This window comes from Spirosoma knui (genome assembly GCF_054780635.1).
In genome coordinates this window covers 633,319-690,989 of the sequence record NZ_BAAGVY010000002.1, presented here as the reverse complement: position 1 = coordinate 690,989, position 57,671 = coordinate 633,319, and the positions used below count along the sequence as shown (strand labels likewise).

The window sequence follows — 57,671 nt, the reverse complement described above, 5'->3', positions numbered from 1 at the left end:
GTTTTCGCCCGGAGCGGTGGTTAACATTACGCAGGGTGGCAACTCTAACCGGGCGGAAGCGTATCAAAGCGGTCCGGCAAGTGGCAGTCGGACCTCTATCACCCAGAACGGGAACAAGGGGCTGGTTGAGACTCGTCAGTTAGGTATGAATAACGTAATTACGGTGATGCAGGAATCAGGCTTTACCAACATCGCCAATGTGTTGCAAACGGGCATTGACAACCGGGCGACGATCACCCAGGCAGGAGACGGGAACCTAGTGAAGGTGGAGCAGTTGGGCAACGGCAATCAATTAACCATTAGCCAAAATCACCCTTAAAGTTCTGGATCATTAGGAGCCTTTTAGGTATACGACAACGTAAAGCAGGTAATCTACCTAAAAGGCCCTACCTATCCCACCCAGTTTTATCTGCTTTATTGCCCCACTCTGACGCTTCACCTACTTTTTTTGTTGGCTTCCATAAGGTCAGGCTAAGTTTGCCCTTGTCAAATGCTAAACTAACTCGAAATCGTCGGGACAGCCTTTCGATTTATGCTCACCCAGGTGGTCGTCAACATGCAGAGACGATTAGCGTTTGTCCGACCAGCCGACAACGCTGATTGAAACCAAACCCAAATACAAGAACCAACTACATCCATGCTTACTCTACACACCAACCGTTTACGTCTGATTCCCCTGAATGCAACGGAGTTGAAGGCACTGGCCGAGAGTCGCTCCGAACTGGAAGCTCGCCTGGGCTTAATCCCTTCCAACCTCACTCTGAACCCGGCCTATGACTTTATGGCTGAATTTACGGAGGCTATACAAGAGCACGTACTGCCCCAGGTCATGGCTCATCCCGATCAGTGGCTATGGTATACACACTGGCTACTGGTAGATAGTATGCTCAACCGGACCGTGGGCGGCATTGGCGCATCGGGGCCACCCGACCAGCAGGGTCAGACGATGATCGGCTACTTCACGGATCAGGCATTTGAAGGGCAGGGCTACATGAGTGAAGCCGTAGGGCGGTTTGTGGCGTGGTTGTCCGAGGAGCCAACGCTACGGGCTGTCATCGCCGATGTCCCCGTTGAGCACCGGGGTACCCAACGCGTGTTGGAGAAAAACGGTTTCGTCCGTACGAGTGAAGCCCAGGGCGAATACCGCTACTGCCGCGCCACCGACCATCCGTCATCAAATACATAGGCTTCCTGATACCCAATCAGCCTGTTGAAACCAGTAGTTGCTTGCTTACTCCCTCATTGGTAAGCTTGGCCACTTTTGCTCAGGCCCTATAACATTTCGCTTTACAAGGCGTGGCTCGTAACGGCTCCAGCCAGCCCATTGCCCAGCCCAGCGCGAGTGTTCGGCCCGCTATCCATCAAGGTTCTGTCTGTCAACGACGCTACCGTCTATGGTTGGCGGGACATTACGTATCTATGCCTGTTTATCCTGTTATTATCCAGCCATATAGTCCAGAATGGCCCAAATGGGCATACGAGAAGGCCCAACAACTTAAGGAAGGGCTAAACTCAAATCTGGCGGCCGTGGAACATGTTGGCTCAACAGCCATACCTGGCTTAGCCGCTAAGCCAATCATCGATTTGATGCCGGTTGTTTATCAGTTAGACACACTGGACCAACAGCGGCCTATCCTTGAGTCATTTGGGTATGAATGGTATGGAGAATATAGAATTGCCCAACGGCGATTTTGTGTCTTACCGGGGCCTACCGGAGATCCAGTCGTTCATCTTCACTTCTTTCCGCTTACGTCTGCCGATATAGATCGACACGTAGCGTTTCGTGATTATTTAAGGGCTCATCCAAACCTGGCACAGGCCTACCAGTCTGAGAAACTTCGGGCAGCTCGACTGCGTCCTTTCGATGCGCAGGCTTACCATTCAGAGAAAGCAGGCTGGATACAACAACATGAAATTCAGGAGCTTGACTGGTACACTAGAAATCATTATCACTAAAAGACAGACAGCTAAGGGCTTGCTCACTTCAGGATATCGTAGGCGGCCAACCACCAAACCACAAGGGTTGACGCGTGATCAGTCCTAATCAATTCTCAATAAAAGACCATTCACTATTATGAAATCATTCCTTCTTTTTCTCTGGCTGGGTCTGTTGTCCCTGTACGCTGGAGCCCAATCTCTGTCACCCGCTGGAAACGGCTCCGCAGGCAGAGGTTCACTCGGTTGGCTTGTGGGTAAGCTGGCGGTTATTCATTCGCTTAAGGCTACGACCAGTCCACCTACTCCAACGCTAAGCTTCAGCGTATCTTCGGTGGTGGGTTTGACTACCCTGAAGGGGTCACCATCAGAGGCCGTCATGTATGTGGTTAGTGGGCAGCACTTCAGTCAGCCATCCACGATTTTGCAGGTAACCGCACCTGCGGGTCTTGAAGTAAGCACTCAGGAGTCAGGTCCCTTTTCTGCTCAACTGAATGTCAATGTAGCCGTTAATCCTGACGGTACGCTTCAGCAATCACTCTATATTCGCCTGGCCGCGTCTCAACAACTTGGGGGAGTGTCTAAGGACATACAGCATTCGTTCAATCAGGGAACTACGTCAGCTAAGTTACACGTAATTGGCATCGTGAATCCAATCCCGGGGCCCTACACAGCTAAGCTGACCCCAAAGCCCCTCGCTCCGTTTTCGACCGTGTTGGGAACGCCCTCTGGCGTTCAATCCTACACATTTACCGGCGAGAACTTTGATTTAAGTACCGCGGGAGTTCACGTAAAGCCACCAGCAGGTTATGAAGTGAGCCAGCAGAGCGGAGGGCCGTTTACCAGCACCTTGAACGTATATACGAAGGTGGTTAATGGAAAATTCAGGTTTACGGCCTATGTTCGCTTAACCGGTGGGGCAACCGGGCCCTTTACCGGCTTTGTGGATAATATCCTATTGGATAAGTTCGGCAGCGCTACCCAACCCGTCGCAGGGGTGGTCCTGCCCCCAACGCACACGCTCACGGCGAATCCATCCAGCTTCATCAGTATGAGCGCTACAGTCGGGGCATCGCTGCCTGGTACGCCCTTCACCCTGTCGGGCACAGGCTTCAGTTCAATCCTTACCTACTCGGCCTCGGTAAAAGCCCCGTCGGGCTATGAGCTTAGCCAACACAGTAATGGTCCGTTTAGCCCGACGATGAATTTTTTCATGAAAGGTAATAACGCAGGTCAGGTTAACAAAACGCTCTACGTTCGACTCAAGACAACCTCGTTTGGCACCTACAGCGGCAACGTCATCGTGGAGCTTACGGCACTCAAACTGGCGGCTGTCCTACCCGTCAGTGGGCAGGTGTATCACCCAGGGCCGACGCCGACTGTTAACCAGACGAGCCCTCCGCCCGTCGAAACCTCTCAGGTCGGTTCTACATCCGTCCCGGCAGAGGCTGAGCTGTTTGCCGGGCTTCATGCGGGCGTGTACCCTAACCCAATTAACGACACGTTTATACTGAGCCTCGACGGAGTGGCCAACCAGTCCGTGCAACTGCTGCTGACCGACTTTAGGCGTCAGCCCATCCTGAACCGGATCGAACCAGTGCCCACGAACCACCATGAACTGCAACTGCGGCTCGGCGACCGTCCACCCGGTATATATATCCTGACGATTAGTACTCCTCAGCAGATGCAGAGTCTACGCCTGTTAAAACGCTAAATTCATGGCCTAGTCCAGCAAACTAACCGACTCACTCGGCGCCCCATCCTCTCGATTACCGTTCCAACGAACTGTGCCATCTTAGCACGAGCCGAATAGGGTCCAAATCACAATCCGCTAGCATAGACCCGCAATTAAAGATGCAGCGCTAAACCGTAGTGGAGTCGATCGAATGGTGATCGACTCCATTACGGTTTAGCGCTGCTAACCCAAACTGTTGCTGCTCAACGCACCTGCTTTCCTGTTTGTTCATTCTCATTGATGGAAATCCCACCAACCTGTTCATCCGACCCATTAACGGCCACACGATGGCTAATCTTTCGTAACTCAATCTGTTTGCACCGGATTGATGTAAACGATATTATGTACTGCGAGTCAAACAATCACGCCATTCACATCTATTGCTCGCAGCAGGACCACCTGCATGTACCAGGTGTCACCTTAGATGGCCTGTCAAAGCTGTTGCCGGTCGCTCAGTTCGTACGTATCGGCAAAAGCCATATTATCAATCGAGAGATCATTAGTTACCTCACCAGAACCCCCACGCCCCTATGCCGTCTGGTCCTAGGCGGGCGGCAGATCGACCTGCCCTTATACGCCAGTAACGTAGAGCGGTTAGAAAAAGCCCTTTAAGAAGTGTTACGTTGGTTGGGTTAAGGCAGTTAAATTAAAGACGCTCAGTTGTACGACTATAAAGACCCAATCAATCTAAAATTCCTACTGACTGATAGTTATATCTGAATTGAACACGCGAAAGCTTTATTCAGACATGTAACCTGCCTTCATCCGGCAACGTCTTAGCCATCGGACGTACCCATCAGGCCTACAGAGAACTGCTTGTCTTTTCCTTCCCGATTTCGCTCACTTTATTGGCTCAGCCTGACGTTTCACCTGCTTTTTTTCGTCGGCCCGGCTAGGTTGACGCTACGTTTGCCTTCGTAAATCAATCACTTCCTGCTGCGGATCACCCCATCTGCTTTGAGTAAACCTCCTCTGACTGGTGGAGCCGTGTTAACCAATTAAACCAATGAACAAAAGGAGTATTCGCGTAGTTGCCTGGGGCCTGCTCGCCCTGTCGTTGACCAATTGCCACCCCGACCCTGTTGATCCGGAAACCTGCGAAGCGGATGCGGCAGCCTTTTATATGCCCGCCGAGTTTGAACCGCTGGCTTCCATCTGGCTATCAGCGCCTACGGTTCGTTACAAACACGATCTATCCATGTGGGCAGTGCAGGCCACCATGTTGAAAGAGATTCTACCAACAACGACGAAAGTTGATTACGCCATCAACACGCAGGCCGACGTGGATTCACTGAAAACCGCTTTATCGAGTTTGGGGGTTTCTGCTGCCTCTATCGACGCAGCGATTCGATTCCACCCCGTTTCCCACGGCGATTTGTGGATTCGCGACACGGGCGGTACGTTCATGAAAAGCAAAAAAGGTGGCTATCAGGTGGTGGACTTCGACTTCGACGCTTACCGGATGAAGGACTACGTAACGGATGAAAGCTACGCCATTTACCAGCTCGACAACAACGTTTCCTATGGAACGGCGGCTGCCAAGGGTGCCAGTGTACGCAGTTCATCCCTGATAACAGAAGGGGGTAACCTGCACTTTAACGGTAAAGGAACCCTCATCACCATCAAGAAATCGCTGATGGCCAGCAATCCTACCATGAGCCTGCCTCAAATTGAAGCGGAACTCAAACGGGTCTTCAATCTCAAAAAGGTCATTTTCCTGAACGAAACCACCGGAACCGATGGGCACCCGGTACTGGAATCGCCCCGGTTGGTGAAGGGCCAGTATCAGTTCAACCTGGGCGTATGGCACGCCGATGAGATGGTATCCTGGGTCAATGCCAACACCGTGTTGCTGCCACAAATACCAGCCGCCGAACTAAGTGAGGGCAATCCGTTCACCCAGAAGAGCTATCAGGCGCTCGAAGATGCCTACGAGGTTCTGTCAAAGGCTACCGATCAGGACGGCAAGCCACTCACCGTGATTCGGGTACCTGAACCCAGCCCGATTGTAGTCGAACTGACGCCAAACGATGTAATGTATACTTTTCTGAAAAGCCTGAAGGGTATTCAGCACTTCTCGACCGATGGTGGCCCTATTCAATATGTGATGGCAGCCAGCTACATGAATTATGTGGTAACCAACGATGTGGTACTGATTCCTAAGTTTTACAAACCAGGCCGGGAATCGAGTTTGCAGCAGAAAGACGAAGCCTTTCGCCAGGTCATTATGAGCGTTTACCCGAACCGGCAGATCAAACAGATTTACGTAGACGCCCTAACGGTTAGTGGGGGTGGTATGCACTGCATCACCCAGCAGGTACCCGCCCCGGAGAAGAACTGAGTACAAAATGGATTAGATAAACATGCAAAAGGGACGCCACATTGAGCGTCCTTTTTTGCTTGTTCATCCTGGACAAAAGTCAAATACGTTTAACAACGGACAAACTGGTGCGCCTATCATCGTACGATCTAAAAGACCGGTTTGACGAGGTGACACGCCTATTTGTGCAGCTGGCTTTTTTTAGATGGTAATGCGTTTATTATTTAGTTCGTAGTTCCTGTATCAAATCCAACTTCACCCTATGAATTATTCCCAAGTAAGCCTGCTGCTGCTCGCTGGTGCTGCTTTTTGTTGCCAGACCGAGCCTTCTCAACCACCACATCCTGCCGGGGCTTCCCGCACGGCGGCCCCCTGCTCAGTCACCTTGGCGGATGTAGAACGAACACCTATTTTTCCGGTCAATAATCCCTGGAATACGGCCGTCAATACGGCTCCAGTCGACAGCCGCTCAAGCGCGATTATCAACCTGCTGGCGCAGAACAATCCGCGTTTGCTGGCAAACTTTGGCAGTGGCCTGTACGAAGGAGTACCGATTGGTATCCCTTACGTTCCCGTATGTGCAAGCCAGCCTAAAGTGCCGATAACGTTTCGCGCTGACGACTACGATGGCAACTATGGGTCGGAAAGTGACCCTGGCCCCTACCCCATTCCGCTGAATGCCCCCATTGAGAACAATGGAGAAGACGATAGCCACGTAATCGCCGTGGATGTAGACAATCGGAAAGTGTATGAGCTCTACAATGCCAGCCGGACGGCTAACGGGTGGGCCGCTTCCTCAGGGGCTATCTTCGACCTAGCAAGCAACGCCAGCCGCCCAGAAGGGTGGACCTCCGCCGATGCTTCGGGGTTGAGCATTTTGGCAGGGCTGGTCCGCTACGAAGAAGTAAAAACGGGCGTCATTGATCATGCGATTCGATTTACCCTGCGCCGGTCGAAGGTGAGCAACAACTATGTCTTTCCGGCTAGCCACAAGGTAAACGGCACTAACCGGAACACCAGTGCCCCTACCCCAATGGGCATGCGGCTCCGGCTCAAAGCCAATTTTGACGTAACGCCGTATTCAGCAACCAACCGCGTAATTTTAACCGCTATGAAGAAGTACGGTATTATCCTGACCGACATCGGTTCTGATTTTTTTATTAGCGGTGCTCCCGATGAGCGCTGGAATAATGACGACCTTAATAAACTACGTAACCTTAGGGCCACGAATTTCGAGGTGATTCAACTGGGGACTATTAAGTAAGCGGATTATATGAGCTATGGCCAAGTTTGACCGTAAGGTTGAACTTGGCCATAGTCTTTTCAGGTGGGTTGGTTTGCTCAGTAAGGCACTCGTATTCAGTCTGTAGCGCAGCGGTTAGCAGTTGGTACGCGCCTGCATAATTTCTATTTATAGTTTAACGTACACAAACGGGTTTAATCGAGCTATCCGTTACGTATGAACACAGGTAATCCCTGATGTAAAGTGACCGAGACTATTTCAGGTCTTTCAATTATTCCATGACCTGAATGAGCCATTGTCCGAGAAAGTTCCAGTATAAATTAGCGGCTGGCTATTACTCCAATTAGACAGTCATATCCTGCGTTACGGCGGGTATTATCAGGCTAGGCATTACGCAAAAATGATACCCGCGCCATTCACAGGTCTGATCATTGCTCCCTCGTTTTGCTTGCTTCAATTGCCCCGACTGACGCTTCGCCCGTTTTTATTCGTCATGCCCTGCCGACACGGGCTACGTTTGCCTCATCCATTCCGGATTCTCCTGTAAACCCTTGATTGTGTTACGTCTGTAAACAGCACTGCTTTTCCCGAGTGCTGCTTGTATCCTGCTCAAGCAGGCAGGTACGAGTTGAATCCGGTGCAACTCCGGAGCAGGACTGTTTAGCCATTAGTCAACTTAATATTCACTCCTCTTCATATCTCTTTCTAAATCAGACAATATGCTACATAATTATCTCAGTACTCGACTTCTCGTTTCGACCAGCTGTTGGTCTCGTTGGCTGGCTTTGAGCCTAATGCTCTTATTGTCAGCTCCTCTACTGGCTCAGACCTGGACGGGTGCCACAAACACCGACTGGTCTAATCCCAATAACTGGATTCCAAGCAACGTACCCACCGCTGACAGTGATGTTATCATTCCGGAAGTAGCCAATAGCCCCGTTATTGGATGGAACACGGCAGCCCTCGCCAACTCAGTACATATCGAATTTAAAGGAGCGCTGACAATCAGTAGCTCAGCTACGTTAACCATCAATGGGTCAATGCAGCTAGTCAATGGGTCAAAGGTTGCTTTCTACAGCAGGGGCACCGTGGTTAACAATGGCTTGTTGAGCATTGGCGCTACCACTTCCTCGGCAGATATTGGCCTTTATAACCGAGCCCTCTTCACGAATGGTTTAGGTAGTCAGCTCCAGATTAACGGGTTCAACTCAATGGGGTTGCTTAACGGCGAGGGCACCTTTACTAATGCAGCCCAAATTGTGATTGGGGATAAGGGTTCTATAGGAGATGTCGGTATTCAGAACATGGCCACGTTCAACACGACTCCAGATAGCCAGATCAGCCTGAATAATTGCTCCTCTGCCGGACTATTGAACCATATTGGTAGCTTTACCAATTCAGGTAGAATTACGATTGGCGCAATAGGATCTGTGAGCGTGGATGGCCTCTACAATAGTGGTTCCTTCAGCAACCTCACAGGCGGCTATATCCAGATTGATCGTTCCTCCTACATTGGGTTATGGAACACTGGCAACACTTTTATTAACTCAGGTAATATCATTATTGGTGCTAATGCTCCCGTGGGTGAGCACGGTCTTGTTAACGGATCGGTATTTTATAACATGCCAGGGGGACAGCTTCACATTGATAACGCTACCAAATACGGACTAGCCAATGGAGGTAAATTCAATAACTCGGATCGTGTTATCATTGGCGCTAAAGCGGCTGTTGGTCAGAATGCCCTTTTCAACTCAAATGTCTTCACCAATGTCACAAGCTGTGCTAGCCTGACGATGCATGCTAGTCTCAACAACTCGGGTACGTTGACTAATCAGGGATTAATGACTGTAAAGACGACTCAAGAGCACACCAACTCGTACCTGACTAACAACGGCACACTGGTTTACCCACAGGGTAACCCCATCCCTAATGTAAGTAATAACAAGCTCATAGCCCTTCCCCTTTCTACCGACTGTGGGCTTCTCACGGCTAGCCCAGCCTTGCAGATTGGAATCAATAATAATCTCCTTGTCGGCTCTAGCTGGTATAAAGATGCGGGCTTAACTACGGTGGCGGGCACTTATACGGCCAATACGTTTACAGCTACCAATCCCGTCTCGGCGGACGTATTCCCGGTCTATTTTACGGTCACCGATCCGGTTAATTACTGTCCGCAAACGGTATCCGTGCCTGTAACGGTCAACGTCTCTCCCCAAGCGGCATTAACCAACTCCGGTCCCCTATCCTTTACCAACACTCCTGTTACGCTGAGTACTCCGTCTAGTCCAGCCTACAGCTACAGCTTTAGTTTAGGGGCTACCCAGCAGGGAACCCCAAACACGGCTACCGTAACCACGCCTGGAGTGTATTCGGTGACGGTAACCAACGCAAATGGCTGCACGGCCATCGCTTCGACCACGGTGCTGGGCGGCAACAGCCCTACCGTATGCCGGGGTGGTACAGCGGTGATTAACGTCGTAGTGGCTGGCAGCCCCGTCAAGTATGAGTGGTACAAGAACAGTCTAACCACACCCAAGATCATGGAGTCGCCCCAGTTGTTCCGAGGTACGGCTACCTCAAGCTTAACGCTGATCAACGCCCAGAGCAACACTCAGGGTAACTTTTATCTTAAAGCAACGGATCAGTCAGGCACTGTAAGCATCTACGGCCCCTATCGCTTAACGGTCGATGGCAGCTGCCGAGCCCGAGAAGTGGCCCAACCGGAAACACCTTGGCAGGTGGAGCTAGCGCCTAACCCTATCCAGCAGGACCGACTGCGGGCAGTGGTACGTGGTGCTGAGGGACGTTCCTTGCAGGTCGAACTGATTGATTTAAGCGGTAAGCCCATCCGGCAGCAGCGTTGGCAGCAGGCAGAATCTCAACAGGTGATTGATTGGGATTTGCAAGCCCAAAGTTCGGGTCTATACTTGTTACAGGTGATCAGTGAAGCTGGCGCAAGTGTACCTGCTCAACGCCAGAGCCTGAAAGTGATAAAGCTCTGATGGATTCATGTATGTTTCCATACATATTATAGTGTATCAAGCCCGGTTAATCATGGCCGGGCTTTTTGTGCCCTTTACCTTCCGTCTAGTAACTATACATGGCTATTTAGGACGCGATTTATAACTAGCGCATATACCTTGTGTATCTTTACTGAGAATATGATTCTTTATTACTTAGTAGATCGATCGCTTATGAAGCACCTGTTTACTTTTCTGCTGGTATTTATGAGCTGGCCGAGTATCTCATTGGTTCAGGCACAACACAATTTTTCAGATAACAGTCGTCGGAATGTTCTCCGCACCAGATCAGTTACGATCACGAGCCAGCTTGGAACATCTACTTTACCAGCTAGAGCAACCATCACGCGCCCAGCCCCAAGTGGTCGACTGGCGGCTATCACAACGGCAACCTTTTCCTATACCGGTTCCATTGTAACCTGGATCGTGCCGACAGGCGTCACCTCATTGACTATAGAAGCCAGAGGAGCGGAAGGAGGTAATAACCCTAGTTCAGCGTTTCGGCCTGGTAAGGGAGCCATCATCACGGCTACGGTGCCTGTTACTCCTGGTCAATCGCTAAGTATTCTAGTGGGAGGGCGTCCTACATCAAACCTAAGCAGTGGCGGGGGCGGTACGTTTGTTGTCACTACAAATAATCAACCGCTAGTCATCGCCGGAGGGGGCGGTGGGAGTGGTTCTGTCAATGATTCGCAGCAAAAGCAGGGACAGGCAGGGCGGAATGGTGGAGCGGGTGCTGACGCTGACGGCAGTGGTGGTACAGGGGGAAATGGAGGAAGAACTCCCAGTATTTATGGAGCTGGTGGAGGTTTACTAACAGATGGCGAGGGTCTTAGCAACAGGGGCGGCAGAGCGTTTATCAACGGAGGCATCGGTGGTTACCAGGGCGGTGGTTTTGGTGGGGGCGGCACAGGCAGTGGCACTACTGTAGGAGGAGGGGGCGGTGGTTACTCGGGCGGTGGTGGCGCAGGGTTTAGCAGTGGCGTAGGTGGTGGTGGCGGCTCTTATTTCGAAGACCCGGCGGGCACCACCCGAACTGGACCCGATGATGGTAACTCGGGCAATGGCCAGGTCATCATTTCTTATGCCCCCCCCTGCTCAGCCTTCACAGCACAACTCAACAGCAGCGGGCCGTTGACCTGTGCCACTACCTCGGTTCAACTTTCGGCTACAAGTGGTCTGGAAGGGGCTAGCTACAAATTTATTGGGCAGGGCCTGTCGGGGGAACCAACCTCTTCATCGGCGATTTCAGTGACCGCATCGGGTAGTTATTCGGTGACAGTGACCAATCCCGGCGGCTGCTCAGCAACGGCAACCACAGCGGTACTTAGTAATCTGGCGACTCCTCAGAACGTAACTTTGAGTAGTAGTGGTACCCTCACCTGCGCTCAGACTAGTGTCAGTCTAACGGCGGGCAGCACTACGCAAGGGGTGGCATATAATGTTGTCGGCCCTGAAGGCTTTAGCGCCAGCGGACCAACAATTAGCGTGAACCGACCGGGAACTTACACCCTCACGGTAACAGGCGCTAACGGATGTACGGCCATCCAGACCACCACTGTGGAAAGCAATACGCTTGCTCCTACGATAAGCGACTTGAGTAACCAAGGGCCTCTGACCTGTCTCAACACCGACGCAACCGTTTCTGCCATAGGTACCGGCTTCGACTCATTTTCGGTAAGTGGACCGTCGGGGACTCGTGACTTTGTACAAACGGCTACTGGCTTAACCTTCAAAGCTACTCAATCCGGAGTCTACAGCGTTACCCTGACCAACACGGCCAACGGTTGTGCAGCCGTGGCCTCCACAACCGTTGGTAACAACACAACTCCTCCTCAGAATCTAACTCTAGTCCAGGATGGATCGATCACCTGCATTAAGACAACTGTGCTACTCACCGCGACTAGCAGTACTACGGGCTTGCTGAGTTACAACTTTGAGGGTCCTTATGCCATCACGCAAACCGGTACTGCTAGTGCTACGGTTAGCGGCCCCGGCACCTACACCGTAACCGTAACGGGGCCTAACGGTTGTACAGCTTCGGCCACGACTACCGTCGTGAGTAACACATTAGCCCCTGATGCTGAGTTAGTAAGTCCGGGTACGGTTACCTGCGCCAACCCCGTAGTGACGCTATTGGCTACGCCTGCCAACCAGAGCAGTTACGTCTTCTCCGGTCCTGGACTAGATCAGAATGGTACCAGTGCAACAGCCTCTGTAACAGCTGGCGGTCTCTACTCAGTTACCGTTACGGGTGCCAACGGCTGTTCAGCTGTAGCCACCACTACTGTAGAAAGTAACACCTCTGCCCCTGAGAACGTAAGCTTAACCAACAATGGTCCGCTAACCTGTGCACAAACCAGCGTTACCCTCAGTGCTACCAGTAGCTCAAGCGGTCTGCTCAGCTACACCTTTGCCGGACCGGGTCTAATCAGCCAGGACGGAGGTTCCATGGCTATGGCTACTGAAGACGGCCTCTATTCCGTCATCATTACAGGGGCTAATGGTTGTACGGCTTCAGCTACCACTACTGTGGAAAGTAATACGCTTTCCCCCCAGGCCACCTTGATCAACTCGGGCACGTTGACCTGTGCTAATCCCACAGTGACGTTAACCGCAACGCCTTCTGGTCAAAGCAATTACGTTTTTACAGGCCCGGGTTTCTCTCAGAGCGATACCAATCCGATGGTTATGGTCTCCGAAGGGGGCACCTATTCAGTGATAGTCACCGGGTCCAATGGCTGCACGGCTACAGCAACGACCACGGTCAGCAGCAACACGGCAGCTCCCGCTAACCTGAGTCTGATGGCTAGTAATACTCTCAGTTGCAGCCAGCCTACGGCTACCCTGACAGCTTCCGCTACGACCGACACCCCTCCCCTAACCTACCGATTCGCGGGACCTAGCGGCCCCCTTTCGGCCACGGCCAACTTAACGACGGTCAGCAGCGAAGGAACTTACTCAGTGACAGCGACAGCCGCCAACGGTTGTTCAGCAAGTGCTACGACCAATGTCAGCGGTAACAACGTAGCGCCCGGTGTCAACCTGAGCAACTCAGGTCCCTTGTCCTTTACCAACACCAACGTAACGCTAACGGCCACAACCAATCCAGGCGGTCTTTATAATTATAGCTTTAGTCAGGGTGCTACCCAGCAAGGCAGTAGTAATACGGCTACGGTCACCACAGCGGGTGTTTACTCGGTGACCGTTACCCGACAAGACAACGGCTGTTCATCAACCGCTTCTACCACCGTACTGGGAGGTAACAACCCAACGGTGTGTAGAGGAGGAACAGCCGTGATCAGTGTAGCGGTAGAAGGTGATCCGGTCAAATATGAGTGGTACAAGAACAGCCTGACTACCCCCAAGATCATGGAAACGCCCCAGCTCTTCCGCGGTACAGCAACCAGCAGCTTGACACTGATCAACGCCCAGACTAACACCCAGGGCAACTTCTTTTTGAAAGTCACAGACCGATCAGGTACGGTCAGGGTTTATGGACCGTATCGTTTGACAGTGGACGCCAGTTGCCGGGCTAGAGAAGTGGCTCAACTGGAAACACCTCTGCAAGTGGAACTAGCACCTAACCCCATCCAGCGGGATCGATTGCGGGCAGTGGTACGGGGTGCAGAGGGACGTTCGTTACAGGTCGAACTGATTGATTTAAGCGGGAAGCCCATCCGGCAGCAGCGTTGGCAGCAGGCAGAATCTCAACAGGTGATTGATTGGGATTTGCAAGCCCAAAGTTCGGGTCTATACTTGTTACAGGTGATCAGTGAAGCTGGCGCAAGTGTACCTGCTCAACGCCAGAGCCTGAAGGTGGTCAAGCCGTAAACCTTTAATATTTCAATAAAAAAGGTCCAGCGATTAATCGCCGGACCTTTTTTATTGCCTTCTGGTATGCCCATGAGGTTTCGAAGAACGATCTGGAGAGTGAATCCGCAGAATCTACATAATTTACCAGTAGTGTACAATTTACCTTTACCTTAAGGATTCATAAGGTCGAGCTTGGCGAAAAAATCGTCGAACATCAAATGGATATCCAGTTGAGTATAAACCCGAATGGGCCGACCCTTGTGGTTGGTGGTATATACTCCACTCGAATTAATGCGTGGTGCCTGCCGAATAACGTATTGGCTCGATGATGGGTCCGGCTCAAAAAACGATTGCAAGGCGGTAAGCAACACCAGCGGACTGTCACCCAGGATGTACGTTTCGCCGATGTTGATGAACCGCTGGATGCGCGCCATCAGGGTTTCGAGCGCCCCGCTTAGGTACGCTCCGGTTTTCCCCCTGGGCTTCACCTTTGTGAGCAATTGCGCGTACGATAACAGACACTGCCGGTACACGTTGCGGGGCACTTGCCAAAGCGGTAACGCTGACCTATTGAAGACGGCACGGGCAGCTGCCTGGTCAATGTTGAGGTTATATTCCACTTCCGAATAGCCCGGTGGCGGGGTGGCCAGCTCAGCGTATTCAGGACCACCAATCCAGATCAAAGTGAGTTTGTCAGCAATTTGCGGATTGGTCAGCACGGCCGACGCTATTTCAGTTAAGCCAGCCCCACACACTACGTACAGGGGCAATTTGGTGTCGGTACGCAGGGCTTCGCGAATGATGAAATTGACAGCCTCATTTCTGACGGGTGTGCTATCGTTGACCATTGCCGTATTTGACCCCGCCAGAACGGGAATGGTACTGCCCACGTTCATAACCTGCATTAACTCCCGTGCTTTTTTGGCGGCATTATCAGCCTGTGTTTTCGAATTATCAAATCCATCACTGGCGTTCAGGTGCGACCCAATTATGGCCCGTACTTCGACCGAAGGCGACAACAGCAGGTGAGCCAACTGAAACAGCCCGTCGGGATCACCACTGAAATCGTTATCGACGATAACGCGCATTCGGGGCGCTACCGTGGCCAGCCCCTTAGGCTGACCAAAGAGGTGAAGCGGGATAAACAGGCAGAGTACAAAGGCCAGCCCGTAGTACCGGTGCTGGTGTCTGATTTGTCGGAGCATTAGATAAGCACGTTTTGAATTGAGGTGTAAACTACGAGGAATGCCCCGATTTTTGTTCGTGATCGAATGGGCTCGTGGGCAAACGAAATATACTCCAGCATCTTGAACAGGTCGCCATTTTCGGCCAGAACCAGTCGCTGTAACGTAATGAGTTTGCCTTTGGCAAACGCTTCGGCCAGTTTTCCAGTAGCGTATTGTGAGTCATGGGGCCCTCAGCACTATTCTGTCCACGGTTATCGTAAACCCCTGCCCGATCAGGTCTTCGGTTACGCGGTTCCAGCGCTCAAACCCGCTTCCGTCTTTCGACAGATCCAAACACAGTTCGATCCGGCGATCTCGGACCGGAGCCAATTGTTCTGCATTGAGGTGAGACAGGAACCCCAACCGCCAGCCAGCCAAAACCAGAAAAATAAAGCGTGCGGATAACCGCCGTTTTCGGCGCTTCAACGATAGCCACTTTAACCCTATGGAGCGTATTGTCTAACGGCATGATCTGCAACTCGTCGATATACCAGAAGGCACAGGCTCCCGGCCATCAACTCGACGTACCGATGTTGAACTAGTTCAGCAGCAACAGGTATACCGACATGCCGACGTAACAAACGGGCGAACGGGTTACGTTCGTACTGACGTAACGGCTGCTCAATCACCTCCTGAGGTATGGTACAGATTGAAACCAGATTGGGTTTGAGTGGAGTTACGGCCGATCCTGTGGCCGGACTTTCGAACAGAAAATCGGCTACGCATTCCGCCTGCTCAAGGATAGCGCCTTCTTCCTGGATTAATCACGTAATGACGCGTTGTTTTGATTCGCCTTTATATGTCTACTTACGGCTGACTTAAACCAGATTTTTGGAATAGAGTCCAGACGGGCGATGGCTTTATTTTTTAGCACGATGTCTAGTAAAATTAGAATATATTTCAGCTTAAGTCTCCTTTTATTCTATATTTGTTTAGCCTTTAATAACTAATTCAGCTATAAAAGTTAAACAAAGAGATGGATTATGGACGGCCTTGCATCTTTTAACCAACCAGACGATCATCCGTTTCTTATCTTTGAAGAAGCGTTGGCAAACTGGGTAGACGCTGTTCGTGTGTTAACCCAGACCTATAACAACTTAACCCGGTATATCAACGACGTTGAGCAGTACCATTTCAATCAGCATAAAGCTTACCTGGGTCAGTGCCCCCTTGCTGAGCTCATACAACTGGCCCTGACCATACAAGCAGAACTCGAAAAATTAGTGGAGGATATAGACCTGTTACCCACGCCTAACTCTCGGAGCGGGTTAGCGTTAGGCAAAAAGCTTTGTGAACATACCCGGCATTTACATCGCTTAGCTCATAAAGCCCAGCTGCGTCTTGATTTAGTATCCTCTTCCGGCTGCTGATTACTCACGTACATGACAAACCTAAACCAGCCTTTTAACGACTTGTTGGAGGCTTATCTACTTAAAGTTGCGGATCAGGTCATCGAGCTAGCTTCTGAGCCGATGCAGGCGAAGCTGATTCAGCAGATTCTTCATGTTAATACCAGTTCAGCAGCAGTTAATCAGCTGCTGCCACAACCCATCAAAGAGTTGGCCAGCGAATGGCAGCAGCTACTGAGTGAACCGGTGGAATCAAGCTTAACTGACCAGCAACGATTAAAACGGGTTCTTATTCAACGCCTGCAATGGTATGATGAGTACCTGGCCGATCTGCTTAGCTCTTAGAATTTGTCCAGACCAGCAGCAAAGGCCTAACGGTACATCTGTCAGCAAGTCATCGAGACAAGCACTGCTGGAGTGAATCAAGCCTACGTTGATTGCACTCCAGCAGTGCTTGCCAACCAGTTTTGGTACAGGACAAGGCAGTTGACCAGCCAACTGACATAGCTAACCCGCGGGAGGCTCGACCAGTGGGCAATACAATACTTTTTAGTTTGGATATGGTCCCACCTCCAGCCCCTTTACAAAGCGGATTGTGACTGCGCTGGCGGACCAAAGTCTTCGGAGTCAGGCTCGCTGTTTTAACGCAGTTGAAGACGAAGCCGATTGAATAACAGAACTAATATAACTTGATTGCATAGACATTCAGGCTTGTAGGAACAGTTCGCCGTAGCGGTTGCCTTCACCAAGTTTATAGCAAAAAGCCCGACCCCAGACTTTCCAGACTGGTCGGGCTTTTTTCATGGATCACGAATCGAAATTTTGATTGAATATGCCGTCCAATTCAAAGGTAGCAAAACACATTAAGTAAAGTAAAACTTTAAGTCAGATAAGCCGTCAACTTGCCCTAAAATCCCCAGTCCCAGTGCAAAATGGAACATGTGTGCTAAAATTGGAACATGTGTGATAGACTTTGAGCTATCGGCCTGCCTAGATTTGCCCCATGACTTTTACCCATATAATGTCCATGAAACCAACTCTACTATCCAAGGCACGAAGGTGGCAAATTAGGCTGATAGCCCTGCTGTTTATGCCCCTGCTGTCTTCAATAGCCAGCGCCCAGTGTACTGATGTTACGTTAACCACCCAGGCGCAGGTTGATGCCTTTGCCCAATCCGGGTGTACAACCATCACCGGTGACTTAGTCATATCTGGCTCCAACATCACTAACCTGGACGGCTTGAGCAGTCTGACCCGTGTGACCGGTAACCTATACATTGAAGATAATCCCAACCTGACCAGCCTCGCGGGCTTACGTAAGCTCAAAGAAACGGGAAGCAGTATAAATATTTACCGCAATGAGGCACTGACTAGTCTGGACGGTTTGAGCGGACTAAGTAGCGTGGGTTATGAAGTATCAATCAGTTCAAATCCCGCCCTAACCAGTCTGACAGCCCTGAGCAGGCTCATCGAAATATCATTCAATTTAAACATCCGAAATAATGCCTCACTCACCAGTCTGGACGGCTTAGGTAAGGTTAATTCATTGCGGGGTAGCCTAAACATCAGCAGCAATGGGGCACTGACTAGTCTAGACGGCTTGAGCGGTCTGAGAACTGTGGGCACCGCTGTATCCATTCAAGACAACGCTGAACTCACTAACCTGGACGGCCTGAGCAATCTAGGTAGAGTGGACCGGGCTCTATCCATTGCCGACAATAACAAGCTTACCAGCATCGCTGGCTTAAGTGGGATTACTGGGGTTGACCGGGTCCTGGAAATCACCAACAATCCGGCTTTAAGTGTCTGTGCTATTACTTCTATCTGTAAGTTACTGACTAACCCACCAGAAGATATTACCATCTCCGGTAATGCATCTGGATGCAATTCCGTCTCAGAGATTCAAGCCAATTGCATAACCATTATTCAGCCACCGGCCAGTGCCTCGACGGTCTGCCAGGGCAGTTCAGTCACCACCTTTGTGGAGGCATCAGATAATGCACGCACCTACCAGTGGTATAAGGATAACGCCTTGCTGACCGCTCAGACCTCGGCTACCCTTACCCTGCCCAGCGCCCAGACCGCCGATGCAGGCACTTACTGGGTAGTCGTCAGCAACTTGACCACCAGTACCACCTCCCCTGTTTTCAACCTGAGCGTAAACCGCATCCCTCTCCTCAGCCTGAGTGCCAGTGGAACGCTGACCTGCGCCCAAACCAACGTAGAGCTTATCGCTTCGGGCGGGGACCAGGGAGCTAGCTACCGCTTTATTGGGCCGAACTTATCCGGTGAACCAACCTCCTCATCGGCCGTTTCTGTGTCCGCAACAGGTACCTACTCAGTCACGGTAACTAACCCAAGCGGATGCTCATCCATAGCAACGACTGAGGTTACTGACAACCTCGAAGCCGTAACGCTGTCCGTGGAACTGGGCAGTAGCTATCTGACCTGTAGCCAGCCCACGCTGCCCATCTCCTTTAGCTCAACGGGTACAATTACTATTGACGTACCACCCGGGGCTCCTAAAGTGATCTCAGGCAATCAGCTCATCGTCAGTGAGTCCGGCCTCTACAGCTTTACGGCTACCAACCCAGTTACGGGCTGCTACCAAAGTACGGGTGTGGAGATTCTTGCTGACAAAACGGCTCCCCAGAACCTGAGCCTGAGTGCCAGTGGTACGCTCACCTGCGCTGAACCCAACGTAACGCTGACGGCCACCGGCAATTCTACAGGTACACTTAGTTACAGTTTTGCGGGGCCAAGTTCATCGACCATTACCCAGCGTGGTAGTGCTTTGGCTAACGTCAACGGCCCTGGTACGTATACGGTGACGGTGAGTGGCACTAACGGTTGTTCAGCCACGGCCACAACCGAAGTGATAGGCAACACTGTACCACCCAGCGTCACACTGATCAACTCAGGTCCTTTGTCGTTCACCAACGCTAGTGTGACGCTCACGGCTACAGAAGGATCGGGTTACAGCTATACCTTTAGTCCAAACGCGGCTCAACAAGGCAGTAGCAATAGGGCTACGGTAAACACGGCGGGCGTCTACTCGGTGACGGTAACCCGGCAAGACAACGGATGTACGGTTATAGCGTCTACAACGGTAACAGGCGGCAACAACCCAACGGTGTGTAGAGGAGGTACAGCCGTGATCAACGTAGCGGTCGAAGGCGATCCGGTCAAGTATGAGTGGTACAAGAACAGTCTGACCAGCCCTAAGCTTATGGAGACGCCCCAACTCTTCCGGGGTACGGCTACCGCCAGCCTAACCTTGATCAACGCCCAGACCAACACGCAAGGCAACTTCTACCTGAAAGTCACCGACCGCTCAGGTACTGTCAGAATATACGGCCCGTATCGGTTAACCGTGGATGCTAACTGCCGGGCCAGAGAGATAGCACAGTTAGAAGTACCCTTGCAGGTGAAGTTAGCGCCCAATCCCATTCAGCAAGAGCGGCTGCGGGCGATTGTGCGGGGTGCTGAGGGACGTTCCTTGCAGGTCGAGTTAGTTGATTTAAGTGGTAAGCCGATACGTCAGCAGCGTTGGCAGCAGGCAGCTACTCAGCAGGTAATTGACTGGGATATGCAGAGCCAGAGTTCAGGTATGTATCTCTTACAGGTCGTGAGTGAAGGTAGCGCAGGTCTGCCCGCTCAGCGGCAGAGCCTGAAATTCGTGAAGCCGTAAATAAACTAGTTAGGCATATATACTAAAAGAGCCCGGACTTAACTGTTCGGGCTTTCTTTTTCAACTAGATCACAGAGTAGACCCGTTCACCTATTAATTGAAAAAATTCATCTTGTTAGTTGTGAAGCGCAGCCCAAAGACAGTGTAAATGACAAGGGCTAAGGTTTCATAAACCGCTTCAAAACGCTCCTGATGGTATACGCCTGTTCTATAGTCATGTATCCAGTCAGTAAGCGCATAACAATAACCGACAAAGCAGATAAAAGCCATTAGCCCTAAAAGAAATAGTAGTACTGGAGATTTCATGATTCTATTCTTCAACTGCTTAGACTACCAATACTCCAATCAAGCCGGAAAGGTTTATAAGTAGCTAGTTTCAGAGGAAAGTTGACTTTGATCTACGACGGGGATTTCCAATTTCTGTCCACACTATACGGAGCTATATCCAATAATGCAGTTAAGTCAGGATCGCTTCGAGCGGTTGTGTGCATTGGGGTTCCTTAAGAAACCCAGTCTGATCACTTTATTTTTTGAAGCGGGTCGCATTGACATTCGCGACGGGCCGACGTTTATCTCCCAATATACTAGCAACTGGACAGCTAAGCTAGCCAGCTTCTCAAACGTTGGGATAGTCCTTAACAGCCCATCGCTAACCATTACGACAGACCGACACTGGTGCTACTTGATAACAAGCGTACATGGTTGAATACGGCATTGTCGATATTCCGATGCGAATGCTCAAAGTGAAAGAACTCAAGCTAATTCAGGGCTTCCCGGCCAACTACGCGCTGTCAGGCACCCAGACGCACCAAAGGAAGTTTATCGGCAACTCAGTGGCGCCTGCTTACCCGAAAGCATGGATGCAGGCCATTGGCATGGCATTAACGAATTTATCTAATCCAGTACCTGTAGGATTCATCACTACCAACCACACGCCCCCTACTCGTATTTATAGCCGGTCTGAATTGCCTGCTAATTATTCAATTCATCCGTGGCCCGGTTACGTATCGACGAGCGGGGCCGGTGGCTGTCGCTGGCTCCTGTATCGGACTGCTGCTGATCATTAGTTTGCTAGTACGTAAATTACTCAGACAAGTATAAATTGACCCTTCGTAGCCCGACTCCTAGACCAGTCGGGCTTTTTCATGCCCTTACCCTCCGCTTAGTAACTATAAAAAGCTAATCATATTATATAACGTTAACCAATCTGATCTTTTAGTACATTTACATATTATATTATTTTCTGATTTTCAAATAACTGCGTTTCATGAAGCACCTGTTTACTCTTATCGTTTTGCTTACTGGCTTCTTGAGCGAATCAGTTCAGGCCCAGCGCTACACCCTGACGAATCAGGGAAACGGCAAACCGCCAATCATAACCACCGAAAATATCGATTCACCTTCCAGGTCAGGTGCCAGAGCGTTAGCCGATGAACAGTGCCTAACCATTACCTATAGTTTGCCGAGTCAAACTGTTTGTTCAGGATCTGGGCCCATTTTTAATAATATCATAGATTGGAGTAAAATCGGTGCATATTATGGCAGCGATCTCATAACGTTGGAACTCTCGGACGGGTCAGGGAATTTCAATAACGCCACACAGTTAGTAACGCCTGTATTAGATTTCATTTACCTATTGGAATACACAAATCTACCGGCTAATCTGCCTTATGGAACTAACTATAAATTTCGCCTTCGGGTCACTAACCGGTCCTGTGTGTCTAATGAAGTAGGGCCAATCACGATTGTCCCTGGAGTTTCGCAGGTTACATTGGCCAGCAGCGGCCCCTTAACCTGCGCCACTACCTCCGTTCAACTCCAGGCCAGAGGGGGGGTGGAAGGAGCCAGCTACCGGTTCACCGGACCGGGCTTATCAGGTCAACCTAGTTCTACGTCGGCGGTTTCGGTGACGGCATCAGGTGTCTATTCGGTGACCGTTACCAATTTGGGTGTCTGTTCATCCATAGCTACCACGGAGGTGAAAAGCCAAACTGCAGCCCCGCAGAACATAATACCTAACAGCAATAGCCCCCTGACCTGTAAGCAGACCAGCGTTCGGCTGACTGTACCTTCGGCGGGTAACAACGCCACCTATGCCTTCAGTGGTCCCTTCCCTGTCAGCCAGCCCACCGGTACCAGTAGCCACACGGCCACCGTCAGCAATCCCGGTGAGTATACCGTTCTAGTGACCAACGCTCAAGGCTGCACCGCCACAGCTACCACCTTGGTGGAGGTCAATACCGACCCACCACGCAACTTGAGCCTGAGTATGAGTAACGTACTCACCTGCGCTCAACCAACAGCGGTGCTGAATGCTTCTGCTAACGGCAGTCCCGAGTTTATCATCACCGGACCGAGTGGACAGAGCTATTCGGCTAATACGGCCACCATTAGTCAGCCCGGTGAGTACACCCTGACGGCTACCGGAGCCAATGGCTGTACAGCGGTCCAAACTACCACCGTGGAGAGCAACACAACCCCTCCTCAGAACGTGAGCTTAACCAACAATGGCCCCTTGACCTGCGCGCAGACCTCTGTTCAGCTGAGCGCATTCAGCAGCACCACTGGGGTTAGTTATGGCCTAGCCGGTCCAGAGGGCTATAGCGCCAGTGGACCAACGGTGAGTGCCAACCGTCCCGGTACCTACACCCTGACCGCAACTGGAGCCAATGGCTGCTCAGCGGTCCAAACTACCACTGTGGAGAGCAACACCTTAGCCCCTGCCGCTACGTTGAGCGTTTCGGGCACACTGACCTGCGCCAATCAGACGGTTCGCTTAAACTACACCTTCGGACCAGGTACGTTCGAGGTTCGCCGAGGTGACTTGCTACTGACTTCAGGTAGTGCAGCGACACCGGGTGGTGACAGTGAAGATATTTTTATTGGCGACCGAACGGGGGGGCAGATCATACTCACGGCTATTAACCCCATAAACGGCTGCTCAGCTACAGCTACCAGCACCATAGAGAGCAACACAACAGCCCCCCAAAATATCACTTTAACCAACAGCGGGCCTTTGTCCTTTACTAACGCCAGCGTTACCTTGACAGCAACGCCAGGAGCCAGTTACAGTTATAGCTTCAGTACTGGTGTTATCCAGCAGGGCAGTGGTAACACGGCTACCATAAACACGACGGGCGTTTACTCTGTGACTGTTACCCGACAAGACAACGGCTGTTCATCAATCGCTTCTACTACCGTATTCGGAGGTAACAACCCCACCGTGTGTAGAGGAGGAACAGCCGTGATCAGCGTTGCAGTGAGTGGCGCTCCGGTCAAATATGAGTGGTATAAGAACAGCCTGACCAGCCCCAAGCTCATGGAAACTCCGCAACTCTTTAGAGGCACGGCCACATCGAGCTTAGCTCTGATCAACACACAATCCAATACCCAGGGCAACTTCTATCTAAAAACGACCGATCAGGCGGGTGCTGTGACCATTTACGGCCCTTTCCGCTTGACAGTAGACGCGGGTTGCCGGGCCAGAGAGGTGGCTCAGCTGGAAACACCTTTGCAGGTTCAGCTAGCCCCAAACCCGATTCAGCAGGATCGACTACGGGCAGTGGTAAGTGGTGCTGAGGGACGTTCCTTGCAGGTAGAGCTGGTTGATCCAGGCGGAAAGCCAATACGTCAACAGCGTTGGCAGCAGGCAAATACTCAACAGGTAATTGACTGGGATTTGCAGTCGCAAAGCTCAGGTCTGTATCTCCTGCAGGTCGTCAGTGAAGCCGGTAACGGAGTACCTGCTCAGCGGCAGAGCGTTAAAGTTATCAAGCCGTAAAGAGTTAGTTTTTCGAGTAAAAAGCCCGGCTACAGACGTCGGGCTTTTTTGATATATTTAAGGTAAACAAGCAACGCGTTAAACATGGACAAGAAGCCCTACGTAGTATTAATGGGAGAAACAATTGGTGAAATTGAAGAGAAGGTGGCCCATGCACTCGACAACGGCTATATTCTGGCAGGTGGAATCGGCTTTAATCCGCATGAGATGGTATACATCCAGGCGGTTCATTTTATCAAGATCAAACAGGAAGAGGTAGCTGAGAGCGAATCGGTTGCTTACATCAAAGGAGATATGTTCGCCTAGCCGCAGGCGTTGAAAGCACTAAGAGCCCGGTTATAACCGGGCTCTTAGTGCTTTCAACGTGTATGAATACAGACGACTCAACGTATCAACCCCACCGGCTTCATCCCACCCGCGACCGGTACGAGCGGTTGCGTAAACTTGGCTTCGTGGAAGAACCTAGTTTGACCGACCTGTTTTTTTGGGGCTGGCCAGATCAGCTCGTTCGACCGGCCGACCCTTATAGCCGAATACAATGACAACTGGACAGCTTGGCTGGCCACCTCCCAGCCTGCCCTTCACGATGACCCATTTACCACGCAGGCGAATACGGCCCACAACGCGATGGCGGATCTCTTAATTCATCTACTGGAAGCGGCTCAGCAGCCAAGAGCGGTGCTGCCAAGCACCTAAATTCGTGGCCCTACTTTTTGAAAAGGGACGCCTGAATGACTCGTTTTAATTGGATGCTGACTAGGGGCAAACGATTGAGCAACCATTAAAAAAACCGCACCTGTCTATTCCGGAGTAAGTCGGGTATACTCTGCCCAGGTTAGACCTTAACAAACTTTAACAGCCTCCTCCCACCCGGTACGGGCTTTATTTTGCTAAATTTGGGCAGTGTTTACACAAAAAGTAGCTTTCGTTTAACTGTTTTATCTGTATGCAATCATTCCGACGCCTGAACACCATCACAGGCTGGGTTACGTTTGTCGTCGCGCTGTTCACCTACGCGATGACCGTTGAACGTACGGCCAGTTTCTGGGATTGTGGCGAGTTCATTGCGTGTTCGTTTAAACTTCAGGTGCCCCACCCACCCGGTGCGCCGTTCTTTCTGTTGCTGGGTCGGCTCTTTTCGATGCTGTCGTTTGGCGATCTGACCAGCGTAGCGTATTGGGTAAACATGGCCTCGGTGTTAGCCAGCGCCTTCACGATCCTGTTCCTGTTCTGGACCATCACCATGCTGGCGCAGAAGCTGCTGAACAAAGCCGAGCAGGATTATTCCACCGCCGATACGTTGCTCGTGATCGGTACCGGGCTGCTTGGAGCGCTCGCCTATACCTTTTCCGATACGTTCTGGTTTTCGGCCGTCGAAGCCGAAGTATACGGCATGTCGTCGTTCTTCACGGCGATCGTCGTGTGGGCCGCTTTCCGCTGGGAACGTATCAACGACGAAGCAGCCGCCAATCGCTGGCTGATCTTCATCGCTTACCTGACGGGGCTATCGATCGGTGTTCACTTGCTGAACCTGGTTACGCTGCCTGCTTTGGCCCTGATTTATTACTTCAAGAAAACAGCGAAACCGACCTTCTGGGGCGGTGCTGCGGCCTTTGGAGTTGGTCTGGTCATCCTCGGCATCATCAACTCGGGTATTATTCCGGGTCTGCCGGGTATGGCTTTCGTGGTAGAGCGGTTCTTCGTGAATACGCTTGGGCTACCTTTCAACTCGGGCATGATTTTCTTCGTGGTCGTGTTCCTGGGCTCTATTGTCTATGGTATTATCTGGTCGGTTCGCAAGCAGCGGGCTGTTCTGAACACCTCCCTGCTCGCGCTGGCGTTCGTTTTGATTGGCTACGCGTCGTATATGCAGGTGCTGGTACGGGCCGATTTCAATCCGCCGATTAATGAAAACGATCCCAGTGATGCGCTGAACTTCCTGTCGTACCTGCGTCGGGAGCAGTACGGTAGCCGCTCGCTGCTCTATGGTCCCGTCTTTACGTCCCGGCCAGTCGACCAGAAGCGTGGGGCCCCCATGTGGAAAAAAGAAGGCAACAAATACGTTATTTTCGATTACCAGCCCGAATACGTCTATTCACCGGGCGACGAGATGCTCTTTCCGCGCGTCTACAGCAGCCAGCAAAATCACCCGCAGTTATACCGCCAGATGCTGGGTCTTGCTGAAGGGCAGAAACCCACGATGGGCGACAACCTGAAGTTCCTGTTCAGCTACCAGCTGGGTCACATGTGGTGGCGCTATTTTATGTGGAATTTTGCGGGTCGGGAGAGCGACGAAGAAGGAGCTGGTTATCTGCTGCCCTGGTCGTCGGATCAAAACGTACCAGACCTGCTGAAGACCAACAAAGCCCGCGACAACTTTTACATGCTGCCGTTTATTCTGGGCTTGTTCGGCATCGTCTTCCAGTATTACCGGGGCCGTCGCGATTTCCTAATTGTTGGCCTGCTGTTCCTGTTCACGGGTATTGCCCTGCAGGTGTTCCTGAACTCCCCTCCTTCGGAGCCGCGCGAACGGGATTATATCTACGTCGGCTCGTTCTATTTCTTCGCGATCTGGCTGGGGCTGGGCGCAATGGCAATCGCCGAAGGATTACGGAATACGCTCAAATCCGATACGACCCGTAACGGCCTGGTCGTCGGCCTATCGTTGCTGGTACCGGTTATGATGGGAGCCAAAAGCTGGGACAATCACAACCGGGACAACCGCTACCAATCCGTCGACTTTGCCAAGAACTTATTGAATTCCTGCGCGCCGAACGCGGTTCTGTTTACGGGTGGTGATAACGATACGTTCCCACTCTGGTACGTCCAGGAGGTCGAAGGATTCCGGCGCGATGTGCGGGTGTGTAACCTCAGTTTGCTGGGTACCGAATGGTATATTCAGCAAATGAAACGCAAGACGTACGAATCCGACGCGCTGCCGATCTCGCTGGAGATGGAAAACTTCAACAAGGGCAAGAACGACATTGTGCCTTTCTACGAAGTGCCGGGCGTAAAAGATGGTATCGATCTGAAACAGTACATCAGCCTGATCAAGTCCAGCAGCCCCGCCGTTCAGGTACCGCTCACCAACGGTGACATGACGAGTGTGCTTCCGTCGTCGGTGCTGTTCCTGCCCATCGACAAGGGTGCCATCGATAAGGCGAAGTTTGTACCGGCCATGCTACGTCCGCTGATGAAGGATACGCTACAGTGGACGATCGGCAAGAAAGACCTGTACAAGCCTGACCTGATCATGCTCGACATCATCGCGACCAACAACTGGCAGCGTCCGATCTATTTCTCGAGCACCCTGGCCAGCGACAATTACCTGAATCTGAAAAACTACATGCAGCTGGAAGGCTACGCGTATCGGCTGATGCCGGTAGCGGTGCCAGGTGCCACCGACGGGTACGTCAATTCGGATATCATGTACACGAACATGACCAAGAAAACCTTCTGGCGTCAGTTTGACAACCCGGATGTGTATTACGACGAAACCTACAAAGGACCGCCGGTCATCTCAGCCCGCATTGCCTTCTTCCGGCTGGCCGATCAGTTCATCCGCGAAGGCAACATGGCTAAAGCCCGCGACGTACTGAACTACTCGCTGAAGGTGATCCCGGACAAGAGCATTCCGTTCGACCAGATTTCGTCGAACTACGTACGCTTCCTGTTCGAAGTTGGCGATGCCAAGAAAGCCCTCGAAATTGCGGATACCATGGCCGGGCGGGCCGACCAGAACCTGAGCTACGCGAAGAGTGGTCAGGGACGTTTTGGTAACCCCGATGCGGACCTGTACATCCTGCAAACCATCGTGGAAGCTTGTAAGGAAGCCAAGCAAACGGCAGCCGCCAATAAGTACGAGGCTATCTTCCAGAAGCACATCAACGCGTTCAGCTAGTGCTTTCTGACATAAGCAGCAACACAAAAGCCCGGCGAAACCGGGCTTTTGTGTTGCTGCTCAATTACCGGGAATCCCGAGTTTGTACCCTTTTGAGGTAGATGCTGTGTACTTCCTAGGCTTCCTTCCCCAAACGCTTAATTATCTACCCCTCCCAACCTCCCCTACAAGGGGAGGAGCAGAACTTGCCGGTTAAAACTCCTCTCCTTGTAGGGGAGGCTGGGAGGGGTACAACAGCGGCTTGCTGGGGTCGCCAGCTTTTATCCATAATTGACGTTATCTACGCTTCGCGCATGCCTAACTTTGTTAATAGCTGTGATGCGTCGCTCCAGGCTACTTCATGTGGGGGCTTATTGGTCTTAGCGGCAATCGACGCTACGGCTCCGGCGGCTTCGCCCATCGCTACAGCATTGCCGGTGACCCGGTAGCTCGCGTGCGCCACAAAATCACCGCTGATGCACCGCCCCGCCATCATCAGCCCATCGACGTCTTTGGCGATCAGGGCACGTAGCGGAATATCGTAAGGAATCATTTTGATGCCACCCCGGCTAATGGTTTCGACCTCATTACTTTTTCGGTCGGCGGCATGGATGTCAACACCAAATGTCGGACGAACCACTGCATCGTCGTGACGAATACCAACGACCAGATCTTCTTTTTTAACCGTGTACCGCCCCGCTATCCGACGGCCATCGCGAATACCAATCTGTTCGGGTGTAGCCACGATCTGCATGCCTTCCCAGGGGCCGCCTAACTTGTTCAGACCACGCACAATGTTGTAGACCTCGGCCCGCGCCCGAACGGTGGCTTCAGTCAACTCGTCGGCGTCGAAGGCTTTGATGTTGTATTCGTGGTTGACCATAATCATGACCAGATTATCCCGAATCAGGAACAGCGTGGGCATGCCGTACGAAGGCGTAATACCCGCCCTGGCAATCTCTTTCTTGAAGGCTTCGACCGCCGGAACGTGCCAGTTTTTCTTATCGCCGTCGTTGGTATAGAACGAGATGAACTGCTTCAGGGCCGCCGGGTCTTTCACGACCGCCAACGTATTGAGTGTCAGCGGCTGACAGGGACACGTATCCCCTCCCCTTCCAATTTCCCACGCGTTTCCTGCCTGTGCGCCCAGATCACCGTCGCCCGTCGCGTCGATAAACACTTTGGCTTTCCAGGCTTCGCGGCCCGACTTGGAATCGGTAACAACGGTAGTGAGTTGTTTTTTGTCTTTATAAGCGGCTGATACGCGCGTGTGGAGCCGGAATTTTACGCCTGCTTCGGCGCACATTTCCTCCAGCAGCAGCTTCATTTCGTCGGGGTGGTAGACAAACTGGTCGGCGATTTTGTTACGTCGGGCGTCGCGTTCGTCCAGCTTTGCTTTAATTTCCCGAGTCAGGCCGGGTTTGTTGAAGTCGAAAATATAGGTCAGTAATCCAGCCGTCCAGACGCCCCCCAGACAGCCGTGGATTTCAAGCAGCTGCGTTTTTGCCCCGGCACGAGCGGCCGTGATAGCCGCCGATACGCCCGCCGGACCCGCTCCGCACACCACGACGTCGAATTCGCCTTTTATGGGCACGTTACGGGCCGGTTCTTTAAACTCATCAGCCGCCCTCGTTGCCGCTTCGGCATCCGACGACAGGGGAGGTAACGTAGCGGCACCAGCTCCCGCCAGGGCCGAGTGAAGGAATTTCCGGCGGTTCAGGCTGAACATGGCCGATAGCTTATCTTGATTCTCAGATGACTCCATGGTCAAAATGGGTTGATACGTTATAAAAGATTAATAGCCGGGGTTTTGGTCTTTCACGGCGTCGATCGCGGTGTTGTAGCCTAATTCCGAAACCGGAAGCGGCCAGAGGAAGGCTTTATCGGCAATCGTAACATTTTTTACAGCCTTGATAATCTCTTTGGCTTTGCCCGTACGTTTCAGTTCTAGCCAGCGTTTGCCTTCGTACTGAAACTCGTAGCCGCGCTCTTTAATGACCAGATCCACGAACGTAGTGGCGTTGTAATCGGCCAGTTTAACATCGATATCGGAGGGAGCGACCGGGTTTTTGCCGTACGCCCGGCGACGCACCTGATTCAGGGCTTCAACTGCTTCGGCCGTGGGGCCATTGGCCGCCCGGCTGGCCGCTTCGGCGTATAGCAACAAGACATCGGAGTAACGGTACCAGGGGGCGTCGTTGGCTGATCCGGAGCCAATGGCTTCAGGGTCGATAAACTTCTTGCTCAGCAACGATGTACTGCCAATACCGATATTCCAGATGTACCAGAGTCCTTTCCGAAGGTCTTTATCGTCCCAGCTTTTATACACGGGATTATTCGTATCGCTATGGTGCCCGTAAACGCCCCCGCCCCCGTGCAGTTTCGTACCGGGGTGGTTGGTTAGCCAGGGCCACAGATTCCCCTGATTCGCCTGCCGTGAAAACTTCAGGTAGAAAACCTCTTCGGGCGTGGTGATAACGGCTGGCCCAAAAATCTTCTGAAAATCATCCGTAGTAGCGACGGGCACCAGCGAATACTTTTTCGATTTGATCACCTCGTCCGACTTATCCCGCGTTTCGGCGAACTGGCCCAATTGCAGATACACATCGGCCAGCATCGTTTTGGCCGCCCATTTGGTGGGGTGACCCGACTGGGCGACCTGGTCGGGGAGATTCACTTCGGCGTCTTTCAGGTCAGCCAGAATCAGCGCATACACCTCATCGACAGAACTTCGCTTGGCACCAATCTCCGTCATGTTAGCTTCGGTACGCAGCGGCACCGCACCCCAGTTCCGAACCAGGTGGAAATAACTGAACGCCCGCAGAAACTTCGCTTCCGCTACGTATTTCTTTAGGTCGGCCTGACTGACGGATTTGCCATTGGGTGCGTTTTTTATCACCAGATTCGCGTTCCGGATGCTTAGGTAAAAAGCCTCCCACGTACCTGACGTACGGCTAATGTTGACGTTGTCCAGCCCGGCAAAATTATTCAACACGCCATAACTGCCCCGGCCATAGGCATAGTCGATATGAGCTTCCATCACGGCAACGTAAACACCCATGCCGCTGGTATTGCTGCTACGTAAGGGCATATAAATCGCGTTCACGGCCGATTCAACCTCCGCCGACGTATTGTAAAACGTTTCGACAGCCAGGGATTTGGTTTCTTCTTCCAGCACATCCTCACAGGATGTCAACGCCAGAACTGAGAGTAGGAATAGTATCTTTTTCATGTTTCTAAAGAGTGAGAGAGTAAAAGAATGTTTGTGGAGATGAGCGGGGATGCCCCGAAAGGTATTCGCTCATTCACCGCCACGGTGGACCGTTCTTTCACTCATTAAAACCCCGCCCGGATGCCGAACGTAATGGCTTTAGAGGTTGGATAACTGAACTGATCGAAACCTTGTGAGGTGGAGTTTGCCCCGCCGTTTGAGTTTACTTCGGGGTCCCACCAGGAGTATTTGGTTAGTGTCAGCAGGTTTTGCCCACTGGCATATAGCTGTACCGTCCTCGCCCACGTAACGCCCCATTGCTGAAGCGGCAGATTGTACGCTAACTGAATGTTTTTCAGGCGCATGAACGAGCCGTCTTCCACAAATCGATCCGATACGTTGATGCGGTTTTTGTTGCTGATCAGCGGGTACTTCGCCGTTTTGTTGGTTGGCGTCCAGTGATCCAGGAATACCTCGCGAGGCATGTTCAGGCCGTTGTTGTAATCGACCGTATTGTTGATCGAGCTGGTGTTCAGGATGTCGTTGCCCTGGCTCCCCTGCAGGAAAATTGTCAGGCTCAGGCCTTTGTACGACACCGTCGAGTTAAAGCCGTAAATGAAGTTCGGGTTCGGGTCACCGATGTAGGTTTTGTCCAGGGTGTTCACGGCCCCATCGCCGTTAATGTCTTTGTATTTCACCAGCCCCTGCTCAGTATACCCATCCTCGATATACCCCCAGAAGCGGCCAATCGGCTGGCCTTCGCGCAGAATATTCCGGTAATCGGTAATGGTATTAATGTCGATGTACCCGCCCAGGATGTCCTGTCCGCCATATAGTTTCATTACTTTGTTGCGGTTGAAGGCAATGTTGGCGTTAATATCCCATTTCACCGCCCCTGTCGTTAGGTTCGAATTGACCCCAAACTCAAACCCTTTGTTCTGCACCTCGCCCACGTTCTGAATGGTATTCACGAACCCCAGCGATGAAGGCAGCGACACGGTATTCAGCAGATCGCGGGTGTTTTTGATGTAATAATCAGCCGTAATGAACAGGCGGTTCTGCAAAATGGCCAGGTCAACGCCAATGTCGGTTTGTTCGGTCGTTTCCCATTTCAGATTGCCGGGCAGCACGGTTCCGGGAGCGTAGGTCGTGTACAAGGCATCGTCGAAGATGGTTTTGCCCGAAAAAAGCTGGTTCAACGTAGCGTAGGCACCAATGGCCTGACTGCCCGTTTGCCCCCAGCTCGCCCGAAGTTTCAGGTCCGAAATAAAGGTGTTGTCTTTCAGAAAATCTTCGTTCGAAATCCGCCAGGCCAGAGCCGCCGACGGGAAATAGCCCCATTTGTTGCCCTTACTGTATTTCGACGAACCATCGACCCGGAAGCTGGCCGTGGCCAGGTATTTACTGGCGTAGGAATAATTCACCCGGCCCAGGTACGACAACAAGGTCGACTTGGAAAAGCCCGACGTGGGAATGCCGGGCGTAGCAGCGGCCGACAAATCAAAGGTTTCGCTGGTGTTGCTCAGATAGCCGACCCCACTGCCGTCCAGCGACGTCGTAACGAAGTCCTGATACGTGAATCCGGCAACGGCCGCAATCGAGTGTTTCTGGCGAAGGGTTTTGTTATAACTGACCGTATTCTCGCTCAACAAGCTTGTAAACTGCGACGTACTGACGCTGGCGCTACCCTGATTGTTGACGAACTGATTGGTGGTATAGGAATCGCTTCGGTCGTCCGAATTCTCCACACCCCCCGAAAATTTAAAGGTTAACTCAGGAGTCGGATTATACGAAACAGCCGCGTTGGTCAGTACCCGATTGGAGTTGGACAACGCCTGCTGTTCATTCAGAAAATTGATGGGATTGATAAGTTGGGCGTTGATAAACGCATAGGCCGTTCCGAAAACCCGGTATGTACCGTCGTCGTTATAGGGTGTCAGAATGGGCGGAGCCGAAATAGCCCCGGCAATGAGCGATCCGCCCCGGTTGCCGCCCTGACTATTGCGTGCGTTGCTTTTAATTTTAGACAACGTATTGTTCAGGCTGACGCTCAGCTTACGGCTAATGGCGTGGTTGATGTTGGTCCGCAATGAATAGCGGTTGTAATCGCTGCCGCGAATGATGCCATCCTGATTGAACGTACTGCCCGATACTGAAAACTGGGTTTTGTCGTTACCACCGCTTACGTTCAGCGACAGCGTTTTCATAGGCGCTTTCTGAAACACAAAATTCTGCCAGTCTAAACCCGCCCCAAACGCATTGACCTGATCCTGGGTAAAATAGGGTTTCAAACCATCGTTGGCAGCCTGCTCGTTGTAGAATTGGGCGTACTCGGTGGCGTTCATCAGATCGAGTCGTCTACGGAGCGACTGGGTGCTGTAGCTGGTTTCAAGATCGACATTGGTCCGGCCCGATTTGCCCCGTTTGGTCGTAATAAGAACGACCCCATTGGCACCACGCGACCCATAAATGGCCGTCGCCGACGCATCTTTCAGAATCTCGATGTTTTCAATGTCGGCGTTGTTGAGGACGTTCGGATTACTGCCCGACAGCGGAAACCCATCCACTACGTAAAGCGGCTCGTTGCTTCCCTGGATGGAGTTCGTGCCCCGAATCCGGACGCTGACCGGCGCACCGGGTGCGCCGGTATTCTGCAGCACCTGCACGCCAGCCGCCCGACCCGACAGCGCCTGCAAAACGTTGGTAGCCGGGTAGGCATTCAAATCTTTGGACTTCACCTGCGCCAGCGAACCAGTCAGATCACTTTTCTTCACCGTTCCATACCCAACCACGACAACCTCATCCAGCGATTTGTCATCAGGAGCCAACTGAACATCAACGGATGATCGGTTTCCAACAGCCACTTCCTGATTGACGTAGCCCACAAAGGAAAACACCAGCGTAGTCGCCGAACCATTGTCGTCGGGGATGCTCAACCGGTATTTCCCATCGGCATCGGTCGAGGTGCCGCGCGTGGTATTTTTAACCACGACGCTCACACCGGGCAGGCCTTCGCCAGTTTCACTTTTTACCGTACCCGTAATCAGCCGATCGACCTGAATGGGGGTTACCCGGTGGGCATCTTCGAGCTTTTCGGATTGCTCGACACGTAACGTCTCGGGACTCAACACGATCTGCCGCCCTACCACCTCATACTGTAAACGTAGTGGCCTGAGCGCTTTGTCGAGGACATCCCGCAGGGATTCGTTCGTGACAACAACGGTAATTTTCAGGTCGACAGGAATTTCCCGAGGACGAAACGCAAAGCGAATATTGGTCTGTGTTTCAATCTCTTTCAGGACTTTCCGCAAGCCCTGATTTTCGAGCCGGATGCTTACCCGCTTGTCCAGTAATTCCTGGGCACCGGCATCGTGGGCCAGCGTTACACCCGTGAAAATCACCGCCAGAAATACCTGAAACAACGTAAGTTTCATGAGGTAAAGGAGGGTTTGGTAGGGTAATGGGTTTTTCATTACTTTGATCAGTTTTTGTTTATGAAAGGACAAAAACCCCCTGTGCATCCGAAAAATCGAATGCCTGCGGACTAACCAACGTAAAAAGGGGAGTGTGACATCCATAGTGTTGCGAGCACTATGGATGTTTTTTTGTGGGGAATCTTACGGGTTTCTCATAGAGTAGGTCAGGTTATAGAGACGGTTTTTTTGAGGGTTTAGAATAAGCATTATTTAGGACAGCTTTTGCTTAGGACAGCCTCTGCTGTAGATAACAATCTGAGCATTGATGACCTTATACGTAGCGTCCAGCACTTTGCAGATGACATCCAGCTTCTGAAAAAGATCTTCCTGATCGAGGCTCAGCGTCAGCGTACAGTACTGCATCACTTCTTCGTCGTAGATCACATCGACTCCATACGCCTTTTCAATCGCATCGAAGACGCTCGACACGGACGCATCGTCGAACTCAAACGACTGCACTTCTTTGGGTGGAAGTACCAGCCGGGGACTTTCGACCAAGGTTTTGTTCAGTGTAGCCATCTCGCGCTGAAAAACCGCTTCCTGATTGGGGACCAGCACCATTCCTTTCGATTCGGGGTCATGGCCCCGGCCCGACCCATTCGGATACACCGAAACGCGGCCGGTACGTACGGTTACGGTAACCGTTGGCGAATCCGTCAGCGCCCTGACCCGAAAGCTGGTGCCCAGCACTTTGGTTATCAGTCCGTTGGCGTAAACAATAAACGGCTTTTGCGGATTTTTTTTGACCGTAAAAAACGCATCCCCCGTCAACGTCACCTCGCGCAGTGGTCCGTTCATTTCTTTCCGGTAGCGCAACCGGCTGCCCCGCTGTAAGTCGACCCGGCTTCCATCGGGTAGCTGTACCTGCATGACTTCACTGGCTTCATTGAGCGTTTCGACCCAGCCGTTACGGGACTGATTTGGCGTTAATACGCTAGAAAAAGGCGTCTCTAACCGGTTATATCCCAGCCAGCCAGCGCCGAAAACCAGCAGGAACATGGCGGCAATGGCCCAGACCTGCCGCCAGTGTATTTGTCGGACCAGCGAAACGGGACGGGTCTGTTCGAGAGTATTCTGTATTCGATCCCAGATGACATCGACTGCATCTGTGGAAACCGGTTGCTGAATCATGTGTAAACCCACGACCAGCCGACGGGCTTCTTTGACCTGATAGTATCGTTCGGGGTAATCGGTTAAAAAGTCGCGCCAGAAGGTTTCCGTTTCCGGCGATGGCGCACAGACCCACTCTTTAAAGTAGTCGTCGGCGGCTAGGTCTTCAGCACTAAATTGATAATAATTCATGGTTGTATCCGTCTAAAGAATTTCGGCTAATCCGATCCACACCAGTGACACGGAAAAAATCCGAACGACCTCACGAAGCGTTTTCAGGGCTGAGTAAATAAACCGGCAGGCTGATTGGTAGTTGATGCCCATAATCTGGGCAATTTCTTCGTTGCTGAAATGCTGGTAGAACCGCAGGTTCAGCGCTTCCTGCTGACGCGGGGTAAGCAGCGCGTAACTTTTATGAAGCTGTTGATAGACCTGCTCAAGTTCTTCGCGTTCAATCAGATTCCGTTCGATGACAAAATCGTCGGAAGGCGTCGGCACCGAATCGATGGTGGAGGACTGAAAGAACGGGTCGCGGCTACGAGCTCGGCTAATCTTATTCCGCAACGAGCGGAACAGGTAAAATTTAATGGAATCGGTATCGCTCAGATTGGCGCGGCTCTGCCATAACTCAATAAACAGGTCGTGAATACTGTCTTCGATGAGCAGCCTATCGGTGGTAACCTTGTACCCGTAGTGTAGCAGATCGTGGGTGTACAGCCGGTAAATCTGCTGAAAAGCCGCTTGGTCACCCTGACGAAAGGCGTGCCATAATTCATTAGGAGGCAGATTTGGCAGCACGGCGAACGAGTTTAGTACGGTAAAGATCCTGTCGTTTGAGAGGAGCATTTATGTACTAATGCCGGACTTATTAGATTTTAATCCTATTTTTTAAAAAAATATTTTTACTACGTCGAAAAACTGGTTTTCTTAATTACAACGTATCGCTATCATCTTTGTCACCCCCGACATCAACCTACCAGAACAGTGTGTAACTCAGACGGGCGAAAAACGGGGTTCCGGGGGTAAAATGAATTTCTTCTACTGGGCTTGTTTCGTTCTGCAAACGGCTTTCTGTAGCAAACTGGGTTTCTTTCCAGCGGGTGTTCAGCAGATTCTGGACCGATACCCCAAAGGCGTGGCTACGACGAGCGTAGTTGAGTTGTAGGTCCGTCACGAAATACCCCTGGGCCACGATTGAATTATCTTCGTTGGCGGGTCGATTGGCCATGTACCGATACCGTAATGAGCCATTGAAACCAGAGTGCGTTTGCAGCGACAGCCCGCCCGTCGATGTAAAGACCGGCGCCAGCGGCAGGTAGTTTTGTCCGGCTTCCACGCCCAAAGCCCGTGGGCGAGCGGTGTTCAGGTCGAGGTCGGCGTAGAGGTGCCGGGTGAGTTGATACCGCGCCGATACGTCAATGCCCATTCGGCGCGACCGGCCGCTGGGTTCCACAATTCCTTCATCGCCCACGTAGACAAACTCCTGCTCCAGCCATAAGTACCAGGCAGCCGCATTGATCAACAGCTTAGGAACCGGCTTAACAATAATGCCCAGGTCAGAGCCATATGCACCCGGTAGAATCTCTCGACCATTCTGCGGCACCACAACCCGCGTATCGTTCGAGTGAAAGCCGCGCCCCGTGTTCAGATACAGTTGGAGCCTGGAGTTTGCGGTATAATAGAGGTTCAGTTTAGGCGAAAGAATGCCTTGCGTGGCCGAGCGGGTGGTGACCGGAGTCTGGAGTAGATCTTCGTACTGACTGCGGAAGAAGTCGTAGCGCAATCCGGCGTTGACCGTAAACCGGTCCGAGAGCTGGGCCACTTCATCGACGTACAGAGCCGCGTTCAGTTCGTTGATGTTACCGTACTGCACCCGGCTCAGCGTTTCAACCCGGTTTCTGGTGTATGACAATTCCGATGGTACGTCGCCACGCCCACCGGTGAGGTCTTGCCGGTACTGAGCGCCGATTGTAGTGGTCCATTGGCTGCGACCGATCTGCGACTGCATAGCGTAGCTGCCATTGTACCCAAACAGATTACGTCGTTCGCGCTGCCGGATCTGGTCACCGCTTACCGAGTCGCGCAGGAAAAACGTGAAGTTCGAATAGAGTTCAAAGTTGTAGTTGCTGTAAAACAACTGATTTTTCAGCGTGTGATTACGCGATGTAATCGTCACCAGCTGGGCGTTAAGGTTGGTCCGGCCCGTTTCACCGCCTTCGGTCGGGTCGATAGCCCCAAAGAAGCCAATCAACCCCTGGGCTATCGCCCGATCGGGAATCTGACCCGAGTGATTCCATTTGCTCCAGAAGGTTGACGCGGTCAGCGTTACGTTCGTATTGGGCGAAAGGTGACTGTGGTATTTGCCCTGTACGTTGAACCGCTTGAAGTGCTGCGGATTATCGAAATACGAATCGCTGTACGAATACTCCGAAGCGATGTAGGCCGACTGGCTGCGGTTACGGGCAGTAGTATCCCGCTTGAACAAGCCATTTGGCCCCAGCAGATTCAGTCCCGTAACAGCCCGAACGGTGTTGTACTGACCCACTTCTACTTTAGCAAACGACCGGTCGAGGGCCGTCCGCGTGCGGAAATTGGCCCAGCCAGCCGTGGCAAAATTACCCTTGTCGGCCCGGTACGGTCCTTTGCTGAAATCAACGCCTTCGACCAGTTCGGGAATGACAAAATGCAGATCAGCATACCCCTGCCCGTGGGCGTGCGACACCATGTTGACCGGCATATCATCCACTGTCAGCCGAATGTCAGTGCCATGATCGAGGTCGAAGCCCCGCAGAAAAATCTGTTCCGCTTTGCCACCACCCGCATGCTGACCGATAAACAGGCCCGGCACCAGCCGTAGAATCTCCTGCGAATTGGTGACCGGACGTAACCGAATGTCTACGCTGCTGATTAACTGCTGGTCATGGGCCTTCAGCGCGGACACGGTCACGGAATTCAGCGTAACGGGGGCGGTTATCAGCCGGGTTTGGATGTATGTTGTCTGATCGTCAATGATCGTTACGTCCTGCACGAAAGGCGCGTAACCGACATGCGAAAATTCAATTTTATAAGGCGAAGCCACCAGCCCGTCGAAGCGATACCGGCCTAGCTCATCCGTTAATGTGGCCTTGCCGCCCCCAACCAACTGCACCGTTACCCCGCGCAGCGGAAGGCGCGTATCGGCGTCGATTACCGAGCCGGTGAGTGTACCTAAATGGGCATAAACAACCTGAGAAAAGAACAGAAAAAGAAGTACTAGTCGTAGACGCATACACACGCGGAAAGAAGTAGGCAAGCCGGGCAGAATGGGTTCAGGAAAAGAAAATCCGTTAGCCAGCGGCTTCCGCAAAGTTAGGAACAAAGCCAACAGGGCCAAAATTAACAACGCATAGTACCCCTGATCGGCTACTTACTTCGCTACGACACGAGCCAGGCGATTAACCAGCGTTTCGCAGTTGTTGACTTACAGCTTTTAACCTTACGGATCCGTGACTTTTTGGCGCATACGTAAACTCACCCGCAAGATCCGGTGTTGGCGGTAATGAATTACAACCACTATCGAACATCCTTACCACCAGGCAGACGATGAAAGCCGCTGTATTATACCAATTAGGTACCCTCCCCGTATACGAAGACTTCGCTGATCCAACTCCGCAAAACGCTGACCAGTTAGTCATGAACGTAAAGGCCGCATCCATTAAAAATCTGGATAAAGCACGTGCCAGCGGCAAGCACTACGCCAGCTACTCCTCCCTACCGGCAGTCGTAGGCTTCGACGGAGTGGGCGTACTGGACGATGGAACCCGGGTTTATGCGCAGGGATTAACCGGAACGATCGCCGAAAAAGCGATAATCGCCAGCAAGGGCTATGTTAAATTGCCCGAGACGCTTGACGACGTAACGGCTGCGGCCCTGCCGAATGCAGTGATGGGCGCAGCACTGGCCCTTCGTTTTCGGGCCAACATACAGGACAAGGCGGTTGTGCTGATCAACGGAGCGACGGGCGTTACCGGCATGGTAGCCGTTCAACTGGCCAAACACTACGGCGCGTCAAAAGTAATCGCCACGGGTCGAAACCAGGCGTTACTGGAAAATTTAAAAACGCTGGGTGCTGATGAGCTAATCTCGCTCCGCCAGGATGATGACGCCTTCATGAAGCAACTTAGAGCGATCCACGCCGATACACCAATCGACATTGTAATCGATTACCTGTGGGGACATCCCATCTCGCTAATCATCAATACATTGAAAGAAGGCGGGATTACTGCGGTTGCGCATCCCATCCGGATTGTTGCCGTGGGCAGCATGGCGGGTGAACACATCGACGTAGCGTCGGGCACTTTACGCAGTTCGGCCATAGAATTGCTGGGGTCTGGATTGGGTAATATTTCTAAGCAACAAATGCACGAATACACGACCGATATACTTCCCGACATGTTTCAGCTTGCTGCCGACGGTAAGCTCGTTATTGATACCGAACTAACTACTTTGTCGGCTATCGAAACGGCCTGGCAGCAGGATGTCGCTCCGGGCAAACGACTGGTTGTTTCTATTTAACGCTCATTGTATGTATACCTTATACGCAATTCCGAACTGTAATACCGTCAAGAAAGCCCGCACCTGGTTAGCCGAGCGTGGTATTACGTATCAATTTCACGATTACAAAAAGCAAGGCATCGACCGCACCGTCATCGAGCGTTGGCTGACACAGAAAAGCTGGGATGAATTAGTCAATAAAGCCGGACTAACCTGGAAGAAGCTGCCTGACTCGGAAAAACCGCTGGACAACGAAGCCGCCATTACGTTCATGATCGATAAACCCTCGGCCATCCGCCGACCGCTGATCGAGTCGAACGGGCAGATCATCGCCCTCGGTTTTAAGCCGGACGAATACGATCGAGTTTTCGGGCAGCAATAGGGTCAATCCGAAGCGATTTCCGATTCCGCTTATCAGTAGGCTCCTATAGGTATTGGCATTGCTTCGGACTGCCAATACCTATAGGAGCCCGAAAGTAAGGAAACCCTTATAAACGCTTTAGCTTATAGCCTCGCAACTGCTATACAACCATGCACAACGACCAGGGAAGACGACAATTCTTAGCCAATCTGACCCAAGTTCTGGGTACGTCCATGCTCATTGATGCTCCGCTGCTCGCTTCAGCAGAACCGCTACACCAAACCGCCACCATGACGGTTGGTCAGGTGATGGACCTGATTTTGAAAACGATTCCGGGCGCGCCCTTTCCCAAGACGGTTGATACGTTGAAATCGGGGAGCCGATCGCAGCCGGTGACCGGCATTGTATCGACCATGTTTGCCACGGCCGACGTGATCGAAAAAGCCGCGGCTGCCGGTGCTAACTTTATCATCGCCCACGAGCCTACTTTTTACAATCACCTCGACGAAACCGACTGGCTCAGCGATGATGAAGTTTTGCGGCACAAGCAGGAGTTACTGAAAAAACACGGCATTGCGGTCTGGCGGTTTCACGACTACTGGCACTCGCACCGTCCCGACGGCATCTGGACCGGTATGCTGTCGCAATTGGGCTGGGACAAATACGCCAAAGCCGATACGTCGCACCTGCTAACGATGCCCGCAACGCCCCTTCATCAGCTCATCGGCCACGTAAAGGAGAAGTTAGCCATTAAAACGGTACGTCTGGTTGGCGATCGAAATCAGGTATGTCAGCGCGTTCTCCTGTTGCCGGGCGCGTCGGGTGGCCGCAACCAGATAACGGCTATCTCGAAGGCAAAACCCGATGTTGTTTTCTGCGGAGAATCCAGTGAATGGGAAACGCCCGAATACATTCGCGACGCCCGCAGCCGGGGGCAAACGATTTCCCTGGTAATCCTGGGCCACATTATGAGCGAAGCCGCGGGTATGGAGTGGCTCGTGACCTGGCTGAAACCTCAGGTACCGGTCATCAACGTCACGTACATTCCCTCCGGCAATCCGTTTACGTACGAGTGATCGTAAGCCAGTTTGGTTGCTACAATGTGAGTTTACACAGTTGACGCTGTTTAAAATTCAGGATAGCACATTTTTGTCACTCCGACCAAAGGAGGAATCTTCTGTAGCTAGTATAATACCAGTGCGAGTAGATTCCTCCTTTGGTCGGAATGATAAAAATTTCAAATCAAATTTTGAATTGCTCTATCGGTTTGCCCACAACTTACATTAATTATATTTTCTTTACGTTTACTAGCAACAATCTTAGAAAAATTAAATTTTTGGCGCGTAACGGATAGAAAGTAAGGCTGTCGTTGTTACAGGTTGAATCGACGTCCTTGTTGTATGCAAGCCATTAGTTCACCCGCCACAACCACTCCCAATCGCGTAACCCTCTGGTCAGCTCTGCTTTCTGTTTATTTTCTGTGGGGCTCTACGTACCTGTTTATTCACTTCATGACCGAGCGGATGCCGCCGTTGTACATGGCTTCCGTTCGGTATTTAATTGCGGGCGGGCTGTTGTACGGCTATGCTCGCTTTACCGGTACGCCCCCTCCTACCCGTACAGAATGGCGTTCGGCTGGTATTATCGGCGTTTTACTTTTGACCATTTCAAACGGCTGTCTAACCCTTGGGCTTCAGTATATTCCAACGGGAACGGCGGCTTTACTGGGCGGCATGTTACCCGTTTTTCTACTTTCGCTTAACTGGGTATCATTCGGTCGGCAACGGCCAACTAACTTGGCACTGGCGGGCCTGGCAGTGGGGTTGATCGGTATCTATTTTTTAATAAAACCGGATAAGATGCAAGGCACGGGCGGTGTCCACGCCAATCTAATCGGGTCGAGCTTAGTTATATTCGGCAACTTCGCCTGGGCAATTGGTACGTTATTGGCTCCCCGTGTGTCACTACCCACAGCCAATATTTCCAGCGGTATTCAGATGATTGTAGGGGGTATGGTCTTGTTTATCATCAGCCTGATCATGGAGCCTGTTACACCCCTGAGCATTTTTGATGCGCCGACCAAAGCCGTCGGGTCAATGTTTTATCTGGTCATTTTTGGCAGCATCATCGGCTTCTCGTCCTACGCCTGGCTCGCCCGGAATGCGTCCCCCCAGTTGCTTTCCACGTACGCGTTTGTCAACCCTGTGGTGGCTATGCTGCTGGGCGTTACGTTCGCCGGGGAGATCTTTTCCAGTCAGTCGCTGGTAGGAGCCGTCATTGCGTTAGTTGGTGTGATTCTCATTACGTTAGGCAGAAAGTGAAGATATTTGTGATGAGCTCACTTTTCCCTCTTAAAGCAGCTGATTGGTTGAAAGAGAAAACAAAGCGGAGCTAGCCATCACTCTCTATCTCTATGCGTACCGTTGCGATTCTGCTGTTCAATGAAATTGAGGTTCTCGACTTTGCCGGGCCATTTGAAGTCTTTGGCGTCGCGGGCCGACGTACTAATAGTCAACCGCCTTTTCAGGTATTTACCGTGGCCGAGCGAGGACCCATTTACGCCCGAAATGGCTTATGTATAACGCCAACATACCTGCTCAACGATCATCCTAAAGCCGATGTCCTGATCATTCCGGGCGGAGGGGGGTATCATTCGGATGGTACGTCCTACGGCTCCCGGCGCGAGATGGATAATCCGACTATTCTGAACTGGGTCCGTCGAACAGCGGAAAATGCCGAGCTGGTCTTGTCGGTTTGCACCGGTGCGTTGATCTTAGCGAAAGCAGGTTTGCTGGATGGCCTATCCGCCACAACTCATTTCCTGGCAGCCGATAGCCTGCAACAGATGTCGCCGTCGACCACGGTTAAGCCCGCCGAACGGTTTGTCGACAACGGCAGGATCATCACCTCAGCGGGGATTTCGGCCGGTATTGACATGTCTTTATACGTAGTGGGAAAGCTGCTGGGCAAGGAAGTCGCCGACGAAACAGCCCGGTACATGCAATATGATTACTGGACGTAACGACCTGTGTTCGGTTTGGTTTATCGAACCGATTTTCATTAATAATCAATGAATTGTACAAGCTGTCATGATTTCTGAGAAAGAAGCTACCTTAATCAGTAAGTTCATAAGTCTGGTGCTACGTCATTCTCCCGAAACAATTGGGATTTCGCTCGACGCAAACGGCTGGGCCAGCACCGCAGAGTTAATCAATCGTATGAATCAGCGTGGTTACGCCATCGACCAGGCGACGCTGGCCTACATTGTAGAAACTAACCCCAAAAAGCGGTTTGCGCTGAATGAGCATCAGACCTTAATCCGAGCTAGTCAAGGCCACTCCGTGACAGTAGAGTTGGGCTATACACCTACTACTCCGCCTGAACATCTATATCACGGCACCAGTGAAAAAAACCTACCGTCAATTTTGGCAACGGGTCTTAATAAACGCGACAGACATCATGTTCATCTAAGCACCGATGCCCAAACGGCGCAAACGGTAGGTAGCCGTCACGGTCGCCCAGTGGTCCTGGAGGTTGACTCTCAAGCTATGCATAAAGATGGATTTTTGTTTTTCATCTCAGCTAATGGCGTCTGGTTAACCGATCATGTTCCCGCACACTACCTCAAGGTAGCGACGACGGTTGATGGTAATACGGCATTGTTATAGAATGACTCATTAGTTGGCGAGTACTACGTTGACTAGTCCTCTGTTCAACAACTTCATTTACCCTTCTAAGATAATGGTGCCGCAACCGAGGCAGCGGCAATACGGCTCCTGAATATAAGTAAACGATTGGCCTTATACGATCGGTGAAGGTAGGCTGGTAAATACTTTCGTTGCCTCTTGGACGCCTTTCTGAAACATCTGCCGCATAGCGACGGGATCAAACGTGAGCCCACCCGGCCCTCCTTCCGTAAGTTTAGCCGCTGGCCGAATCTCAACAATCGTTGTAATCGCCGTTCCGGCAGTTGGATTACTACCCGAGGCAAAGGCCGAGTCAATGGTTGTCTGCGGGACTCCCTGCATCCGCAGTTGGGCTTTTACGGCTTGTAGATATGTATTTGTCTGTTGAATGAGCGTAGCCAGCCGGTAATCGTTGTCGCCGACATCCTCCGAAAACAGATCAATCGTTCGCTCCAACATAGCGGTGGCCGTTCGAAGCATTTGCGGGTCTTCGGGAGTTTTGGCCGGACTGTTCGTAATGGCAATAATGGTTTCGGCTCCGTTATCGATAGCCGCCTGCAAAGGAGTAAGTTCCCGAATGCCCCCGTCGACATACTGCCGCACGGGCACAGCGCCGGGTCGCCACTCCACGGGCTGCATGAATACCGGCTGACACGATGAAGCCAGCATGGCTCTCCGTAGGTCAGTAGCCGTTTGAATCTGATTCACATCATAGGCTGCATTTCTGGATGCGGGCTGCATGGTAAAATAAACCAATCGCTCCGTTTGCAGACAGATTGTCGCCAGAAAAACGGGTTTACCAGAAGCCGTAAGCCGGTTGAAGCGAACATCGGTCAGGTTGGTTTCAATCAGGCGTTTAAGCGGGGTTGCATCGTGCAGCGATACCCCACTAATCAAGTTTCCAATACCCCCCATGTTGAGTACGTCAGCCTGACGAGTAGTAGTGTAAATCTGCTCAAGAAGGGCCATTTCGCCCAGAGCCGCCAACGGCACAATTAATGAACCGGTACTCGTGCCACAGTAAATATCGAATCGGTCGATAGGCTGAACATGCTGGTGAACGAACGACAGGGCACCGACGGCAAAGGCTCCTTTCGAGCCCCCTCCACTGATAATTAAGGCTGTTTTGGCCATGACAATCAAGTTTATAACGGTGGAGGAGTTTTCCTGACCAGATTATACCCAACACTTACCTGAAACCAGGTTGCGGAATGGACCAGATCACGATGCAGCTTGAGCGATACGGTAGCTAAGTCTGAACTGCCAATCCCAATACCACCGCCCAGTAATTGTCGCCCCTTTGTCAACTCAGGAGCCGTCGCCCATAAGAACTCGGCAAGTACGTGCAGATTAAATGAGCTGGCCGACAGGATTGGTTTTCCCTCCAACACCTTAAGTGTCACGCGGGGCCCTGCCAGTACGCCAACGCTGGTAGCGGGATAAAAACCGCCCAGAACAGCGGCTAGCCGAAGTCTTTCCGGTACTATCGTCACCTGCGGAACGGCCTGGAGGGTTAGTAGATATAGCGGTGTACCCGCCGGTTGATTGAAGCCCTGCCCTAACTCGACGGGTAACGAGAACCCTTTGGGAAATTCCTGTGCCACCGCAATACGATGTAGCATACCCAGGATCAATAGCAGTACTATTCGTTGCATGGCTGTCGGTCAAATCCCAATAAAGCTCGTACATAAACACCTCACAGACAAGCGTACAATCACCTGACTTACAACGTATTTATTCGCAAACTGAGCTTAGTTAGACCGGTGGAATACCAACGCTTGTCCAGCCCCCATCAACAATCAGGCTTTGGCCCGTAATGTGACGCGATTGGGGCGACAACAGAAACAAGGCAGCATTGGCGATGTCGTCAACGGTAGCGGGACGCCCCATCGGCGTAATACGCGACCAGATTGGAATGTACGAGGGGTCATCTAAGGTCCGTTCAGTCAACGTAGCACCGGGCGCAATGGCGTTCACCGTAATGCCAACGGGTGAAAAATCAATGACCAACTGCTTGGCCAGCATTTCCAGTCCCGCTTTCGTCATGCTGTAGACGGGCAAGCCGGGGTGCGCCTGATGGCCCACAACCGACGACATAAACAACACACTACCACCCCGTCCCTGCTCCCGCATCTGAAGAGCGACTGTTTGCGCCAGAAAAAAACTGCCCCGCAGGTTCAGGTTGACAATCTTCTCAAAAGCCTCGGGTGTTGTCGTAAAAATATCGCCGAAGATGGTGATGCCCGCGTTGGCAATGGCTATATCTAAGGAGCCGAACTCGCGGACAGCCGTTTGCACCATTCGCTGTATAAACGACACCTCCGATGCATCACCGGGGAACGCCAGGCAACTGCCCCCCTTCTGCCGGATTCCCTCGGCAGCTTTGTGAGCAGCCTCCTCGTCAAAGTCATTCAGCAGAACGTTGGCTCCTTGCTTAGCGAGTGCTTTGGCAATAGCAAACCCAATCCCAATACCCGCTCCCGTAATGATCGCGGTCTGATTAGCAAATTGATGATTCATGTAAAAATCATTTCCGGCTCATATCCTGTTCCGGCTAGCCCGAATTTGTTCTAGGGTAACCGGAACAGGCTATAGAATATTAGTGCGAATCACGCTTTACTTCGCTGCCGGAAGCCCCCCGTAGGAAATCAAAATCGGCGCCTTCGTGTGCCTGCGTTACGTGTCGGATGTACAGATTGACGTAGCCCCGTTCGTAGCCCAGGTCAAGCGGCTTGAAATGAACCAGCCTGCTGGCCAGTTCCTGATCAGAGACGTGCAGATGCAGGCTGCGGTTTTCAACATCGAGCGTGATCAGATCACCGTTTTGGACCAGGGCCAGATTACCCCCTACGGCCGCTTCGGGTGATACGTGCAAAACGACTGTTCCGAAACCCGTACCGCTCATCCGGCCATCCGAAATACGTACCATGTCGTGTACGCCCAGCGCCAGAATTTTGGCAGGCAACTGCATATTTCCCACCTCCGGCATACCTGGATACCCTTTAGGGCCTACGTTTTTCAGAACCAGCACACAGCTTGGGTCTACGTCGAGGTCGGGATCGTCGATACGCGCTTTGTAATCATCAATATTTTCGAATACGACCGCACGTCCGGTATGCTGCATCAGGGCAGGTGTTGCGGCCGATGGTTTAAGTACGGCCCCGTTCGGACACAGGTTACCGCGTAATACGGCTACGCCCGACTCGGGTTTGAACGGGTTGTCGACCGATGCAATCACGGCTGGATCGTAGCATTGGGCTTCCGCGCAGTTTTCGCCGATCGACTGTCCGTTAACGGTTATCGCATCGTTGTGCAGGTATTGGCGCAGTTCACGGATAATGGCCGGTAAGCCACCCGCATAGAACAGATCTTCAACGAAGTGTTCACCCGAAGGCTGTAGATTCGCGAGTAACGGAATTTTGGCCGAAATCCGATCAAAATCATCCAGCGAGAGCTCAACTCCAACCCGTCCGGCGATAGCCGTCAGGTGCAGGATAAAGTTGGTAGAACCACCCAGCGCGGCATTAACTATGATCGCATTTTCGAAGGCTTCCTGAGTTAGAATCTGCGATGGAGTAATGCCTTTTCTGGCTAGCTCTACGGCGCGCATACCGGTTAAATGCGCCAGCACTTTCCGACGCGAATCAGCCGCCGGAATAGTCGCGTTATCCGGCAGGGCTAAACCGAGCGATTCAACCATAGCCGCCATCGTCGAGGCTGTACCCATCACGGCACAGTGTCCCTGACTCCGGGCCATACTGGCTTCAGCCGCGATAAACTCGGCCTGGCTCATCTCACCCATTTTATACGATTCAGCAAACCGCCAGAGGTCGCTCGTACCGATTTTTCGTCCCTGGAAGCGTCCGGCCAGCATCGGCCCTCCCGATACGACCAGCGTTGGCAGGTCAACGCTACAGGCACCCATCACCAGCGAAGGCGTTGTCTTATCGCAGCCGCACATCAGAATAACGGCATCCAGCGAGTTACCGCGAATACTTTCTTCCACATCCATGCTGGCCAGATTCCGGAATAGCATGGCCGTGGGCTTGATCTGGCACTCGCCGAGTGACATTACCGGAAACTCCAGCGGAAAGCCACCCGCTTCCCATACGCCACGCTTGATGGCTTCGGCCAGTTCGCGGAAGTGCGCGTTGCAGGGGGTAAGCTCCGACCAGGTGTTGCAGATACCGATAACCGGTTTGCCTTCGAATTCGTGATGCGGGAAACCCTGGTTTTTCATCCAGGCACGGTATATAAAGCCGTCTTTACCGGTGCGGCCAAACCAATCTTGGGAACGTAGAGGCATTTTATAAACGTTGGCAATTGCCAATAAAAGGGATAAACGTATAGAGAAAAGGCGGTTTCAGCGGCAATCTACCGCTGAAACCGCCTGTATAAATGGACTCTTCGTACTAACAATTTCAGAATACTAAACTTGACAAACAACTGAGACCTGCGCTTATTCGGCAAAGAGGCATAGGGAGGCTGCATGGTCTTTGCTGCCGTCCGTCACCCATGAATCCAGTTGAGCGGGGTCTTTTAACTGCTGCCCACGGTACCGGGGCACTTCAATGTAGCCACACTTTACATCAGACAGTGCCGACATATCGCTCCACAGTTTTTCAATCTGCGCAACCGGGTAAATGTCTTCCTGACCGTGCCCCCAGCGGTATTTTACATCTTTGATGGTTACGTAGGTAGGAATCCGGTGAGCCACGCTACGTACCGCTTTTGCCAGTTGAGCCTCATCTCCCGTTTGCAGATCGTCGCGGGTAAGGCCAAACAGTTGAAGCAGCGGATCAACCTGAATCCAGGTCGTATTCGTGTTGTAATAGCTCAGATTTAGCTCGTCCTCTTCGCGAGGCTGCGCCAGGCCTTCCAATAGGCGTATGGTCCCATTTACGCGGGCTAATCCACCCCCGCGGTCTTCGATACGTCTGGGAACGACCTCGAACGTGAGCACATTCCCCGAGGCAAGATGATGACCCAATGCGGCTGGATTAACATCAGCGCCCAACGTATCGATGTTATGCAACATGATCGTTTCGATCTGCGGATACTCGGCGAGCAGCTTGGCCAGCGTACCATTACGTAACAGGTTCGATACTTCATACCAGTGACCCAGTGGCGAAAACCGTTGAGCCGCGATATTATCGACGTAGTCGGTGCCCTCGCCTTTCGATTTAGCCCACGAAATCATGGTTTGCCGTACGGCATCCCGCACTTTCTGCTTGTTCTCGTCGAGCGTTTCTTGCGGCATTTCTTCCCACATGAACCGTAAATCACGCTCCATTGGTACGAATCGCTGCCCAATCGAACGACCCGGCGACAGCAAAGCTGGCCCTTGATAACCAAAGTTGCTAGTCTGCGCTAGCTTCTTCCGAATTGGCTCGTGAGTCAGGTAACTAGTCGCGACAAGGTGCGGAAGGACGGCTCCGTAACGCTCGGCTACTTTGCGCGTTTTAGCCAAGTGTATCTCCAGAAAGCTCCGATGCACACCATCTATTTCGACAAACGGGTTGATGGCTTTTATTACCCCGGCGCCTTTGGTCCAACGGCTACCCACGCCAGCGGCCAGACTCATCACAGCCACTTTACCCGCTTGAATAGCCGCTTCGCCCAGTTGAACAGATGCCGTTAACGCTTCAAGTTGGGCAATCTCGTTCGGCTGCACATCCTCAATCGACGTTTCGGCAGGCAGGCGGTTGCGCGACAAACCAATACGCCCTTTTTGCAGTTCTTCGCGAATCTCCTCGTGCTGAATGTAATCGAAGCCGTTTTCTTTCTTGATCCGATCCGCTTTTTCGTTTTCGGCGCTCCGGTTGCCCTGTGAGGTGGGGTCGGACACTTTAAACAAATTGCTGACGATGGTCCGCAGCAAGGGATAGGCTTGATTGTTCTGCTCGCAATAGGTAGTGAAATAGTCAATCTCAGCCCGGCGGACATACGGTATCGAAGCCGGATCTTTACGTACCAATTCCGATACGTGAATGCCGTAATACTGTTCTGGCATTAGAGCTTCATTCCCTTCGTGCAGATTGGCCCAGGTGCCTTTTGGATTAATGCTCCAATTGTACACTACCGGCTCCATGGCGAAAGGCAGTGAGTCGGACAGCTCGTTCTTCGTTTTCCGCAGAATGTCCAGCACCTGCATTTTGTAATCCTCGTACTGCGCCGGATTCACGAACATACCCATGCCTCCGCCCGACATACCGCCCAGCATCAGGAAGCCGTAATAATCCTCACCAAACTGTTTTTTGGCTTTGGCAATGATCTGCTCCGTGAAGTAAGTCGATGCCCACGGAATAATGGTTTTGATGGGCCCTTCCCAGTTACGAGCGGTGTTAGCTCCCAACTTTCGGATGTCACCCTCCTGAATAGCCCCCAGAATATTGTCGAAAATCTGATTCGTTTGCTGGCGGGCTACCCATTCGTTATCGCCCCGGAGCAGGTACTTTTCAGTGACCATCTCCAGAATCGGCCCTACGTTGGAGGCCATACCGCCGTGCATCAACACCAGCGAGTTCATGATTTTTTCCTGTATGTCGGGATGCACTGCCTCTCCCTGCAGCACACGGTGACGGGGTAATAACGTACCTCGACTGATGCTGTGCTCTGGATCACCATCCTGGGCGAATGTACCCTGAATGGCTTTAATGCCGGGCCAAACCCCACCGGAATCCTGCCAGCCACCACCCGATCCACCGATCCACTCACCCAGGATGGCCCGCGAAGCTACTAACCGACGTTCGCTTTCGTCGAGACCGCCTTCCAGATTTTGGGTTTGACCCGTTGCCCGCATGAGCAGGCTAATGATCGAACCCAGCAGGTTAGTAGAAACCGCAAAACGCGAGCCCTTCGGAATATCATTTACTTTCGTTACCAGCTCAATGCCCATTCCCGGCGCTACAATCCGGGCCAGTATATCCGCCAGCGACTGGTTCGTGCCTTCGAACGAGGGCGGAATGAGTCCTGAGGCAATCACGCCCGCTTTGACCAGACTTAGGTAGTCGTTACCAAAGTTGAACAGATCGGCCAGGTCGTGTACGTCCTTAGTTGTGTTCAGGTCAACGCTGGTCAGACGCAGCACCGGCTCGGAAATAACTCGAACGTAACAGTGCAAAGGTGGGCGAATGTCTTTGTCGCGACCGAATACACCCAGGTCAATCGAAATGTTGATGACACGAGCTCCCTCCGGGTAGTCCATGCCCAGAAAGAAAATATCCGACCAGCCACTATGCGTTAAGTCCATCCGCACCGAGGTTTGCTCATGCAGGATCGGGTAAAAGAGTGAGCTATCGGATCGTTGGAGCAGCTTTGGATGAATACGAATGGGGTGTTCATCCCGATGCCCAACGCGGAACATCCACTGATTGCCTTTGCTCGACCGAACGCTTTTCCGAACCTGATCGGCCAGAATCTGAAACGACAGATGATGGTAACTATCCGCCAAAGCGCTGAACAACGTAGCGTTCGGGCCGTGTTTGTCCAGATCCTGCAGGAACGTAGCAATGGCCTGCTCAAACCGACGGGCCAGCAAATCTTCGAAGCCCGCGTACGGTATTTTGCCGATAGCCGGTGTTTCGGCAGCCTCCATCAGGAAAAAGCGAAAACCAGCGTATAAGAACAGAGTGGCTCTAACTTTATCGTACAGATTCGGCGTGGACTTCCGAAAATCGTCCAGCTCACGCAGGGCTTTCAGCAGAGTAGGGGCAGATAGATTACGACTTAAGTCAAAAAAGGATCGGTTACGAGCAGCGGGGTCAGTGGACGTAATTGTTTCTATAAAAACATTCATGTTGTTTTGTTTTTTGCTGGGGCAGGGGGCGTAGGGCTTGGGGAATTTCAACTCTATGCCCTACGCCCCCTGCCCCTCGCGGTTTACCCTACCACCTGCGCTTTTCGCGTATTGGCTTCGGCCAACAACTCGACCATCGACGTCAGTGTTTCGTCATGCGCTACCCCCGCCAGGCCGAGTGCCATCTGTGCCCGTAACAGCCCGTTACGTCCGCTTAAGTCGTAACGATTCCCTTTCACTTCCAACGCCAGGTATGTCTCCGTATCGGCCAGTTCCTGTAATGTCGGCGTCAGTGGGGTGTTTGTACTCCCCTGCGCAATGTGTCTCTGTAGAATATCAAAAACGGTAGGCGTCAGTACGTGCATTCCGAAGAAGCAGAGATAATAGCCAACGCGCAGACCTGGTGTCTGGAGTTCAAGCTCGGCTACGCTCAACGACGGTTTCTCAATCAGTTTTTCGATCTGATAAACCCCCGTTCTGTTCGGTACGTGTTTACCCGTCAAGGTACCATAGCGACCGATCTGATGTTCGATGGTCGGGTTGACGGCCGATACAGAGCAGTTTTCCTGAGTGGCCAGCTCAATCAATTGGGCTGCACACCGCTTGTTGATCAGGTTCGATACGTATAAGTAATCGCCCAGCAGCAGCAGGAATGGTTCATTCCCCACAAACTCCCTGGCGCAATACACGGCATGACCGTAGCCCAAAGGCTCGGGTTGCTCGGTAAACTGAACCCGGCTGAGCAGATTATCAATCTTATCGGCCTCTTCTCTGGCCCAGTCAACGCTTTTAAACGATTTAACCAGGTTATCCCGCAGCGACGTAAAGGCATTGATATAACGTTCACCGTCGCCAGGGGCGCCAACGACGCAGATTTCGTCGATGCCGCTCAGAAAAGCTTCTTCAGCAATGGCCTGAATAACGGGTTTGTGCAATCCATCAATATCGATAACCGGCAGCATGGCTTTCTGGATGGTATCGGCTACCGGGTATAATCGTTCTCCGCGGGCAGCTGCGGTAATCACTGCTTTTCTTACTTTCATTTTTAACGTGAATTGGGCCGCCGAATATACTGGTAAATGCGCCCGCAAACCAACCAGACCTTAGCCCCCGGCCCATTTTCACTCCATACGGGCTAGATCAAACAAGGATTTTTCAAGCCTTTAAGTCGGTTGAAAGGTCGCCGTTTGACGAGCCGATACTGGGCGGGTTAGTAGATTCCGAAAACCAAATGATAGCAAGTTGGTTAGTTGCTTGTAATACACCTAATTAATTCAATAAACCAATAAACGTTATGGGCAATCTGCTGTATACTATAGCCGTGGTGCTGATCATCATCTGGCTGCTTGGTTTTTTAGGGTTCAATAGTTTCGGTCTGGGCGGTATCATTCACGTCTTGCTGGTCATTGCGGTTATTGCCATCATTCTGCGCCTGATTCAGGGCCGCAGCGTTTAGCGACCAGAATCTATTTCTACTAAAAAGCCCGCTTCTAGATGGAGCGGGCTTTTTGTCTGTTTATGTACAGATACGTATGAGTGCTCCCTCGCTACAGCAAGCGAATACCTTTTTCTTCGATAACAATCTTCCGTTCTTTATAAAGTGTTCCAATGGCCTTTTTGAACGTTTTCTTGCTCATTTCCAGCGTTTTGTAAATCTGTTCGGGAGGGCTGTTATCGGTCAGGGGCAGAAATCCGTTTTCCGCTTTAAGCGTAGCCAGAATGCGCCGAGCGTTCGGCTCTACATTCTCGAAACCAGTACGTTGCAGGCTGACATCAATGCGATTATCGTCCCGAATGTTTTTGATATACCCAATCAGCGGATCGCCGGGACGTACCGTCCGAAAAATCTCGTTAGCGTAAATCAGCCCTTTATAGCGGTTATTGATAATGACATTAACGCCGAGGTCGGTGGTTTCGTAAGCCAGCAGTTGAACCTCTTCGCCGACGTACAAGTCGCCCGCATCGGGGTCTAAAAAGCGGTTTATCTTACTCGACGCCACAAGCCGGTTGGTTTCTTCATCCAGATACATAAACACGACGGGCCACTGCCCAACCTGCATCGGTCGGCTTTGTTCGCGGTGCGGCACGAGCAGATCTTTCTCTAGTCCCCAATCCAGAAAAGCTCCGGCGCTTGTCACAGCCACCACCTGCAGCGAAGCAAACTCGTCGCGCTGAATGGCAGGGGTCAAGGTGGTTGCGATGGGCCGATCTTCGGAGTCGGTATATATGAAGACGTCGATCTCATCCTCAACGTCCAGCGTATCGGGCACGTATTTGTTGGGCAGCAGCACGTCATTGCCCTGTTCATCGCCCAGAAAGAACCCAACACTGGTTTCGCGCAGCGCGATTAAAGTATTTACTCGTCCAATTTCAATCATAAGCGTTCCTGATCCAGCCGGCAGCTTGTGCCGGAGGTTTGCGGCTACAAAGGTCGTTTTTTTACGCTGACCTACCACTAGGTTACGCGCATTCAACCGACGCGGTATGATGCGATTACCCAAAATTTATTTAAAAATTGAAGTATTAGATTTTTCCGTGAAAGCTCCTGAGACTCAATTAGTTTTTGGCCTCACCCGTCACCCGCCCGCCATCATATTAACAAACGCTATGTATTATATTGATTATCAATGCACTATATATTCTCTACTGGCGTTATAGACTCAGTACCATCTATTTTCAGTTTTGCTTATACGAGTTGGATTTTCAGTGTTGATGGCCGCTCTTCGCCCGGCTGTCACAGTTGCCGCCAAGATTGCCCCCTCCCCAATTTCTCACGCCAATTCGAGTTCTTTTGGTGTTATTGCCCAGCCCGACGCAACCGGGTCAATGCTTCAGCCCCAGTCCAGCATCATGACATCCTTGGTGAAGCCGGTTGCCAATGCGCCCGCCCTGCCCCTGCTCGATGTTAACTTCTGCGGAGAATGCTTACCCCTGGATCAGACCGATGTCGTTGACCGCTGGAAACATGTGTTTACGTTGTTCCGCAGTCAGGCCAGAGACCTGGGAAATCTTCGCGAGAAAGCCGATGCGTTTTTTCCGATCATCAACCCCATATTAAAAAAATACGATATCCCCGACGACTTCCGGTACATTCCCCTGGCCGAAAGTGGCCTGCGGGCCAAGGCCGTTTCACGGGTTGGCGCGGCTGGCTACTGGCAGTTGATGCCGGGAACGGCCCGTGAGCTGGGCCTGAAAGTAGGCGGTCGGGTCGACGAACGGTTCAATGTTCACAAAGCCACCGAAGCGGCCTGCCAGTACCTGCGAAAACTCTATGATCAACTAGGTTCGTGGTCGTTAGTCGCTGCGGCTTATAACGCCGGACCTAGCTATCTGAAGAACCAACTGAAACGGTTGGATCACCGTGATTATTACCGGATGCGGCTGCCGCGCGAAACCCAGTATTATTTGTTTCGGGTGCTGGTGTACAAAGAAGTGTTGTCACGCCCCGATGATTACTCCTCATTTTTAGCTCCATTGCCGCAAACGGCTTATTACCCCTTGTCAGCGACGCTCCAGCGGGTGAGTTAACCCAAGCGTCTATTCCCAAGAGCCCGGCCTGCCAATACGTATTGGCAGGCCGGGCTTTTTTTAGGACAATGCCGCTATCCCATCCCACAAACTAAGTTAACCAACTGGCTAACAGACGTAGTATTGGTAAAATTAAACTACCAAGGTATAAATCAGTTATACCCTTACATGAAGCCGGGTTAATACCTGGCCCCACTACATTAAGCCGCTAAATGCAGTCTGATACCACCAATCCTCAAAAATCAACATCCGATCGGCCTGTTGTGGGTCGCCGGCTGGATGCATTCTTCCTAAACCTGGCCGACGTAAGCTCCTTCGTTGGCCGCTTCTTTCGGGAAGTGTTTATGCCTCCCTACGAGTTTAAGGAGATTATCCGGCAATGCTACGAAGTCGGCTATCGGTCCCTGTTGCTCATTTCTACCACGGGTTTCATCACGGGTATTGTTTTTACCAACCAGTCGCGACCGTCTCTATCGGAGTTTGGTGCTACGTCGTGGTTGCCGTCGTTGATCGCCATTGCCATTGTTCGGGCGTTAGGACCGCTGGTTACAGCCTTGATTGCCGCTGGAAAGGTAGGGTCAAGCATCGGGGCCGAATTGGGGTCGATGAACGTAACGGAGCAGATCGACGCCATGGAAGTGTCAGGAACGGACCCATTTAAGTTTCTGGTGGTCAGCCGCGTGCTGGCGACTTCCTTCACCATTCCGATCCTGACGATGTATACGATTTTCGTAGCCCTGATCGGGGCGTACATCAACGTCAATCAGAACGAGCAGACCAGTTTTACGTCGTATTTTCAGGAGGTATTCGGAGCCATTACGTACCTCGACATTTTTGCTTCGCTGCTCAAATCGATTGTGTTCGGCTTCACAATTGGCATGGTGGGCTGTTATAAAGGGTATCATTCCTCAAAGGGAACCGAAGGCGTGGGTAAGGCCGCCAACTCTTCCGTTGTTACGTCGATGTTCCTGGTCTTTATCGAAGAATTAATCTCCTTACAGATTGTAGGGGCAATACGGGGTAGTTGACAAGCCATTGGGTACCCAGTCCGGATGTTTTTTGCTACTTCTGATTACTCATTACACTGCCATGACACCAACCAATGAACCAGTTATTACCATTCGCGGGCTGCGTAAATCGTTCGGCGATTTACACGTGTTGCAGGGGGTAGACCTGGACGTAAACCGCGGAGAAAATGTAGTCGTGCTGGGCCGCTCAGGCACCGGAAAGTCTGTTTTGATCAAAATTATCGTGGGCCTGCTCCAGCCCGATGCCGGTATCGTTCGGGTGCTGGGCGAAGAAGTCGAGCGCCTGCGGGGTAAGGAATTGGACGCGTTCCGGCAAAAAGTAGGTTTTTCGTTTCAGAGCAGCGCCCTGTACGACAGTATGAGTATTCGCGAAAACCTCGAGTTTCCGCTCGTACGCAACATCCGAAATCTGAGCCGGGCCGACATCGACCGGGCGGTTGAAGAAGCGCTCGACGACGTAGGTTTGTCGCAGACCATCAACCAGATGCCTTCGGAGTTGTCGGGTGGCCAGCGGAAGCGGATCGGCATTGCCCGAACGCTGATCTTGAAGCCCGAAATTATGCTTTACGATGAACCCACCGCAGGCCTTGACCCGATTACCAGTATTGACATCAACAACCTGATCAACGAAGTGCGGGAACGCTACAAAGCCACGTCTATTATCATTACCCACGACCTCACCTGCGCCAAAACAACCGGTGATCGTGTGGCTATGCTGCTGGACGGAAAATTTGAGCGGGTCGGTACGTTCGATGAAGTATTCGCAGACCCCGACGAGCGGGTTCAGCAGTTTTATAATTACAATTTTGTGAATTGATTGCTTTTTCCAGGTCGGTGGATTTAAGTAAAGTGAGCAGGTCACATTAAAACATTTTGCTCACTTCAACAATTACACCTACTGCACTTACACCACCATTATATCCGATTCGAATGAGTACTGAATC

43 protein-coding genes (2 of these 43 only partly in view) are annotated in these 57,671 nt (G+C 51.9%); 28 read left to right on the top strand and 15 right to left on the bottom strand.

Annotated features, from left to right (window positions below; all coding sequences use genetic code 11):
* The 9 genes from ACYVIY_RS07590 to ACYVIY_RS07550 form a co-directional block, all read left to right on the top strand.
* Nucleotides 1-319, top strand: partial view of a hypothetical protein gene (locus ACYVIY_RS07590; RefSeq protein ID WP_460975701.1) — the 3' portion only. 581 nt of this gene lie to the left of the window's left edge; only the last 319 of its 900 coding nucleotides appear in the window; its start codon lies beyond the left edge, outside the window; its stop codon occupies nucleotides 317-319.
* A 318-nt stretch (nucleotides 320-637) separates the two neighbouring features.
* Entirely contained in the window at nucleotides 638-1,186 is a 549-nt protein-coding gene (locus tag ACYVIY_RS07585; RefSeq protein ID WP_460975700.1) for a GNAT family N-acetyltransferase, read from the top strand.
* 233 nt (nucleotides 1,187-1,419) lie between these two features.
* Nucleotides 1,420-1,956 (top strand): GrpB family protein, encoded by a 537-nt coding sequence (locus ACYVIY_RS07580; protein ID WP_460975699.1) that lies wholly within the window; start codon nucleotides 1,420-1,422, stop codon nucleotides 1,954-1,956.
* A gap of 118 nt (nucleotides 1,957-2,074) precedes the next feature.
* The gene (locus ACYVIY_RS07575) at nucleotides 2,075-3,649 is read left to right on the top strand and encodes a T9SS type A sorting domain-containing protein (protein WP_460975698.1); all 1,575 of its coding nucleotides are present in this window, start codon (nucleotides 2,075-2,077) and stop codon (nucleotides 3,647-3,649) included.
* A gap of 261 nt (nucleotides 3,650-3,910) precedes the next feature.
* Complete coding sequence (locus ACYVIY_RS07570; RefSeq protein WP_460975697.1) at nucleotides 3,911-4,282, top strand: LytTR family transcriptional regulator DNA-binding domain-containing protein; 372 nt, start codon at nucleotides 3,911-3,913, stop codon at nucleotides 4,280-4,282.
* Between the two features lie 394 nt (nucleotides 4,283-4,676).
* The gene (locus tag ACYVIY_RS07565) at nucleotides 4,677-6,011 is read left to right on the top strand and encodes an agmatine deiminase family protein (RefSeq protein ID WP_460975696.1); all 1,335 of its coding nucleotides are present in this window, start codon (nucleotides 4,677-4,679) and stop codon (nucleotides 6,009-6,011) included.
* Nucleotides 6,012-6,252: 241 nt separating this feature from the next.
* Nucleotides 6,253-7,254, top strand: coding sequence for a hypothetical protein (locus ACYVIY_RS07560; protein WP_460975695.1), 1,002 nt, complete (start codon nucleotides 6,253-6,255; stop codon nucleotides 7,252-7,254).
* Between the two features lie 773 nt (nucleotides 7,255-8,027).
* Nucleotides 8,028-10,235 (top strand): T9SS type A sorting domain-containing protein, encoded by a 2,208-nt coding sequence (locus ACYVIY_RS07555; RefSeq protein WP_460975694.1) that lies wholly within the window; start codon nucleotides 8,028-8,030, stop codon nucleotides 10,233-10,235.
* A 192-nt stretch (nucleotides 10,236-10,427) separates the two neighbouring features.
* On the top strand, nucleotides 10,428-14,087 hold the full coding sequence (locus tag ACYVIY_RS07550) for a T9SS type A sorting domain-containing protein (RefSeq protein WP_460975693.1): 3,660 nt from the start codon (nucleotides 10,428-10,430) through the stop codon (nucleotides 14,085-14,087).
* A 152-nt stretch (nucleotides 14,088-14,239) separates the two neighbouring features.
* On the opposite strand, the gene ACYVIY_RS07545 is transcribed toward ACYVIY_RS07550, so the two are convergent.
* Nucleotides 14,240-15,274 (bottom strand): nucleoside hydrolase, encoded by a 1,035-nt coding sequence (locus ACYVIY_RS07545; protein ID WP_460975692.1) that lies wholly within the window; start codon nucleotides 15,272-15,274, stop codon nucleotides 14,240-14,242.
* A gap of 283 nt (nucleotides 15,275-15,557) precedes the next feature.
* Nucleotides 15,558-15,764, bottom strand: coding sequence for a DUF6371 domain-containing protein (locus ACYVIY_RS07540; protein WP_460975691.1), 207 nt, complete (start codon nucleotides 15,762-15,764; stop codon nucleotides 15,558-15,560).
* 514 nt (nucleotides 15,765-16,278) lie between these two features.
* On the opposite strand from ACYVIY_RS07540, the gene ACYVIY_RS07535 reads away from it, so the two are divergent.
* From ACYVIY_RS07535 to ACYVIY_RS07500, 8 genes are all read left to right on the top strand, one after another.
* Nucleotides 16,279-16,665 carry a hypothetical protein gene (locus ACYVIY_RS07535; protein WP_460975690.1) on the top strand — a complete coding sequence of 129 codons (387 nt, stop codon included), beginning with the start codon at nucleotides 16,279-16,281 and terminating at the stop codon, nucleotides 16,663-16,665.
* 12 nt (nucleotides 16,666-16,677) lie between these two features.
* Complete coding sequence (locus tag ACYVIY_RS07530; RefSeq protein WP_460975689.1) at nucleotides 16,678-16,989, top strand: hypothetical protein; 312 nt, start codon at nucleotides 16,678-16,680, stop codon at nucleotides 16,987-16,989.
* Between the two features lie 745 nt (nucleotides 16,990-17,734).
* On the top strand, nucleotides 17,735-20,335 hold the full coding sequence (locus ACYVIY_RS07525; RefSeq protein ID WP_460975688.1) for a T9SS type A sorting domain-containing protein: 2,601 nt from the start codon (nucleotides 17,735-17,737) through the stop codon (nucleotides 20,333-20,335).
* Nucleotides 20,336-21,033: 698 nt separating this feature from the next.
* Complete coding sequence (locus ACYVIY_RS07520) at nucleotides 21,034-21,402, top strand: DNA cytosine methyltransferase (protein WP_460975687.1); 369 nt, start codon at nucleotides 21,034-21,036, stop codon at nucleotides 21,400-21,402.
* Between the two features lie 200 nt (nucleotides 21,403-21,602).
* Nucleotides 21,603-24,116: a hypothetical protein gene (locus ACYVIY_RS07515; protein ID WP_460975686.1), complete on the top strand. Its 2,514-nt coding sequence runs from the start codon at nucleotides 21,603-21,605 to the stop codon at nucleotides 24,114-24,116.
* Nucleotides 24,117-24,200: 84 nt separating this feature from the next.
* The gene (locus ACYVIY_RS07510; RefSeq protein WP_460975685.1) at nucleotides 24,201-24,422 is read left to right on the top strand and encodes a hypothetical protein; all 222 of its coding nucleotides are present in this window, start codon (nucleotides 24,201-24,203) and stop codon (nucleotides 24,420-24,422) included.
* Between the two features lie 62 nt (nucleotides 24,423-24,484).
* A complete protein-coding gene (locus tag ACYVIY_RS07505; RefSeq protein ID WP_460975684.1) occupies nucleotides 24,485-24,658 on the top strand; it encodes a hypothetical protein in 174 nt (57 codons plus the stop codon).
* Nucleotides 24,659-25,062: 404 nt separating this feature from the next.
* Nucleotides 25,063-28,017, top strand: a complete 2,955-nt coding sequence (locus tag ACYVIY_RS07500) for a glycosyltransferase family 117 protein (RefSeq protein WP_460975683.1) — start codon at nucleotides 25,063-25,065, stop codon at nucleotides 28,015-28,017.
* 280 nt (nucleotides 28,018-28,297) lie between these two features.
* Here ACYVIY_RS07500 and ACYVIY_RS07495 read toward each other — a convergent pair whose 3' ends face one another.
* From ACYVIY_RS07495 to ACYVIY_RS07470, 6 genes are all read right to left on the bottom strand, one after another.
* Nucleotides 28,298-29,761 (bottom strand): FAD-dependent oxidoreductase, encoded by a 1,464-nt coding sequence (locus tag ACYVIY_RS07495; RefSeq protein WP_460975682.1) that lies wholly within the window; start codon nucleotides 29,759-29,761, stop codon nucleotides 28,298-28,300.
* 30 nt (nucleotides 29,762-29,791) lie between these two features.
* Nucleotides 29,792-31,228, bottom strand: coding sequence for a RagB/SusD family nutrient uptake outer membrane protein (locus ACYVIY_RS07490; protein WP_460975681.1), 1,437 nt, complete (start codon nucleotides 31,226-31,228; stop codon nucleotides 29,792-29,794).
* A gap of 104 nt (nucleotides 31,229-31,332) precedes the next feature.
* The gene (locus ACYVIY_RS07485; protein WP_460975680.1) at nucleotides 31,333-34,641 is read right to left on the bottom strand and encodes a TonB-dependent receptor; all 3,309 of its coding nucleotides are present in this window, start codon (nucleotides 34,639-34,641) and stop codon (nucleotides 31,333-31,335) included.
* 252 nt (nucleotides 34,642-34,893) lie between these two features.
* Nucleotides 34,894-35,985 carry a FecR family protein gene (locus ACYVIY_RS07480; protein ID WP_460975679.1) on the bottom strand — a complete coding sequence of 364 codons (1,092 nt, stop codon included), beginning with the start codon at nucleotides 35,983-35,985 and terminating at the stop codon, nucleotides 34,894-34,896.
* A 12-nt stretch (nucleotides 35,986-35,997) separates the two neighbouring features.
* Nucleotides 35,998-36,639, bottom strand: a complete 642-nt coding sequence (locus ACYVIY_RS07475) for an RNA polymerase sigma factor (protein WP_460975678.1) — start codon at nucleotides 36,637-36,639, stop codon at nucleotides 35,998-36,000.
* Between the two features lie 127 nt (nucleotides 36,640-36,766).
* On the bottom strand, nucleotides 36,767-39,061 hold the full coding sequence (locus tag ACYVIY_RS07470; RefSeq protein WP_460975677.1) for a TonB-dependent receptor: 2,295 nt from the start codon (nucleotides 39,059-39,061) through the stop codon (nucleotides 36,767-36,769).
* 314 nt (nucleotides 39,062-39,375) lie between these two features.
* On the opposite strand from ACYVIY_RS07470, the gene ACYVIY_RS07465 reads away from it, so the two are divergent.
* The 6 genes from ACYVIY_RS07465 to ACYVIY_RS07440 all read left to right on the top strand — a co-directional run bounded on the left by ACYVIY_RS07465 (nucleotide 39,376) and on the right by ACYVIY_RS07440 (nucleotide 44,355).
* Nucleotides 39,376-40,347: a quinone oxidoreductase family protein gene (locus tag ACYVIY_RS07465; RefSeq protein ID WP_460975676.1), complete on the top strand. Its 972-nt coding sequence runs from the start codon at nucleotides 39,376-39,378 to the stop codon at nucleotides 40,345-40,347.
* A gap of 10 nt (nucleotides 40,348-40,357) precedes the next feature.
* Nucleotides 40,358-40,708 carry a Spx/MgsR family RNA polymerase-binding regulatory protein gene (locus ACYVIY_RS07460; RefSeq protein WP_460975675.1) on the top strand — a complete coding sequence of 117 codons (351 nt, stop codon included), beginning with the start codon at nucleotides 40,358-40,360 and terminating at the stop codon, nucleotides 40,706-40,708.
* Nucleotides 40,709-40,857: 149 nt separating this feature from the next.
* On the top strand, nucleotides 40,858-41,763 hold the full coding sequence (locus ACYVIY_RS07455; protein ID WP_460975674.1) for a Nif3-like dinuclear metal center hexameric protein: 906 nt from the start codon (nucleotides 40,858-40,860) through the stop codon (nucleotides 41,761-41,763).
* Nucleotides 41,764-42,087: 324 nt separating this feature from the next.
* Nucleotides 42,088-43,008 (top strand): EamA family transporter, encoded by a 921-nt coding sequence (locus ACYVIY_RS07450; RefSeq protein WP_460975673.1) that lies wholly within the window; start codon nucleotides 42,088-42,090, stop codon nucleotides 43,006-43,008.
* A gap of 92 nt (nucleotides 43,009-43,100) precedes the next feature.
* Nucleotides 43,101-43,709, top strand: a complete 609-nt coding sequence (locus ACYVIY_RS07445; protein WP_460975672.1) for a DJ-1/PfpI family protein — start codon at nucleotides 43,101-43,103, stop codon at nucleotides 43,707-43,709.
* 67 nt (nucleotides 43,710-43,776) lie between these two features.
* On the top strand, nucleotides 43,777-44,355 hold the full coding sequence (locus ACYVIY_RS07440; protein WP_460975671.1) for an RNA 2'-phosphotransferase: 579 nt from the start codon (nucleotides 43,777-43,779) through the stop codon (nucleotides 44,353-44,355).
* Between the two features lie 132 nt (nucleotides 44,356-44,487).
* Here ACYVIY_RS07440 and ACYVIY_RS07435 read toward each other — a convergent pair whose 3' ends face one another.
* The 6 genes from ACYVIY_RS07435 to ACYVIY_RS07410 form a co-directional block, all read right to left on the bottom strand.
* Nucleotides 44,488-45,507: a patatin-like phospholipase family protein gene (locus ACYVIY_RS07435; RefSeq protein ID WP_460975670.1), complete on the bottom strand. Its 1,020-nt coding sequence runs from the start codon at nucleotides 45,505-45,507 to the stop codon at nucleotides 44,488-44,490.
* A gap of 11 nt (nucleotides 45,508-45,518) precedes the next feature.
* A complete protein-coding gene (locus ACYVIY_RS07430) occupies nucleotides 45,519-46,028 on the bottom strand; it encodes a hypothetical protein (RefSeq protein WP_460975669.1) in 510 nt (169 codons plus the stop codon).
* A gap of 100 nt (nucleotides 46,029-46,128) precedes the next feature.
* Complete coding sequence (locus tag ACYVIY_RS07425; RefSeq protein WP_460975668.1) at nucleotides 46,129-46,893, bottom strand: SDR family NAD(P)-dependent oxidoreductase; 765 nt, start codon at nucleotides 46,891-46,893, stop codon at nucleotides 46,129-46,131.
* A 79-nt stretch (nucleotides 46,894-46,972) separates the two neighbouring features.
* The gene (locus tag ACYVIY_RS07420; protein ID WP_460975667.1) at nucleotides 46,973-48,679 is read right to left on the bottom strand and encodes an IlvD/Edd family dehydratase; all 1,707 of its coding nucleotides are present in this window, start codon (nucleotides 48,677-48,679) and stop codon (nucleotides 46,973-46,975) included.
* Nucleotides 48,680-48,832: 153 nt separating this feature from the next.
* Nucleotides 48,833-52,171: a UTP--glucose-1-phosphate uridylyltransferase gene (locus tag ACYVIY_RS07415; RefSeq protein ID WP_460975666.1), complete on the bottom strand. Its 3,339-nt coding sequence runs from the start codon at nucleotides 52,169-52,171 to the stop codon at nucleotides 48,833-48,835.
* Between the two features lie 83 nt (nucleotides 52,172-52,254).
* Entirely contained in the window at nucleotides 52,255-53,214 is a 960-nt protein-coding gene (locus ACYVIY_RS07410) for a UTP--glucose-1-phosphate uridylyltransferase (RefSeq protein WP_460975665.1), read from the bottom strand.
* Nucleotides 53,215-53,465: 251 nt separating this feature from the next.
* Here ACYVIY_RS07410 and ACYVIY_RS07405 point away from each other — a divergent pair, with 251 nt between their 5' ends.
* Entirely contained in the window at nucleotides 53,466-53,627 is a 162-nt protein-coding gene (locus tag ACYVIY_RS07405) for a lmo0937 family membrane protein (protein ID WP_460975664.1), read from the top strand.
* 91 nt (nucleotides 53,628-53,718) lie between these two features.
* On the opposite strand, the gene ACYVIY_RS07400 is transcribed toward ACYVIY_RS07405, so the two are convergent.
* Nucleotides 53,719-54,549: a CvfB family protein gene (locus tag ACYVIY_RS07400; protein WP_460975923.1), complete on the bottom strand. Its 831-nt coding sequence runs from the start codon at nucleotides 54,547-54,549 to the stop codon at nucleotides 53,719-53,721.
* Nucleotides 54,550-54,853: 304 nt separating this feature from the next.
* On the opposite strand from ACYVIY_RS07400, the gene ACYVIY_RS07395 reads away from it, so the two are divergent.
* From ACYVIY_RS07395 to ACYVIY_RS07380, 4 genes are all read left to right on the top strand, one after another.
* Nucleotides 54,854-55,699 (top strand): lytic transglycosylase domain-containing protein, encoded by an 846-nt coding sequence (locus ACYVIY_RS07395; protein ID WP_460975663.1) that lies wholly within the window; start codon nucleotides 54,854-54,856, stop codon nucleotides 55,697-55,699.
* Nucleotides 55,700-55,911: 212 nt separating this feature from the next.
* Nucleotides 55,912-56,727: an MlaE family ABC transporter permease gene (locus ACYVIY_RS07390; RefSeq protein WP_460975662.1), complete on the top strand. Its 816-nt coding sequence runs from the start codon at nucleotides 55,912-55,914 to the stop codon at nucleotides 56,725-56,727.
* A 61-nt stretch (nucleotides 56,728-56,788) separates the two neighbouring features.
* Nucleotides 56,789-57,544 (top strand): ABC transporter ATP-binding protein, encoded by a 756-nt coding sequence (locus tag ACYVIY_RS07385; RefSeq protein ID WP_460975661.1) that lies wholly within the window; start codon nucleotides 56,789-56,791, stop codon nucleotides 57,542-57,544.
* Nucleotides 57,545-57,657: 113 nt separating this feature from the next.
* Nucleotides 57,658-57,671 carry the 5' end (the start) of an MlaD family protein gene (locus ACYVIY_RS07380; protein WP_460975660.1) on the top strand. 1,015 nt of this gene lie beyond the right edge of the window, so only the first 14 of its 1,029 coding nucleotides appear in the window; its start codon is at nucleotides 57,658-57,660; its stop codon lies off the right edge, out of view.

Bases quoted from the DNA above. Each gene is read 5' to 3' on its own strand.
- ACYVIY_RS07440 (WP_460975671.1), top strand. From the start codon at position 43,777: ATGATTTCTGAGAAAGAAGCTACCTTAATCAGTAAGTTCATAAGTCTG.
- ACYVIY_RS07400 (WP_460975923.1), bottom strand. From the start codon at position 54,549: ATGATTGAAATTGGACGAGTAAATACTTTAATCGCGCTGCGCGAAACC.
- ACYVIY_RS07405 (WP_460975664.1), top strand. From the start codon at position 53,466: ATGGGCAATCTGCTGTATACTATAGCCGTGGTGCTGATCATCATCTGG.
- ACYVIY_RS07515 (WP_460975686.1), top strand. From the start codon at position 21,603: ATGAAGCACCTGTTTACTCTTATCGTTTTGCTTACTGGCTTCTTGAGC.
- ACYVIY_RS07550 (WP_460975693.1), top strand. From the start codon at position 10,428: ATGAAGCACCTGTTTACTTTTCTGCTGGTATTTATGAGCTGGCCGAGT.
- ACYVIY_RS07435 (WP_460975670.1), bottom strand. From the start codon at position 45,507: ATGGCCAAAACAGCCTTAATTATCAGTGGAGGGGGCTCGAAAGGAGCC.
- ACYVIY_RS07520 (WP_460975687.1), top strand. From the start codon at position 21,034: ATGGTTGAATACGGCATTGTCGATATTCCGATGCGAATGCTCAAAGTG.
- ACYVIY_RS07485 (WP_460975680.1), bottom strand. From the start codon at position 34,641: ATGAAACTTACGTTGTTTCAGGTATTTCTGGCGGTGATTTTCACGGGT.
- ACYVIY_RS07535 (WP_460975690.1), top strand. From the start codon at position 16,279: ATGGACGGCCTTGCATCTTTTAACCAACCAGACGATCATCCGTTTCTT.
- ACYVIY_RS07430 (WP_460975669.1), bottom strand. From the start codon at position 46,028: ATGCAACGAATAGTACTGCTATTGATCCTGGGTATGCTACATCGTATT.
- ACYVIY_RS07385 (WP_460975661.1), top strand. From the start codon at position 56,789: ATGACACCAACCAATGAACCAGTTATTACCATTCGCGGGCTGCGTAAA.
- ACYVIY_RS07525 (WP_460975688.1), top strand. From the start codon at position 17,735: ATGCCCCTGCTGTCTTCAATAGCCAGCGCCCAGTGTACTGATGTTACG.
- ACYVIY_RS07500 (WP_460975683.1), top strand. From the start codon at position 25,063: ATGCAATCATTCCGACGCCTGAACACCATCACAGGCTGGGTTACGTTT.
- ACYVIY_RS07575 (WP_460975698.1), top strand. From the start codon at position 2,075: ATGAAATCATTCCTTCTTTTTCTCTGGCTGGGTCTGTTGTCCCTGTAC.
- ACYVIY_RS07505 (WP_460975684.1), top strand. From the start codon at position 24,485: ATGAATACAGACGACTCAACGTATCAACCCCACCGGCTTCATCCCACC.
- ACYVIY_RS07540 (WP_460975691.1), bottom strand. From the start codon at position 15,764: ATGCCGTTAGACAATACGCTCCATAGGGTTAAAGTGGCTATCGTTGAA.
- ACYVIY_RS07455 (WP_460975674.1), top strand. From the start codon at position 40,858: ATGCACAACGACCAGGGAAGACGACAATTCTTAGCCAATCTGACCCAA.
- ACYVIY_RS07450 (WP_460975673.1), top strand. From the start codon at position 42,088: ATGCAAGCCATTAGTTCACCCGCCACAACCACTCCCAATCGCGTAACC.
- ACYVIY_RS07475 (WP_460975678.1), bottom strand. From the start codon at position 36,639: ATGCTCCTCTCAAACGACAGGATCTTTACCGTACTAAACTCGTTCGCC.
- ACYVIY_RS07445 (WP_460975672.1), top strand. From the start codon at position 43,101: ATGCGTACCGTTGCGATTCTGCTGTTCAATGAAATTGAGGTTCTCGAC.
- ACYVIY_RS07585 (WP_460975700.1), top strand. From the start codon at position 638: ATGCTTACTCTACACACCAACCGTTTACGTCTGATTCCCCTGAATGCA.
- ACYVIY_RS07425 (WP_460975668.1), bottom strand. From the start codon at position 46,893: ATGAATCATCAATTTGCTAATCAGACCGCGATCATTACGGGAGCGGGT.
- ACYVIY_RS07470 (WP_460975677.1), bottom strand. From the start codon at position 39,061: ATGCGTCTACGACTAGTACTTCTTTTTCTGTTCTTTTCTCAGGTTGTT.
- ACYVIY_RS07465 (WP_460975676.1), top strand. From the start codon at position 39,376: ATGAAAGCCGCTGTATTATACCAATTAGGTACCCTCCCCGTATACGAA.
- ACYVIY_RS07560 (WP_460975695.1), top strand. From the start codon at position 6,253: ATGAATTATTCCCAAGTAAGCCTGCTGCTGCTCGCTGGTGCTGCTTTT.
- ACYVIY_RS07460 (WP_460975675.1), top strand. From the start codon at position 40,358: ATGTATACCTTATACGCAATTCCGAACTGTAATACCGTCAAGAAAGCC.
- ACYVIY_RS07530 (WP_460975689.1), top strand. From the start codon at position 16,678: ATGACAAACCTAAACCAGCCTTTTAACGACTTGTTGGAGGCTTATCTA.
- ACYVIY_RS07495 (WP_460975682.1), bottom strand. From the start codon at position 29,761: ATGGAGTCATCTGAGAATCAAGATAAGCTATCGGCCATGTTCAGCCTG.
- ACYVIY_RS07545 (WP_460975692.1), bottom strand. From the start codon at position 15,274: ATGCTCCGACAAATCAGACACCAGCACCGGTACTACGGGCTGGCCTTT.
- ACYVIY_RS07565 (WP_460975696.1), top strand. From the start codon at position 4,677: ATGAACAAAAGGAGTATTCGCGTAGTTGCCTGGGGCCTGCTCGCCCTG.
- ACYVIY_RS07420 (WP_460975667.1), bottom strand. From the start codon at position 48,679: ATGCCTCTACGTTCCCAAGATTGGTTTGGCCGCACCGGTAAAGACGGC.
- ACYVIY_RS07555 (WP_460975694.1), top strand. From the start codon at position 8,028: ATGCTCTTATTGTCAGCTCCTCTACTGGCTCAGACCTGGACGGGTGCC.
- ACYVIY_RS07390 (WP_460975662.1), top strand. From the start codon at position 55,912: ATGCAGTCTGATACCACCAATCCTCAAAAATCAACATCCGATCGGCCT.
- ACYVIY_RS07570 (WP_460975697.1), top strand. From the start codon at position 3,911: ATGGAAATCCCACCAACCTGTTCATCCGACCCATTAACGGCCACACGA.
- ACYVIY_RS07510 (WP_460975685.1), top strand. From the start codon at position 24,201: ATGGACAAGAAGCCCTACGTAGTATTAATGGGAGAAACAATTGGTGAA.
- ACYVIY_RS07490 (WP_460975681.1), bottom strand. From the start codon at position 31,228: ATGAAAAAGATACTATTCCTACTCTCAGTTCTGGCGTTGACATCCTGT.
- ACYVIY_RS07580 (WP_460975699.1), top strand. From the start codon at position 1,420: ATGCCTGTTTATCCTGTTATTATCCAGCCATATAGTCCAGAATGGCCC.
- ACYVIY_RS07480 (WP_460975679.1), bottom strand. From the start codon at position 35,985: ATGAATTATTATCAATTTAGTGCTGAAGACCTAGCCGCCGACGACTAC.
- ACYVIY_RS07410 (WP_460975665.1), bottom strand. From the start codon at position 53,214: ATGAAAGTAAGAAAAGCAGTGATTACCGCAGCTGCCCGCGGAGAACGA.
- ACYVIY_RS07415 (WP_460975666.1), bottom strand. From the start codon at position 52,171: ATGAATGTTTTTATAGAAACAATTACGTCCACTGACCCCGCTGCTCGT.